A 55,919-nucleotide genomic window follows, 5' to 3' on the forward strand; every position below is an offset into this window, starting at 1 on the left:
CCACGGTGACAACCGTAGGCCGTATAACCCGGGACGCGTATCCGTGAATATGGACAGTGCCATCGACGATGACCTGTATCAGCGGACACTGAAACTGCTCGAACCCGGAGAGATACAACTCAACGGGGCTATCGTTCACACCGACCTCGGTAGCGACGAGGACATCGAGATGCACCAAGCGTCGGTGGATATCGGTGACGTCATCGCGGAACACGCGGGTCACGACCCGCGCGACACCTACGTCTACTCCGGGACCGACGACACGGACTTCGCGTCGAACCAGCACCAAGGGCTCACCCTCGACGGCGAGGAGTTCGTCTGGGAGTGCCAACAACTGCTTCGGAACGGCACGTTCGATATGGTGTTCTACTACGAGGCGAGCGCCGACCAGGAGGCGATCCTGGCGGGCATCCGCAACCTCGGTTTCGAAGTCACGGGCGTCGAAGGGTAGATATTCGTGCCGACTTAGAAGGCTTTACGTACGTTCCTTTCTAATCACGTGATAAGACCGTCGGAGTGTTTCGTATGAACTGTGTATCTTCTATTCACCGGGGGCAGAACCAGTGACACCGAGTACCGGCGTCATCTCTGGTATCCGCATCTCCCACGACCGGGCCAGCCTCGATGACGTGGCGGCTGCCTGCCACGACGACCAGCAGGACACCGTCGCTGCGCTCGCCGCGCAATCCGAGGTATCGGAGGCGTTCGTGTTGCAGACGTGCAACCGATTCGAGGCGTACGTCGTCACCGGCGCACCGGCGACGGGCCGAGCGGTGCTCGCCGATTTCGTTCCCGGGGTGAACGAGATGGCCGTCGAGATGAGCCACGAGGAGAGCCTTCGACACCTCCTCCGCGTCGCCGCGGGATTGGAATCGCTCGTCCTCGGCGAGGACCAGATCATCGGGCAGGTGCGCGACGCCTACACCTCGGCACAGACCATCGGTGCGGTCGGCCCGACGTTGGAGGAGGCGCTGACGAAGGCGCTTCACGTCGGCGAACGCGCCCGGACCGAGACGGCGATCAACGAAGGGGTCGTCTCGGTCGGCAGTGCCGCCGTGGCGCTCGCAACCGACCAGTCGGGATTGGACGACGCGACCGCTCTCGTCGTCGGCGCGGGCGAGATGGGGACCATTGCGGCCCACGCCTTCGCCGATTCGGACGTCGAGACGCTCATCGTCGCCAACCGCTCGATCGAACGCGCCGAAACCGTTGCCGAAGCCGTGAACCTGACAGATACCCGCGCCGTCGGATTGGACGCGCTCCCGGCCTGCCTGTCGCACGCGGACGTCGTCGTCACCGCGACCGGAAGCGACGGACACGTCCTCGACGCGACCCTGCTCGACGACTGTGGCGAGACCTTGGTCGTGGACATCGCCCAACCACGTGACGTGTCCCCGGCCGTCTCGGCACTCGACGGAATCACCGTCCACGATATGCAGGCGCTCGAATCCGTGACGGACGAGACCCGCGCGCGACGACGCGCCGCCGCCGAATCGGTCGAGGCGATGGTTGACCGTGAGTTCGAGAACCTGCTCGAACAGTACAAACGAAAGCGGGCCGACGAGGTCATCGCCGGGATGTACGAGGGTGCAGAACGGGTCAAGGAGCGCGAACTGCAGACCGCGCTCTCGCGCCTCGAAGCCAAAGGATTGGACGAGGAGCAACGGGCCATCGTGGAATCGATGGCCGACGCGCTGATCTCCCAGATGCTCGCACCCCCAACGAAAAGCCTCCGCGACGCCGCCGCGAACGACGACTGGACGACCATCAACACCGCGCTCCAACTGTTCGACCCCGAGTTCCGCGACGAAGCGCCCGCGTTCGTCACCGAACACCTCGAATCGACGGCCGACGACTGAAGTATCGCGGGTTTTCACAGCCGCCGGAAACGCACAGAGGATTTTTTCTCTCGAATCAGCAGGCGACACAACCGCCGGAAACGGCCGGTGACACAACCACTAGAATCGGCCGACTACACAACCGCTAATCACTAGCATCTCTCCGGAAAATCTCCGATTTTCCGGGCCGACGAACCCCCGAAGTGGGGTGAGGAAGGCTTTTGGTCCAGATTTTGCCAGGGAGCGCGGCGACGCCGCGCTCCCGCAGCAAAAGGTGGGCGAGTGGCTTTATTTACACCCCTGCCGTGAGGCGACGTATGGCAAGCTTGCTCTCGGATGACGAGGTGGAGAATCGAAAACCGAGCGACTGGGAGCGTGACGGTGACGAAATCGTTCGCACCTACGAGTTCGACGACTACTTGGACGGCGTCGCGTTCGCATCCGAAGTCGGGGAGGTCGCCGAGGAGGAGTTCCATCATCCCGAGATGATAATCGGCTACAAGGAAGTCGAGGTTCGGTTGACCAGCCACGAGGAGGGTGGAATTACGGATCAAGACGTCGAGATGGCCGAGCGCTTCGACGACCTGCGTTGATGGACGCGCGTTACGTGTTCGCGGTTCGGTTCCGCCTCGAACCGGACGTTTCTGGAGTCTCGCTCGAACCCCAAGAGTTCGAAACGCGGCTCTTTCGTCGTGCCGACCCGCCCGGTGAGGACGGGTGGCGGTTCTTCCGGGACAACCTCTGGCGGGGGGACGTCGGCGACGAACGCTACTTCAGGAAGTTGACGAGCGAGGCGCTCGGCGTCCCCGTGACGAGCGTCGAGTACCGCGCCTTCGAAACCGACGAGGAGTACTACGACGCGCTAAAGGCGGAAATCGCGGCGGATTTGGCGACGTTCAAGGCGGATTCGGTGTCGGAAGTGATATCGAAATACCTCGGGAGTTCGGTCGAAGTCGAACGCTAATCGACAGACCCTTTCCCGCGACGGACCGACCACCGACCATGAGCACGATTCGGGTCGTCTGGGGAACCGCGAGCGGACCGACGAAGATGTCGTCGTACGACGCCGCACTGGCCGAAGCCAACGTCCACAACTACAATCTCGTCTCGGTGTCGTCGGTCATCCCCGCCGACACGCCGGTCGAAGCGGTCGGAACCGCGCCCGACCTCGGCCCTGCCGGAAACCGTCTGACCGTCGTGGAAGCGCGGGCGACGCGCCCGGGTCCGGGTCACGTCTCCGCCGGACTCGGATGGAGCGAAAGCGACGGTGCAGGACTGTTCTACGAGGCGTCCGGCGACACCGACGCGACGGAAATCGAGGAACGGGTCCGCGCCGGATTGGAAGCGGGCCGTGCCCTGCGCGACTGGGAGTTCTCCAACGAGACGACGAAGGTCGTCACCGCGGACGCCGAATCGGGGACGTACGTCACCGCCGTCGTTCTCGCGGTGTACGGACGGAGCGAGCCGATTTGTTAGTTTCCGGGGGCGACGGGTTTATACCGTGCTCTAACTTATCAGAGGGTAGTTGACCGCATGAATGGAAATACTCCCTACGCTGGCATTCCCGACGTGACGCAGGCCGGACAGCGTGCGTCCGTGGATGTCGAAGAACTCACTCCAAAACAGCGCCGCCTTCTGCGGGACAGCGTCTCCGATATCGCCACTTTGACCCGTAAATATCTCCCCGAAGAGTACATCATCGGCTCGCAGGTGACGAACAGTATGACCGGGCCGCAGGCGTCGGTGTCGGTGCAACCGCCCGTCGGTCACATCGTCAGCGCCGGGTTCGAACCGGAACGAGACGAACTCGACGACGAAGAACTCATCGGCGAGGAAGAACGCGACGAAGTCGCTCGCGGCCTCGCGGCCAGTGCCGCGCTGCAAGTGAAACAGGCCATCGAGGACCAAGTCACACCGACCGCCCGCTAGGCGGCCGGTTGAACATCGCGTCGCCGAGCACGAGCGCCGACACGATTCCTGCAGCAGTTATTCCTGCGTGAGACGGAACCGGAAGGAGGACTTCAGCGACCGCTCCGACGAGCAACACGACCGGCAAGGCGAACAGAACGATGTCGTAGTACGAAATCGACCAGCGAGCGATACGACTCTGGAACTTTTCCTGTATACTCACTATGCATCCCTCCGGGAGAGTGTATTACTGCCGAAAACTAAAACGTAACTCTTTGGACGAAATCGGCCGTGTTGAACCCTTACTTGCCCCAGAACGGATCGCGCTTTCGCTGTTTGTCGAGGTACATCTGCAACGCTTCGAGTTCGTCGGCCGGGATGTCGTCCGAGAGTTCCTGTTCCAAAATCTTGGCGTGTTTCTCGGGAAGTTCGATCCACAACTCGTCGCCCTCGTCTATCTGCCTGCCGACGGTCGGCCCGTCGATGGCGACGCTGACTCGGCTTCCGGCGCGCGCTTCGTCCACGTCCTCGCCCTGTTCTTGGATGCCTTTGATGCTACCGACGCGTTTCGGCTCGTTGGCTTCGAACTTGGCGACGAAGGAGTTGTTCCGTACGGTCCCCGACATGACTTCCACGCCGACGACGGCGGGGTCGTTCTGTCGGAAGACGTGGTCTTCGAGGATGCGGAAGCGGGCCGGGCGGGTGATGTTGTCGAGGACGGTCTGTTGTTGGGCACGCTCCATCTCGTCCACGTACTCCTCGTACTCCTCGATGAGTTGGTAGATCACGTCGCTGTCGAACATCCGAACGTCCCGCTGGTCGGCTTCGTCCGCGGCCTCGGCGAGCGTGTCCACGTTGAACGCCAGAATCGTCCGGTGTTTCGGCTCGTCGGCGGTCGTCGCAAAGCGAATATCGCGCGGAGCGACGTCGCCGACTTCCGCACGCATGACGGGAATCTCTTGCTCTTCGAGCGTGCTCACGATGGCTTCGAGGCTTCCGAGGGTATCGGCTTTCACCGTGATTCCCTCCTCCTGCGTCCCGACTTCGACCTCCGCCAATTCGGCTTGTACCTCGGCGATGACGTCGTCGATTTCACGGTCACGGACGACCCTGACCGGTGCTCCGGCCATCGCGTCGTCGAGGTCGGGTGCGGCGATTTTCACACCCGATGCCGCCGCGATGGAATCGACCTTCTCGAATCTGTCCTCGGTTCGGATTTCGGCGAGCGGTCGCGGCTTCAACAAGGCACGAACGTCCGTCACGATGGGTTCGTTCTTCCCACCGACGACGATGGTTTCGTCGGCGTGGATAGTACCGTCGTACAAGACCACGTCGATGGTGGTCCCGAACCCTTTCTCTTCCTTGACTTCGAGGACGGTTCCGGCACCCGGTCCGCCCACGTCGATTTCCATGTCCTCGCGCATGTAGCGCTGGGCCAGCCCCATCAACACCGTGAGTACGTCCGGGACGCCTTCGCCCGTTTCCGCACTGACGGGGACGACGCCGATGTTGTTCTGGAAGTTCTGCACGCGCCAGTAGAGGTCGGCCGAAAAGCCCGCGTCGCTGAGTTCGCCGATCAGTTCGTAGAGGCTTCCGTCGAGGGTCGAGCGCGCACGGTCGCTTTGGGCCTCGTACGTCTGCTGCACCGGCGCATCGGTTTGGGGGTTCCACCCCGGCGTCGTGTCGATTTTGTTCGCCGCGACGACGAACGGCGTCTGTGACTGTTTGAGGATGTTGATGGCCTCCTCGGTCTGTGGCTGAAAGCCGTCGTTGACGTCCACGACGAGGATGGCGATGTCCGCGAGCGCGCCGCCACGTGACCGAAGGGTCGTGAACGAGTGGTGTCCCGGGGTGTCGATGAACAGTAGCCCCGGCAGGTCGAAGTCGTCCGGGTTGACCAGTTTCCCGGCGACTTTCGACACCACGTCGAGTGGCACGGCCGTCGCGCCGATGTGTTGTGTAATCGCTCCCGCCTCACCCTCGATGACCGTCGAGCCTCGAATCTTGTCGAGCAGGCTGGTCTTGCCGTGGTCGACGTGACCGAGGACTGCGACGATGGGAGTCCTGAGGGATTGAGTTTCCGTTTCGTGTGTATCTGTGTCCGACATACCTACCACCCGGGAGAAGTTCTTATCACAGAACAGCCCCGCACGGCATTTAACTCCATCGCCACGCCTGTGCGGCCTTCGAACTCCATTCATCGGAATTCGTCGGGAAGCAAGTCCTCCCCGTGGAGTTTATGTAGTAGCGCTCGGTAATCACCTCGTATGCCGAGCATACTCGCTGAAAACCTCTCGGGGAAGGCCGTCATGGGTTCTGACGGTACGGAACTGGGAATGCTCTACAACATCACCATGAACCTGAAGACGGGGGGGCTGTCGAGTCTCGTCGTCGAACCCGACGAACAGCTCGACACCGACACCGTGAACCTCGACATGAACGAGGACGGTCATTTCGAACTGCCCGTAAACCGAGTGCAGGCGGTCAAAGATTACATCGTCGTTCAGCGGTAAATGTACATCCTAGATTCCTCAGCGTTTATCAACGAGTACCACACCACCCAACAGACCGCGTCAATTCCGATGGTTCAGGAGGAACTGGAGGGCGAACACGCCTTCCGGTTCGACGCGATGGAGGGTTCGGGAATGCACATTCACATCCCGAGAGACGACGCCGTCGAGAAAGTCCGACGCGCGGCGGACCACACGGGCGATTTGGACGTGCTCTCGGACACGGACATCCGGCTCATCGCGTCCGCGTTCGAACTCGACGGAACGCTCGTCACCGACGACTACGCGATGCAGAACGTCTCCGACCGACTCGACGTTTCCGTCGAAGTCATCGCGCAGGACGGCATCGAGGAACAACGAAACTGGTCGTTCCAGTGTGCGGGTTGTGGTCGGGAGTTCGACGAGAAGAAAGAGCGCTGTCCGATCTGTGGCAGTCCCCTCACGCGGAAAAACCCGAACTGACTCGTTAGCTCGTGAACTGGAGGTATATCGTGGCGAAAGCGATGGCGTCGAACGTGCCGTGAACGAGCGCGGACGCGGTGAGGTTCTCCGTTTTGAGATACACCGTCCCGAGCACGAGCGAGAGGAGGAATATCGTGGCGAGTGTCCCTCCCAGTTGTGCAGGCGTCGAACCCGAACTGTACACGAAGACGTGTGCGAGCGCGAAGATCACGCTCGCGACGACGACGGCACCGTAGCCTGAAAACGTATCGTACAGCGATTTTTGAATGATGTTCCGGTACAACAGTTCCTCACACGGCCCGATGATGAGCCACGAGAGCGGGATGAAAAGGAGGAGTATCTCTGGATTCCCGCTTTTCGCCGTCTGCTCGACGCTGTGACTCGCCTCTTGGACCCCGAACAGCGACAGGAGCGCGGAACTGAGATACGTTAGTAGCAATATCGCCACGATCCCCGCGAGGGCGTAGCCGAGATCACGCCTACTCGGAACCTCGAAATCGACGTAATCGAGTCCACGCTTGGCGATGACGGCCAGCGCAATCGTCCCGGTTCCGAGTCCGAGCGAAACGATGCTCAGCGCGGACTGTACCATCACGCCGACGCCCGTTCCCCCCGCCAGAGCGACTAGCACGGTCGCCCAGAGGGAGATAGCGAAGAGACCAAGCGCCCCGAGGGCACCGCTTCGGAGCACTGCTTGTACCATCCGAGCGTGTGAAGGCTGGTTCGAGGACTCGCCCGAACTCGTCGCGGTACCGTCTTCCATGTGAAAAACTAGGAGTTGGGCAGTAAATGTGCTCCGACCGCTATGCGTTTCGACGGACGAGACCGATTCCGACGAGCGCGAACAGTGCGATCACGATTCCGAATCCCGGTTGACCGTCGCTCGCCGTCCGTTCGTTCGCCATCGTTTCGGTCACGGAATCCGTGTCGGTGGTGTCGTTTATCGCTCGGTTGGTCGGCGTGGTGCTCGACGTGGTCGATGCCATCGTCGCGTCCGTCCGTGTCGTCGCCGTCGTCGAAGTCATCGTGGCTGTCGTGTTCCTCGTAGTCGTCGAACCGGCGGCAGATTTCTCCGGTCGCTGGAGGACTCCGTCGGCAGTCGCCAGCACGTCGATTTCCGTCGAGTTGTTCCGTGGGTAACCGACGGCGACGCCGAACTCCGTGCCGGGTTCGTATTCGCTGAAGTTGAACGAGGCGTTGAAGCTGCGGTTCGGTTGCACGGTCACCGAATCGGACATGAAGAACTGCTTCGTGGCGTGGACTTGCACTTCGAGCTTCGTCCCGGGATCGAGCGTGGTGTTCCCGCGAATCGTCTGATTGGACGCAGCGTCGAGGGAGATCGAATCCCCTCCGTGCCGGATCGAAACGGCGCTGTTGTTTGCCGGTGTTTTGTCGTGGCTGAACGGCGTGCTCCCCACCGAATCGGGGGCGTACCGTCCGTGGGCCGTTGTCACACCCGTGACGAGCGAGAGAGTGAGAAATGCCACGAGTGCCATACAGAGTGATTTTCGTCTGTTCATGCTGGAAACGCGCCGTCCGGGAGACGACGCAGTTGATGTCGAATGAAAATTCGTGGTCCGGTATATGCTTTGTGAACGCGCGAGTTATTCGACAACCAGCTTTGATTTTTCGGCGACTGCTTCCGCCTCCTCGAACTCGCCGCCACCGAGAAGGCCGCGGGCGGCGCGCTTGCCCCATTCGACGGCGGGTTGGTTGAAGGTCTCGACGCTGTACAGTTCGCCCGCGAGGACACACGCCGCTTCCAAGCAGTAACAGAGTTCGCCGAGCCCGTACTCGTCGACGCGGTCGATTTCCAGACGGACGTTCGGTTGCCCGGACGCCGCGAGACTCGCCTCGGTCGCCTCGAACTCGGCCGACAGGAGCGTTCCGAGACTGCTCCCGCCCAGATATTCGAGACCGGGGAGGTCGGTCTCGGGAATCGAACGGTCCGCCCGTTCCGTCGGACGGACGAACGTCACCATCTTGTCCGACGGTCCGGCCCGGTACAGTTGGAGTTGTGAGTGCTGGTCGGTCGCACCGAGTGCACGTACCGGTGTCTGTCCCACGCCGTCTTTCCCCAGACTTTCGGCCCACAGTTGCGCGAACCATTCCGCGTACGTCTCCAGTGATTCGGCGTAGGGCATCATCGCGTTGATCCCCGCGCCGCGTTCGTCCAGCGCGTAGGTGATGGCCCCGTAGGCGTACGCTGGCGACTCGAACAGCGACCCCCCTAATCTATCGGCCTCGGCCTGCGCGCCGTCGAGGACCGCCTCGATGTCGTGGCCCTGGATCGCGGCACACGCCAGTCCGACCGTCGAGAGCATCGAAAATCGACCCGGGACGCCGTCGGGAACGTCGAGCGCGGGCAGGTCGTGACGGTCGGCGAGGTTGCGGAGGTTCCCCTCTTCGCCCGTCGTGACGAACGTCTGCTCGGTCCAATCCACGCCCGCCGACTCCATCGCGTCGCGGACGACGAGGAAGTTCGCCAGCGTCTCCGCCGTCGTTCCGGACCGTGAGACGACGTTGACCGCGGTGTCGGCGAGCGAAATCCCGTCGAGCAGGGACGCGACGTGTTCGGGGTCCACGTTGTCGAGGAAGTAGGCGTCCACGTCCGACTCCAGTCCGTGCGCGAGCGTCGCCGCGCCGAGCGCGCTGCCGCCGATGCCGACCGTTAGCACCGTCTCGACGTCGGCGAACGGTTCGACTGCGGTCCGGATCTCCGCCGGATTCGTCGTCTCCGGAAGGTTCAGGGCCGCGTAGCCGTGTTCGTCGTTCGCTCGTCCGGTTTCGATTCGCTCGTGGGCGTCCGCGACGCGGTCGTCCAATCGGGACAGTGTGTCGCGCGAGACGCCGGGCGAGGCGACGCTGTCGAGAGCGTTGCCGAGATCAACTCGCATACGAAATTCCCCACCGTCGGACGTAAAAAAGACACCCCCTTCGAGGCGAGAAAATAGTTCCCGAACGGTAGGTCGGCGTTCCGTCGGGACGGAAGTTCCGACAACCGTCGTCGTTTCTCGAACGGACACGACCGCCGGAATCAGCGATTGGCACAACTGCCGGAATCTCGCATTTTCACAACCACCAGAATCAGCAATTGAGACAACCACCGGAAACTCGAATGGACACAACCGCCAGAGAACAGCAATCGACGCAACCGCAGGTTCCTCGTTACTTCCCGTGAGCGAAGCGAACGGACTCGGCGCGGACCGGAGAGGCACGAAGTGCCTCGAAGGGAGCACCGAGGTTTTGGTCCAGATTTTGCCAGAGAGCCAGCCGAAACGACGACAGTGGTCGTCGTTTCGGTCTGCGACCGCAGCAAAAGGTGGCAGTTAAAAGGTGGGTTCTTAGTAGGCGTACCGCAGGTTCGGGACCGTCGTGTCGTCACCGGCTTCCATCTTTTCGAGCGCGTCTTCGAAGTCGGCCATGGTGACTTCGGTCCGCTCGTCGCGGATGGCGACCATGCCGGATTCGGTGGTCAGGCTCTCTATCTCCGCACCGCTGAAGCCGTCGGTTTCCTCGGACAGGCGGTCGAAGTCCACGCCGTCGGCGAGGTTCATGCGCTGGGTGTGGATTTCGAGGATACGGCGACGGCCCTCCGCGTCCGGGTTGGGCACTTCGATGAGGCGGTCGAAGCGACCGGGGCGGAGGATGGCGCTGTCGAGCATGTCGAAGCGGTTGGTCGCCGCGATGATGCGGATGTTGCCACGGTCCTCGAAGCCGTCCATCTCCGAGAGCAGTTGCATCATCGTCCGCTGGACTTCGGCGTCGCCCGATGTCTTCGAGTCGGTCCGCCGCGAGGCGACGGCGTCGATTTCGTCGATGAAGATGACGGCGGGTTCGCGTTCGGCCGCGAGCGAGAACAGGTCGCGGACGAGTTTCGCACCCTCGCCGATGAACTTCTGGACGAGTTCCGACCCGGCCATCTTGATGAACGTGGCGTCGGTTTCGTTGGCGACCGCTTTCGCCAGCATCGTCTTCCCGGTTCCCGGCGGTCCGTGGAGGAGGACGCCGCTCGGGGGTTCGATACCGGCCTCCTCGAACTGTTCCGGGTTGACGAGCGGTTCCTCGACCGCTTCCCGGACTTCCCGAATCTGGTCGCCGATGCCACCGATGTCCTCGTAGGTGACGCTCGGCGACGCGTCGACTTCCATCGCCTGCGCACGGGCATCCTTTTCGGTGTCCAACACCCGTTGGATGGTGAACGAATCGTTGACCGCGACGCGGTCCCCTGCCTCGATATCGGACCGCATCTGGACCGCCACGTCGGTCAGCACTTCCTGGTTGTTGCCGTGTTGTTTGATGATGATGCCGTCGTCGGTAACGTCCTCGACGGTCGCGACGTACAGCGAAGTCGTTTTCAGCATCTCGTTTTCGCGCTGTAGTTTGTCGACTTCCTCGGAGAGGTTGTCGTGTCGCTCCGCGGCCGCATCGACGCGCTCACGCAGTTTGTCGTTGACTTTGGTGATATCCGTAAAATGATCTTGAAGTGCCGACAGGCGCTCCTCGTCGGACATGTCCGGGTCCAGTTCAAGCGTTGGACGGTCGGGAACGGATGGACTACGTGACATTTGTTATTCGTTCGTAAGGCGCCACATTAAAAGTGCCTTTGGGTCGCGGGGTATCCACAAAGTTGGTATAGCTGCATCTATCGGCGCGGATTGCCGGGAAATTCAAAGCAAAAAAGGCGCTGACGAGTGGAAAAAACGACGCGCGTTAGAGCAGTTCTTCCATCTCGTCCAGTCGCTCGCCGTACACGTCCAGCGCGCGCTGAATGGGTTCGGGCGAACTCATATCCACGCCCGCACCTTGAAGCAGTTCGAGCGGGTACTCGCGCGACCCGTTACGCAGGAAGTCGAGATACCGTTCCGCGGCGGGTTCGCCTTCCTCCAAAATCTTGTCCGCCAGCGCGACGGCGGCGCTGATCCCCGTGCTGTACTGGTAGACGTAGTAGGCGCGATAGAAGTGCGGGATACGCATCCATTCGCGCTCGATTCGGTCGTCGACGACGGCGGGTTCGTAGAACTCGCGCTTCAGGTCGCCGTACACCCCGTCGATCCTGTCGGGCGTGAGCGCCTCGTCGTTTTCCGCGAGTTGGTGTACTTGGTGCTCGAAATCGGCGAACAGCGTCTGTCGGTAGAGCGTCGAACGGAACCGTTCCAGATACTCGTTCAGGATGTGTCGGCGGAGGTCGGGGTCCTCGACCGTTTCGAGGAGGTGGTGGGTCAACAGCGCTTCGTTGACCGTGCTGGCGACTTCGGCGACGAAGATTTCGTACCCGCTGTACGCGTAGGGTTGTTCCTCGCTCGTCAACTGCGAGTGAAGAGAGTGACCGAGTTCGTGTGCCAGCGTGTACATCGAGGAGATGTCGTCCTGATAGTTCATCAGGATGAACGGCTGGGTGTCGTAGGTTCCGCCGCTGTAGGCACCCGCTCGTTTGTCCTTCGTCTCGTACACGTCGATCCACTGCGACTCGATCCCCTCGGCGACACGCGACTGATAGTCGTCACCGAGCACTCCCACCGCGTCCACGACGTACTCGACCGCTTGGTCGTAATCGAGGTCCGGGCTTTCGGTGTCCGTCATCGGCATGTACACGTCCCACATCTGCAGTTCGTCCACGCCGAGACTCTCGCGTTTGAGTTCCACGTGCTTGTGGAGTTTGTCGAGGTTGTCACGGACGGTATCGAGGAGGTTGTCGTACACCTCGACGGGAACGTTCGGGCCGTCCAACGCGGCCTCGCGTGCGGTCTCGTAGTTCCGGGCGCGGGCGTACTTCACGTCGGATTTGACGCTGTTTTTGTACGCCGCACCGACCGAGTTTCGAACGTCGCTCCACTCGTCGAAATAGTTCTCGTAGACGGTCTGGCGGAACTCGCGGTCCTGATTTTTGAGGAGGTTGACGAAGTTGCTCTGGGTGATTTCGACCGACTCCCCGTCGGGGTTTTCGACCGTCGGGAACGTCATGTCGGCGTTCGAAAGCATGCTGTAAATCTCGTTCGGCGCGCCGGTGACTTCGCCGAACTCCGCGAGCAGGTTCTCGATCTCGGCCGAGCGGGTGTGCTCTTTCATCCGGATCGTGTCGTCCAACGCGTGTTCGTACTCCTCCAATCCGTCCGTTTCCGCGATCATCCGGTCGAGTTCCTCGCGGTCGAGCGACTGTATCTCCGGTTCGATGAAACTCGTCGCGCTTCCCGCACGGGACGCGAGCGACTGGGCACGCGAGGCGAGCGCTTGGTACTCCTGGTTGGACGTGTCCTCGTCGCTTCGCATTCGAGCGTAGGAGGCGACCATCGACACTTCGCGTCCGAGTTCGTCGGTGAGTCGAAGTATCGTGAGGAGCGTCTCGCCGTCCTCGGTGACCTGTCCCTCGTACTCTTCGAGTTCGCTCAACCGCTCCTCCACGTCCTCGTAGGCGTCCTCCCACTCGTCGTCTGTCGCGTAGATGCTCTCCAGATCCCACTTGTATTGGGCGTCGATATCGCTCCGTTCGGGAACAGAACTCATACCACGAACTACGACTAGCCCCGCCGTAAACGTTGATATTCCGGAATGAGGGGATTTCCGCTGAAACGAGGTTTTTAACCGATGACGACGCAGTGGCTGTATGACCGACGAGACGGCACGCGCACTCGGCGAAATGTGGCAGGACGACTACCCGTGGGCCTTCCTGACGAAACTGACCGAACTCGAAAACAGGATGGGCGGCCATCCCGGCGAGGAACGAGCGGCGGAACTGGTCGTGGAGGCGTTCGAACGTGCCGGGGCACGGAATGCACACACCGAGGCGTTCGACATGAACTGTTGGACCCGCGGGTCGGCCGAACTCGCCGTCACCGACCCGGTCGAACGGTCGTTCGAGACCATCGCGCTCCCGTACTCGCTGGCGGGTGACGTGCAGGGAGAACTGGTAGACGTCGGTCACGGTATGCCCGAGGAGATAGACGCGGTCGACGTGGCCGGAAAGATCGCCGTCGCCAGCACGACGACGCCCGACGGAAGCCGGTTCATCCACCGAATGGAGAAGTTCGGACACGCCGCCGCCGCGGGTGCGGAGGCGTTCATCTTTCACAACCACGTTCCAGGACAGCTTCCGCCGACCGGTTCGCTCACGTTCGGGGACGAAGCCGCACTTCCCGCCGTCGGCGTCAGCAAGGAGACCGGCGCGTGGTTGACCGAATACGCCGAGACGGGTGCGACCGCGAGGCTGGTCGTCGACGCGACGACCGAACCGGGAACCAGTCACAACGCCGTCGCGGAATTCGGTCCCGAGACCGACGAAGAGGTCGTCGTCGTCGCCCACTTGGACGGACACGACATCGCGGAGGGGGCACTCGACAACGGCTGTGGCATCACTACCGTCGTCGCGGCGGCCCACGTGCTCGCGAAGATGGACCTCGACACGCGCGTCCGGGTCGTGGGCGTCGGCTGTGAGGAGATCGGGTTACTGGGCGCACAAGCGTTGGTCGAGTCGCTCGATACGGAGCGGACGAAAGCCGTCGTGAACGTCGACGGTGCCGGGCGGTTCCGTGACATGCTGGCGTACATGCACGGCTCCGAGACGATGCGTTCGGTGATCGAAACCGTCTCGGATGAGGCGAACCAACCGATCTCGATTCAGGAGGGCGTGCATCCGTTCAGCGACCACTGGCCGTTCCTGAAGGCAGGTGTTCCGGCGCTCCAACTCCACAGTGAAGCCGACGTCAGCGCACCCGGTCTTCGGGGACGCGGGTGGGGTCACACGCACGCCGACACGCGGGACAAGGTGGACGACCGCAACCTCCGCGAACACGCCATGCTGGCGGCGTTGTTGATCCGGGAGGTCGCATCGCGCGGCGAGATTCCGCGTCCGGAACCGGACGGAATCGTGGAAAACCTCCGCGAACAGGAGTACGAGGAGGGAATGCGAGCGGCGGGTATCTGGCCCGACGGCTGGAACTAGGCTCGGTTCGTGATTTCCACCTGAACGATTTCTTCGACGAGTATCGCAAGTCCGCGAACGATGAGATACACGCCACCGACGAGCGATGCGAGCGCGAGGAGGGCGAAGACGACGGTTCCGAGGAACCCGAACGCTCCCATCACGAACACGCCGAGCGTTCGTCCCAAAAACATCGCCAGCAGCCCCAGCACGATATTTACCGTTACTTCCCACAGCAATCCATCATTGACCATACCGAAAAGAAAGGCGTGTTCGGTATATATCTACTCGATAGTTCGACAGATGTCCCGCGCCACGCGACTCCTCGTCCGCCGTTCCACTCGGAGGTCGCCGAACACGTCGTGGAGGCTTTTCGTCGCCGCGCCGTCCACCGCGAATTCGAAATCGTAGCCCACGTCCGCGAGGTAGAGCGGATGGGCGGGTGCGCACGGAACGCCTTCCTTCCCGTCGAGCGGTTCCGACGCGAGCACGCGGTCGATCTTCGCCATCTCCTCCTCGCCGGTCGCGACGGCGTGAATCAGCGAGACGACCCGCCGGACGAGGTTTCTGGCGAAGCCGCTGGAGCGAAGCGTGAAGACGAGGTAATCGTCGTCCTGGAGCACGTCGATATCGAGGTCGCGGACGGTTCCCTCGGTGTCCGGGGTCAGGTTGTGAAAGTCGTGTTCGCCCGAGAGCCGTCTCGATGCCTCCTTTGCCAGCCCGAGGTTGGCTCGTGGCGCATGAGAATGATAGACATACTCCCGGTAGTAGGCGTCGTGAGTCGCGTGAAACGCCGGATCGACGTCCGTGCTGGCCCAGACGCGAATCTCGCCCGGGAGTTCGCTGTTGAACGCCGACGGGGAGAGCCACTCTGGGCACTCGAAGGCGACCGTCTGTGCGAGGGCGGACACGCCCGCGTCGGTTCTTCCGGCGGCGGCGTACCCCTCCGGTACGTTGTCCGCGACGCCGAGGGCACACAGGGAATCGAACAGGGTATCCTCGACGGTCGGGACGTCCGGCTGTCGCTGGAATCCGTAAAACGGGCTACCGTCGTAGGCGACTCGAAAGGCGCGCATCGACAGTCGGTACACGAGCCGAGCCTTTAGTTCGTCGGTTGTTACCGCCTCTGCGGAGGTTCGCTGGGAAATCGTACCGGAAAACAGGGCCGTTGTTCGAATCGAGTATCCTCGGAGTATATTCGAAATCCGGGGTTAACGTTCCCCGGTGAATCCCGTAACGTAGGTCTGTTCGTGGGCGGGGAACACGTCGGCGATGGTCTCGTCCCCGTGTCCGTCGGCGAGGAGCGTTCGAAGCTCGGCCTCGTAGTCGGCCTTCCGAATCTCGTCGCTCGGCCCGGACTCCACGTCGAGCGTCGCCGCGACGAGACGGTCGACGGCACCCCGGCCGAATCCGGAGAGCGGAACGATGTAGTCGATACCGTGGCGGTCTTCGAGGCTTTGGGCTTGTGCACGCGAGACGGTCGGCACGCGGTCGTCACGGCGCGTGCGTCGGCAATCGCGTCGAACCCCATCGCCGCGACGGCTTCCAACGCGTGAAGGTGGACGTGTTGGATGCCGTTTCGCGGATAGCCGTCTTCGACCATCCGCTCGACGGCTTCGGCCGCGACCTCCCGGTCGAGTTCGACCGACTCGAAGTCGAAACCGGTCGCTTCGGCGGTGTCACGGGCGTGTTTCCAATCGTCCGTGACGCCGAAGTGAGCCGTTACGAGGGTGATGTCGTAGAAATCGTCCAGTATGAGTGCGGCAAGGGTCGAATCCTTGCCGCCGCTGTAGAGGAGTCCGAGCTCCATCTCAGCGGCGCTTGATGTTGAAGCTCGTCTTATCGGGCTTCAGTTCGCGTAGCAACTCCTTCATCTTCGCGTCGTCTATTTTTCCGTTGATACGGCCGCTCTGTGCGATCGCCAGTATCTGTTGTTCGACCTGTTCCGCGAACTGCGGTTTGCTCATGCGAACCGAGTTCAGCCGCTTTCGCGCGCCGTCGGTCAGGTACTGTCGAAGCAACGCCTGTTTCTGGGCGTTCGCCTGCTGCTGTGCTTGCTGTTGAGCTTCTTCTTGCTGTTGCTGATCCTGTAGCTCTTCCATTTTCTGCTTTCGAAGCTCTTCCAATCGTTCGTCGTCGGGATTTCCACTCATCTCTTATCGGTTGTTTACCCCGCACGACCAAAAACAATTACGGACGTTCTCTCTCGGACGCCGTGACGTGGAGTCGAATACCCACGACTGGTCGAAAGAAGGTGAAAAACGGAAAAACGGACGTATTCAGGCGTAGCGTTCGAGTTCCGGTCGGTCGAGGTCGGAGAGGACTTCACCGGCGGTGTCGTCGAGAAGGCTTCGACCGTCAGCCGTGATTTCGCGGCCGCGGTGTTCGTTGGACTGGATGAGGTCTTCCTCTTCGAGTTGCTGGAGGATGGTTCGGATGACCTTCTTGCTGCCGTCCGATCGGTGGCTCGGAGCGACGGCGTAGCGGTTCGAACCGCCCTTGCTGCCGCCGTATTCGGTCGAAAGTCGCTCGACACCGATGGGGCCGTTCATGGCGACCTTGCGAAGGAGGCTTCCGGCGCGGATGTGCCAGAAGTTCTCCTGTTCCGGAGGCAGTTCGCGCTGAGCACCCGTCTTCGTGAATTCTGCCCAGTCCGGTCGGTCGAATCGTTCTTCGAGGTCGTCGGCGAGCGCGTCGATAAGCGCATCCGCCGGAACGTCGTAGAGCGTCGTCATAGGACAGATTTCCTTGCGACGGCGTTTAAAGCCATCGTTACGGAGTAGGGACCCACCGTCAGTCGCTTCTGACGCTGCCGGTCTTCGCGTTGTCGGCTTCCAACATCGCCGTCGTGGAACCGCCGATGAGGACCGGAAGGAAGTACGTCGCGCCACGGTGAATCAGCGCTGCCGCGCTCGCCGTCGTCGCCGAGACCCCGGCGATGGGGACGAGCAGGATGACCAACACGGCGTCGACTCCGCCGAGACCACCGGGAAGTGGGGTGATACTGGCCATACTTCCGAGGGGGATTACGAACAGAACGGCCGCGAACGGGACGGTGTATCCGAGCGCGTAGAACGACAGCCAGAGTGACACCGCCGAGAGAAACCATCCGAACGCCGAGAAAAATATCGAAAGCGCGAGGCCACGACGGTTCCCCGCGACGCGTTCGATAGCGTCGAAAAACCCGCGGAGGCGGTGAACTACCGCCGCTTTGCTCGTCGGCGTGAGCCGCGGTACGAACCGGGCCAAGCCGCCGACGACCCTCACGACGATGTCGGCGATTTTCATCTCGACTTGGTCACGGTTCCTCCATCCGAGGATTGCGACGATGGGAACGGCGATGGCGACTGCGACGATAGTGAGTCCGACCATCACGAGGGCGTGCCCGAGCGTGAGCACTGTCGCGTAGTAGGCCACACCGACGAGCGCGAAAGAGATGGACGGGACGAAGTTGATGGAGTCCACGCTGGCGATAGCGCCGAGACTCGACTCGTAATCGGCGTTCGTCGTCCGCGAGATGAGCAGCGCGGCGAACGGTTCGCCGCCCGCTTGTCCGAACGGGGTGACGTTGTTGGCGAACGTCGCACCGGCGTAGAGCGAAAACGCGCGCAGCACGGAGATACGAATCCCGAGAACGCCGAGGACGGTACGGAGCGACATAGACCACGAGAAAAGCCACGCTAGGGCGACGACGGCGACGGCGATGACGATTCGTCCGTCGGCCATCGTGAGCGACGTCATAATTTCGTTGATACCAGCGAGTGAAAAGATGACGAGCAGAACGGCAATCGCGGCTACGAAGCCGACGATTATCGTTCGCATGTCACCCAAGTCGAGACGCATCACATTTCTAATAACGCGGGGGTGGCTTGAAGCCAACGAAGACCGTTCGGCTTTTTCCCTCACCGCGAGCAAACGACGTGTATGGACGAACGCGCCGCGCTCCGGTTACTTGCGGGCGAGCTCCCCGACGCGGGAGATGACGCCGCCGTCATCGACGGACACGTGCTGACTACGGACATGCTCCACGAGACCACGGACTTCCCGGGCGGAACGACCCGATACACCGCTGGCTGGCGAGCAGTCGGCGCGTCCCTCTCCGACGTCGCGGCGATGGGCGCGAGCGCAGTCGCTGGCGTCGCCGTCTACGCGGCACCCGAGTTCGAACCGACGGAACTGGAGTCGTTCGTCGAGGGCGCGAGCGACGTCTGTAAGTCCGTCGGTGCGCGGTACGTCGGCGGCGACTTGGACACGTTCGAGGAGTTCACCACGTCTACGACGGTGCTCGGTCGAACCGACGACCCCGTTTTGCGTTCGGGAGCGACCGTCGGCGACCTGCTCTGCGTCACCGGAACGCTCGGCCGAAGCGGCGCGGCCCTTCGACTGTTCGAAGCGGGTGACGTGGAGCGAGCGAACGATCTGTTCCGGTTCCAGCCACGGGTCGAGGACGGCCTCGCACTCGCCCCGTTTGCGACCGCGATGATGGATTCGAGCGACGGCCTCGCGCGGTCGGTCCATCAACTCGCCGAAGCCAGCGGCTGTGGTTTCGAACTCGACGGCGAATCGGTTCCCGTCGCCGAAAGCGTTCGGGAGGTCGCGGCGGATGAGGGGGACGAACGTGATTTGAGCTTCTACTTCGGCGAGGATTTCGAACTCGTGTTCACCGTTCCCGAATCGCGGTTGGCTGACGCACGGACGGCCGCGCCGACGCCGATTTCGGTCGTCGGCGAAGTCACTGACGGGGGGGACGATTCGGACTCGAAAATCACGATCGATGGCGAACCGTTACCCGACCGCGGCTACACGCACGGGCGGACGGACGGAGAGTAGAGCGTCCTCGACTCAGGAGATGATTCTGATGGGCGTCGGCGTGAAACAGAGGATGCCGAGCACGAACGTGAGCAACCCGAGTATCTTCCGGCGAGTGTCGAGGTCGCCGTCGTCGATGGGCGTCGCGGGGCCCACGTACGCGAAGAACATCGAGAGGAACCCCCAGATGACCCAGAGAACGGTGGCGTTGCTCACGTCGAGGACGTAGAAGACGTACGCGGCGAGACCGAACAGGACCGCCGGAACGAGCGCGGCGATGCTCTCCTGACGTTCGCCGATCATCGCGCGGACGATGTGCCCACCGTCGAGTTGCCCGACCGGAATGAGGTTGAGGAACGTGACGAACATGCCGACCCAGCCGCCGATGACGACGGGGTTGACGGATTTTGCGGGATCATCGAACGTGAGCGGTTGGCCCATCACCATGGCGATTCCCTTGAGGAGCGGCGGGTAGCCGAACTGAATCTCCACGAGGTTCGCGCTGTTCATCACCGACTGGGGAACTGTAACTGGATCGAGCGTCAGACCGACGGCGGTGACGATGACCGTCGCGACGAGTCCGGCGAGCGGCCCCGAGACACCGATGTCGAACAGCGCTTCCCGGTCCGGCATCTGCCCTTTCATCCGGATGACCGCGCCCATGGTCCCGATGAGGGTCGGCATCGGGATGAAGTACGGAAGCGTCGCGTCCACGCCGTGATAGCGGCTCATCACGTAGTGGCCGAGCTCGTGCGTTCCCAGTACGCCCATCACGGCGAACGCGAACGGCCACGCGGTCAGGACGGCCTTCACAGGATGAGTAAACGGATGGACGTGGTACCACGAGGCACCCGCTATCAGCGTCGAGAGGACGGTTGCGACGAAGAGAACGACGTTCTTCCACGGGATTCCGTCCGGACCGAGGTGAATCGGTTCGGCGACCAGCACGTACTCCCCCATTCGCGTCGAAAGCGAGACCTCGTACCCCTGCTCACGGAAAAGCGGCCATAACGTCTGCATCAGGTGCTCTTGAGTGACGAGTGGCTCTCCATAGTAAACTAACTGCTCGCCATCAGTTCGGACATCGTACACCCGAAATACCGAGTGCAACCGTTCCAGCGATGGTCCTGCGTTTGGCGGCTCCCTTGAAGCCATTCGTCCACACTACGGAACGAATAGGTATAAACCCCTAGACGACCGCACCCGACTGCAGGATAGCGATCAGAACGGTCAGAACGGGGACACTGAGTAACGTGCTGACAAAAATTGCGGTGCTCACGTACTCCGGCCCGGTGATTCCGCTCGCCCCTCGATTGTACTCGATAGTGAGGATGAGCGGCGTCACGGCGGCGGGCATCGCGCATTCGAGGACGAACACGCGTGCGACGGTGACATCCTGAAACCCGAGCAGGAAGACGATACCGACGGCCAGCGCCGGAGCGACGACCAGTTTCAGGGCGTTCGATACCCCGACACGCGCGATGGCCGCCCCCGAATCCGTGTTCGCCAACTGGATGCCGAGCATGAGCAGCATGACGGGAATCGCGGCGTTGCCGGTCAGGTTCAGCGTACTCATCACCGCGGAGTCGGTCGGCGGAACGAGACCCAGAAACCGAACCAACCCCGCCGCGAGCACGGCGTACACGAGCGGCAGTTTGAACACCTCGCGGAGCGCGGCGAGGCTCGACGTTTCGTCACCGCGCGAGGCGACGTAGACGCCGAGCGTGTAGGTGAGCACCGACTGCATCGCGATGTAGAGGATGGCGGTGCTCCGTCCGACATCGTGAAACGCGAACTGCGAGAGGGGGATTCCGTAGTTTCCCGCGTTGGGAAACGCGCTCGTCAGAACCAGTGCACCGAGGACGGGTTCGGTCTCGCCGAGTGCGCGGCCGACGAGTTCCGCCACGACGACCATTCCGACCGTGAAGACGAGGACGCCGGCGGCGAGCGTTGCGACCGTCCCCCCGTCGAGCGACGATGTCGTGAGACTGTAGAAGACCAACGCGGGGTTCAACACGTAAATCGTGACGGTACCCAAGGCGCTAACTTCGATATCGCGGACGGTTCCGAGGAGAAAGCCGACGGCCGCAACCGCGAGAACGGGAAGAATCGCATTCGTCAACGCTGAGAGGAGTGACACTGGTCGAACGGAAACAGTCCGGGACTACAAAAGCGTCGAAGGAGGAAAAGGGGGGAGGGGAAGCGTGTGGCAGATCCGCGGGACAGCTGCGGCATCCCAGGGGGACCGGGGGCTTCGGTGGCTGCTGGGGATCGAGTTTCGGTTCGGGGATTCAGGGATGGGGTGTGACAGTCGTGGTTTGGTGGGGGGAGGGTGGTGGTTCGAGTCGGGGTCGTCAGGGATTGCTTGGGTGTTGGGGGCGGGTGTTCGGGTTGTCAGGGGTCGCTTGGGGGTTCGGAGGTGGGTGACTCGGGCGCGGGGACTTCAGGAGCACACGGGGGACGTGAGCCGAAGTTACGCACGAGCGATACGCCACGTCGTCGCACTCGTGTACGACCACTTCTCGACTTCGAGTTCGGAGCAGTCGGTCAGTTTCACCATCAGCGCGCCTATCTCCTTCGCGGAGAGGCCGACTTCGTCGGCGATGAACTTGCTCTTGAAGTAGAGCTCTCCATCGCTCGCTTTCTCGCACAGGTACTGCTTGAGGCGGGCTTCTTTGGATTCCGGTTCAGGGCTTTCGGTGGCGGCTTGTGTAGCGCTCATGTGCTGACTCCAGTTTCTCCATAGACCGGGGATATGTTATAAAGGAAGGAAGCTTAGGGTAGTTTCGGGAATCTTCAGGTGAATTGAACACAAAGTGTCGTGAACACGGGTAAAAACGACATTTTATAACGACTCTAGAATCGGTTTAATAGTTTACAAACACCTCTCGTCTTTTATTCCGGTAGTAGTATGGAAACAACTCAACTCGCCCAAAATGGGCAGATTATCGACTAATCTCGTCCCGTTATCGGTCGTGAACCCAGAACTGCTCGTCGAGCGTCACCTCTTTTTTGAATATCGGGACCTCCGCTTTCAGACGGTCGATACCGTCTTCGACGGTTCGGAACGCCTCTCCGCGGTGGCCCGCCAGCACGACGACGAAGACGATGTCCTCGCCGTAGTCGATTCGGCCGGTTCGATGGTGCATGAGGACACTGAAAACTCCTTCACGCGCTTCGAGGTCGGAACGAATCGCGTCCAGTTTCTCCTGGGCGACACCGTCGTACATCTCGAAGTCGAGGAATTCGGTCGGCGAATCGTCGTCCGAGTCCTTCGCCCTGACACGGCCGGTAAACGTGGCAATCGCGCCCGACCGTTCGGCTTCGGGGTCACGTTTCACCCGCGCGACCAGCGATTCGAGCGTCTCGTGTGGTTCTGTCGCTTCGAGCGCAGTCACGACCGCCTCGATGTCGAGCGCATCGGGACTCGCCGCTCGCGTGAGGACCTCGCCGGAGCAGTCCGCGTCACCGAGAACGATCCGTGGGATGTCGGCATCCGGAAATCCGACCACGACGGCGTACTCGTGGGCCGGAGCGAGCAAGTCGAGAACGTCGGCCACCGATTTATTTTGTCCGCGTGCGCGCCAGCCGTCGCCGAGTTCGAACGCCGTTTCGGCGGCAGCATCGAACGAGGCCGCCGAACCGGACGGGGCGGGAGCGCCCGACGCGTCCGGCTCACGACGAACGGTTCCAACCGTGCCCGATTCCCCGAACCGATCGGTGAGTCGGTCGGCGACGGTCTCCGCACCCTCGCCGGTGACTCCCACTACGTACATGGACGTATTGCAGGGGGCGAGGCGCTTTTAGCCTTCGGTCGGAAGTTGAGAACGCTTAAGGCCGCGTCCGGGTAAGTCGGCTGTAGTATGAAGGTGGTCGTTTCTATCGGCGGTAGTGTGCTCGCTCCTGATCTGGAATCCCAGCGAGTGCGCGGACACGCCGAAGTCATCGAATCGCTCGCAACGGAGGGATGTGAAATCGGTGCGGTCGTCGGCGGCGGCGGTGTCGCCCGCGACTACATCGGTACCGCACGCAACCTCGGCGCGAACGAAATCGAATTGGACGATATCGGTATCGACGTGACGCGGTTGAACGCCCGACTGCTCATCGCGGCACTCGGCGAACGCGCCGCCCCGAGCCCGGCGGAAACGTACGAAGAAGCGGGAACCGCGATGCACCGCGGTGACATCGCCGTCATGGGTGGCGTGATGCCCGGCCAGACGACGGACGCCGTGAGCGCGGCACTGGCCGAGTACACCAACGCCGACCTGCTCGTTTATGCGACGAGCGTGAACGGTGTGTACAGCGATGATCCCAACGAAGTGGAAGACGCGACGAAGTACGACGAACTCTCGGCGAGCGAACTCGTGGACATCGTCACCGACCTCGAAATGACCGCGGGTAGCTCCGCACCAGTGGACTTCGTGGCCGCGAAACTCATCGGACGCTCGGGCGTCAGAACCATCGTCCTCGACGGAACGGAACCGCAACGCATCGCGGACGCCGTCCTCGACGGGAAGCACACTGGAACCGACATCATTCCCGAGGGCGCGGACGACGAGATGACCTACTGGGTACAAGAATGAGCGCGGGAACGGCACCGATGGATGAGCGGGACGAATCGGCGTCGGAAAACCACCACGCATTCTGGGCCGACGAAGTCGCCGACCGAATCGAGGCGCGGGACCCCGACGACCCCATCGTCATCAAGGGCGGAATATCGCCGTCCGGCGTTCCGCACCTCGGCAACGTCAACGAAATCATGCGCGGCTACTTCGTCGCCGAAGTCCTCCGCGACAGGGGACACGAGGTTCGACAGGTCTTCACCGCGGACGACCGCGACCCGCTTCGAAAGCTCCCCCGAAAACTGGCCGACTTGGACGGCAACATCGTGGAACTGGGCGATGTGAACGCGGGGGCGCTCGGACGGAACCTCGGCAAACCGTACACCGACATCCCGGACCCGTTCGACTGCTGTGACTCCTACGGGGAGCACTTCTCGAACCTCATCCAACAGAGCGCGGACCTGCTGGGCGTTCCCATCGACGTGGTGTCGAACACCGAGATGTACAAATCCGGCGAACTGGAGGACGTGACCCGCGAACTTCTCGAAAATTCGGAGAAAGCCCGCGAGGTGCTCGCGGAGTACCAGGACAAGGTGGACGGCGAATACATCCCGTTCAACCCCATCTGCGAGGAGTGCGGAAAGGTGACCGAGACGGTCACCGACTTCGACGTCGATGCGGGAACCGTCGAATACGTCTGCACGGACCTGAAGGCGGGCGACAACGTCATCGACGGCTGTGGTCACGAAGGGACGGCGACCCTCCGCGAGGGGAAACTCCCGTGGCGCTTCGAGTGGCCCGCCCAGTGGAAGACGCTCGGCGTGGACTTCGAACCGTTCGGCAAGGACCACGCGGAAGGGTCGTGGCCGAGCGGTGAGGACATCGCCCGGAACGTGATGGAGTTCGAACCGCCGGTGCCGATGACCTACGAGTGGTTCACGCTCAACGGCAAGCCGTTTTCCTCTTCCGAGGGGAACATCGTGCTCGTCGCGGAAGTGCTGGAACTGCTCGAACCGGAAGTGTTGCGCTACTTCTTCACCAAGGACCCGAGCAAGGCGCGGGACTTCGACATCGACCGTCTCGACCTGCTCGTGGACGAGTTCGACCGCTTCGAACGGATCTACTTCGGCGAGGAGGATGCCGACGAACGCGAGCGGACGCTCGCCGAACGGGTGTACCCGATGGTCGTCGACGAACCGCAGCAGGAACGGATTCGGATTCCGTACACCTTCGCCGCCATCCTGGGTATGACGGACGACCCCGAACTCCGCGAGGAAATCGCGCGGCGTGAAGGGCACATCTCCGACGACGCGCCGGACTGGGCGGTCGAAGATGCGCTCGGACGCGTCGAACGCGCACAGGCGTGGGCGCGACGCACGGGGAACGAGTACGATTACGACCTGAAGCGGACCGAGATGCCGGACGTGGATATCGACGCCGAGACGGACGCCGCGCTCGCTGAACTCGCCGACTTCATCGAGGAGGGCCACGACGGCGAGGAAGTGCAGGGCGAAATCTACGAAACGGCGAAACGCCACGATATCGACATCGGCGATTTCTTCAGCACCGGCTACGGGTTGTTCTTCGGCGAGGAGCAGGGACCGAAACTCGGCCCGTTCCTCTCGAACTTGGACGAGGAGTTCGTTCTCTGCCGTTTGCGGCGGGAAGGGTAAATGCCAACAGAGTTAAGTTGATTGGCAAGTAGTTCCCAACTGCGTCCTTCTAGCAAGGACATAACAAAGTACTTCCCAGTAGTACGGAAGGATGTACAGTCGGAATGGCGATTAATCACGTCAACGACTAAACCGATATATTACCATGGCCCTGATAGAACTAAATCTAGAGAAGCCAGCGTTGAAGCGAACCGAACTCGTCAAAGAATCCGAAGTCGAGACGACCGAGGAACCGGAGACGGAAACGGAAACGGAAGCGTCCGAAGCGGAAATCGAGGAAACGGAAGTCGAGGAGACGAAGGGACGCGGAAAAGCGCGAACCTTCGTCCGTCGTGCGGCAGTCCTCGGCGGTACCGCCGCCGGACTCGCCGCCGCCCGTAAACTCCAGCAGAAGCGGGCTGGCAAGGGAGACGACGTCGAGGACTTCGAGGAAGACTGGCAGACTGCGGAATAAGTTCCGTAGTTACCGACTTCGCCCGACGTTTCGCACTTTTTTCACGTCCGTTCCCAAACGCCTTTGAGCGCCGCGGTCCTTCGTTCCGTCAATGAATACGTTCGTCTGGGTCCTCGTCGGCCTGTTCATCTATTGGGTGGCCCTCATCGGACTACGGGACAGGGGTCTACTCCCCTCCTATATTGGCACTCAGGGACCGGTTTTAACCCTCCACACGCAGAAAGGAAAGGAACTCATCGAACGACTCGCGCGACCGAAACGGTTCTGGCGGGCGTGGGGGAACTTCGGCTTGGGAATCGCACTCGTCGTGATGGTCGGGACGTTCCTCCTGCTCGTCGTTCAAGCGATCATCGTCGTTCAGAACCCGCCCGAACCGACGGCAGTGACGCAACCCCGGAACGTGCTCGTCATTCCGGGGGTCAACCAGTTCCTGCCGCTGTCGGTCGCTCCCGAGATACTGCTCGGTCTGCTCATCGGGTTGGTCGTCCACGAGGGCGGCCACGGCATCTTCTGCCGCGTCGAGGACATCGAAATCCGGTCGATGGGATTGGCGCTCCTCGCGTTCCTCCCGGTCGGGGCGTTCGTCGAACCCGACGAGGAAAGCAGGAGAGACGCCGACAGGGGGAGCCAAAGCCGGATGTTCGCCGCCGGTGTGACGAACAATTTCGCCATCACAGTCATCGCATTCTTGCTGCTGTTCGGTCCGGTGATGGGGGCGATTTCGGTCGCGTCGGGCGCGGCGGTCGGCGGGGTGTTCCCCGGGTCCGCGGCGGACAACGCGAACCTCCAGCGCGGTGATCGAATCGTCGCCGTCGAGGGTGCAAACGTGACGAGCAACGGCGACCTGCACGACAAACTCGCGAGCATCCAAGGTCGGTCGGTGGACGTGACGGTGAACCGGGACGGAAAGGAGCACCAGACGACCATTCAACGCTCCCTACTCATCACGGGAGTTGCACAGGACTCCCCGTTCGCATCGGGGGTCGAGAAAGGTGAGAGCATCTCCAAAGCCAACGGCACGTCCGTCTACACCGAGAAAGCGTTGGACCGGGAACTCGGCGGGAAGAAGGTCACCACGATGACCGTGAACGGGTCGAAAGTGAGCGGTCCCATCGGCGGTCTTTCGACCCTCCAAGACGGTCCCCTCAGCAGTCAGACGAACCTGAACGTCGGCGATTCCGTCGTCATCACGGCTATCGACGGGGAGCGTATCACCAACAGTACCGACTTGAGTTCGACGCTCGACGGGTACGACGTCGGGCAGACGGCGACCGTCGAAGCCTACGTGAACGACAGTGGCAGGTACACTCAGCACACCTACGACGTGACGCTCAAGGACAACGGCGACGGGAAGGCCATCGTCGGCATCCTCGTCTCGCCGGGCGTGTCCGGTATTTCGACGAGTAGCTTCGGAACACAACTCTACCCGGCAGGGGTCTTCCACGACCTCATGGGTGGACAGTTCATCTCGATGTTCGGCGGCGGTTCGGGTGGCCCGGTGACGACGTTCCTGTTCGGCATCGTCGGAACGCTGTTGCTCCCGTTCGCCAGCCTTTCGATGCCGGTCGGTTACAACTTCGCAGGCTTCGTCGGATGGAACAGCAACTTCTACGCCGTGCAGGGTCCGCTATCGTCCTTCGGCGGCGGTGTCTTCCTGCTGGCTAACGTGTTGTTCTGGACTGGATGGATAAACCTCAATCTCGGGTTCTTCAACTGCATTCCGGCGTTCCCGCTCGACGGCGGGCACATCCTCCGCATGGGTGCCGAGGCCATCGTTTCCAGGCTCCCGACCGATCAGGGGCGGCAGGTCACCACGATGATAACGACAACCGTCGGGCTGGTCATGCTGGTGAGCCTCGTGCTCATGGTGTTCGGACCGCGTCTGCTGTCCTGAAGCGCGAAAATAAATTTTCGACCGTTAACCGATCGTCACTCGTCGAGTCCCATCCGTTCTTTGAACTCCTCGGGCGTGTCGGGAATGCGTTCGAAGTCGCCGAAGTCACGTTCGTGGTGGCGAATTATCTGCTCGACGATCCACGCGCTGAAGGTCTCGTCGAACCGCCACTCCCCGTCCGGGCTCTCGACTTCGAAGCGCTCGTCGGTGGCGAAGGAGACGTAGACGTGGTAGAAGCCGAGGATCACGTCCGCAAACTCGTGGGCTTTCGTGCCGCTTTCCACGCGTTTCTCTCCGAGTTCCTCGCGTCCCGCGTCGGTCAGCTTGAAATATTTCCGGTCCGGTTCGTCCTCACGCTCGATTCGTTCGGTCCATCCCTTGTCCTCGAATTTATAAAGGATGGGGTACACCGACCCGTAGGACGGTTCCCAGTGGCCGCCACTTATCTCGCGTATCTCTTTCAGTATCTCGTACCCGTACCGTGGTTTTTCGTCCAGAAGTTCGAGCACGAGGTACGATATCAGGCCTTTCGGCGGGCCACTTTTCCGCATCGGATGGGGATTTAAGTCCAGATTTTGAAAGGCTTTCGGTCGGGGCGACACCGGCCGGCGTAACCTAAACCGCTGGATGGACTGAACACAGGTGAAACTCAAAAGTTCCTTGTCCGGTCGTTCCCAACTTCCACGTATGCCGAGAAAAGTACCGCCGACCCGCGAGGGGTGGTATGCGCTTCACGACTTCCGAACCATCGACTGGGATGCGTGGCGAGACGCGCCGGAGCGGACCCGCGACGCTGCGCTGGCCGACGGTGTCGAATTTCTGAGCGCACACGAGGACGTGACCGACGCCGAGGACGGTTCCTCGGCCGTCTTCAGCGTCATGGGTCACGAAGCCGACCTGCTGATACTCCACTTCCGTCCGACGGTGAACGCGCTCGATACGGCCGAGCGCGCCTTCGAACGGACCGAGTTCGCGGACTTCACCGAGCGGACCGACTCCTACATGTCCGTCACCGAAGTCGGCAGTTACACCTCCGACGAGATGGTGAAAGACCCGGAGGACATCGAGGACACCGGGATGGCCCGCTACGTGGCGAGCAAACTCTATCCCGACGTTCCGGACGCCGAGTTCGTGTGTTTCTACCCGATGAGCAAACTCCGCCTGCCCGAGGCCAACTGGTACGACACACCGCACGTCGAGCGCGCCGAGATGATGGCGAGCCACGGCGAAATCGGGAAGACCTACGCCGGAAAGGTCACCCAAATCATCACCGGTAGCATCGGAATGGAGGAGTACGAGTGGGGCGTGGACCTGTTCAGCAACGATCCGACCCACATCAAGGACATCCTCTACGAGATGCGCTTCGACGAGGCGAGTTCCCGCTTCGCGGAGTTCGGCGAGTTCTCCTTCGGGCGGCGCTTCCCGCCGGAGGACCTCCCCGCATTCATGGCGGGCGAGGAAATCCCAGTGCCGGAGGATGCTCACCCGCACGGGGAAAGCCACCACGGAAGCGGCCACGCACACGGCGAGAGCGACCACGGGGAAACCAGCGAGGCCGATAGCCCACACGGAACCGGCGAAGAAGAAGCCGAGGGCATCCGCGGAGAACTCGAAGACCTCGACATCTACGCCGGACAGCCACACGGCGAGGACGTGTACTCCATCGTCCTGTACTCCGAGGCCGACGTGGACGAACTGTTCGAGGAGGTCACCGGACTCCGAGAGAGCTTCGACCACTACGACACGCACGTCAAGACGGCGGTGTACGAGGGCAACGAGCGGGCGGCCGTCGTGAGTATCTGGGACACCCAGAGCGCGGCCGAGACGGCGGGCGGCTTCCTCTCGGATCTGCCCGGAATCGTCGCACGTGCAGGTGAACGTGGCAGTGGCCACGCAGGTGAGGAGAGCGGCTTCGGTACGATGGGGATGTTCTACACCGTCAAGCCCGAACACCGCGAGGACTTCGTGGAGAAGTTCGGAGCGGTCGGCGACGCGCTCGCCGACATGGAGGGCCACTTCGACTCCGAACTGCTGGCCAACCACGAGGACGAGAACGATATGTTCATCTCCAGCCAGTGGCGCTCGAAGGACGACGCCATGGACTTCTTCCGTAGCGACGCCTTCCGCGACACGGTGAGTTGGGGCCGGGACATCCTGGCTGACCGACCGCGACACGTCTTCCTGGCGTAACACGGCGGCTAAGCACGATGGAATCGACTTTTCTCTAATTACGACGACGGGAGACATCGTCCACGAACATTCCGAACAGAAGTGTTTGGTCGAGATGAAAGAGCAGCGACTGCAAGGAAAACTCCGAGGCCCACGCTGCTAGTTGAATAATTGAACAACTATTCAACTATTTGTCTGCCGCAAATTGGCAGGGACGTCCGGAGCCTATTCCGGTTGCCAAAGTTACTAGAAAACCAACCCCCCAAAAGCGACTCGCCGTAACTCGATTGTTGGCCACAAAGAATGTGGCGTCGTCATCTAAACCCAAGCCAAGAACTGGCGAGACAAGAGCGGGCACTCGCCGCCGCAACCAAAACCCCCTTGCCTACGGAAGAGTTACTAACCTATAAGAAAATCGAGAGTGAAATAAGCTATGACAAAGCGACACGTTACCCTCCCCGAGTCCGCGGAAGCGGGCGTACGCGGGTTTATCGATGAAGTAGACGAGCGACTCGCAAGCGACGAGGATACGTGCCAGGTCGTAAAGGAGGTGCTCATCGACCTGCACGGTGACCGCGACGCCTACGAGGCGTGGCAGAGCGGCGAGCCGGTGTCGAACGCCGAGCGCGTCCGACTCCAGAGCTACGATCCGTGTAACTCCACGCTGGAGAGCGAATACTACGCCGAGAAGGACGAGGAGAAGTTCCGCCGGTCGAAACACCTCCAATGGCTCTGGCGGCAGTTCGACGCGACGCCGATGGCGGACAACGTCGAGTTCGCCCTGCGATTCCGCCAGATGATGGCGAACCACCTCTTCGAGGATGCGGGCGACGACCTCCGTATCTTCAAGGGCGTCACGATGACGTACGGCCACAACATCACGGTCGGCGACAACACGGTCATTCACGACGACGTTCACCTCGACGACCGCGGCAAGTTGACGATCGGGAACCGTTGTTCGATCAGCGACGGCGTGCACATCTACAGTCACGATCACGACATCATCGACCAGACGGACGTGACGAACTTCCACACCGTCATCGGGGACGACGCGCGCGTGACCTACGACGCGATGGTGCGCGCGGGCGTGAAAATCGGCGAGGACTCCGTGGTCGGTGCGCGGGCGGTCGTCCAGAGCGACGTGCCTGCCCATCATATCGCCGTCGGCATGCCAGCCAAAAGCATCAAGATCAAGCCCGGCTACGAGGACGAGGCCGCTCCGTTGGACGACGTTCCACCGACGGAGAAGGAATCACGCCGTATCGACGACGAACTACCCGACAACCTCGAACAGTTCGACGAGTTCCGGCGTACCCCCTCTTCGTCGGAGTAACCCGGACCGTTTTTCTCCTGTCAATCCGTGGTGGAGAGCATGCGACGTCGTACGTACCTTCGATCGATCGCGCTCGGCATTACTGGATTTGCCGGGTGTACGGACTCCCCTGGAAGTTCCCATCGGACGACGGCCAAGGGGGAACCCGGCGTGCGCGTCGAGACGGTTGCGATGAACCTCGAAGTTCCGTGGGGTGCCGATTTCGCCCCCAACGGCGATCTCTATTTCACCGAGCGACCGGGACGAATTCGCCGGATTCGAAAGAACAAAAACGAGATCATCGCCGACGTGACCGACCGCATCGCGAACGTCGGCGAGGGTGGATTGCTCGGATTGACCTTCCATCCGAAAAACGAGAATTTGGCCTACACCTATCAAACATACGAGAAGGGTGGTGACCTGCAAAACCGCGTCGTCCGGCATCGCGTCAGCGACGGATTCGAACGGGAGTCGGTCATCCTGGACGGGATTCCGGCGGCGTCCAACCACGACGGCGGGCGACTGCTGATTCACGACGGCGCGCTGTTCGTAACTACCGGCGATGCTGGGGTCGGGAAACGGGCACAGGACACGGATTCGTTGGCCGGGAAAGTCCTCAGGTTGACGCTGGACGGAAAGCCGCATCCCGACAACCCGTTCGACAACGAAGTGTTCACGTACGGGCACCGAAACCCGGAAGGATTGGCGTTCGACGGCGGAACCCTGTTCAGTACGGAACACGGACCGGACGAAAACGACGAGATCAACGTCCTCGAAGCGGGGAAGAACTACGGATGGCCCGACGTCACCGGGAAGAGCGAGAACGAGGGGTATACCGATCCGATCGCGACGTACACGCCCACGATTGCGCCCGGCGGAGCGGCCTTTTACGACGGACCGATTTCGCAGTGGAGCGGCGACTTCTTCTTCGGCGCGCTCGTCGGAACGCATCTCCACCGGGTGCGACTCGACGGTGAAAACGTCGTCGAGCAGGAACGCCTGCTCGTCAACGAGTACGGCCGCCTTCGGACGACGTTCACCGGCCCGGACGGGCATCTCTACGCGACGACGAGCAATCGGGACGGACGTGCGGAAGGCCCCGCACCGCAGGACGACCGGATACTCAAATTCAAGCCCGCGTAGTCCCTTCGCCTTCGTCCGTTTTGGGGGGTGTCGCTCCCATCGTCTTCGCATCCCGTCAGTCAGTGCCGTTCACATGTCCATCTGCCCCGCTGACAGTTATGAATCCTGTCGTACGAAGCTACCAAGTATCATGGGAGCGTATGTCATGGTGTTCCATGAACGTCTGGGGGTGGATAGTCCTGTATGTCGTCCTGTTCGTCGGGCTACAGCTGCTCATCTACCGATATCTTCGGAGCGACGACGATGCGGCGCTGCTCGCATCGACGCCGTCCGGGTCGGATGGGCACGTGCCCGACGACATCCGACGGGAACGTATCCTCGAAGAGTTTAGCGAGGCGGAGACGAACTCCGACATGCGCGTGTGCCCGCACTGTGGGACCGAAAACGGCGTCGGATACACGTTCTGCCGCGAGTGCGTCGGCCCACTCGGCGTGTGGTAGCTGTCGAAGGGGGTAGCTACCAAAGGGGGTAGCCACGCTTTTCTCGTTCCCGTCCCCAGCGTGAGCTATGCCCCGTGCCGTCGCCATCAACGTCGCCGCCAACACCAACCAGCCCGGCGTTCGCGGCCCGATCTTTCCGGACGGGCGGTTCGAATACCTCCCGATTCCCGAATCCGAACCGACGAACCGGTCGGTACCGACCTACGCGGACCTCGACCCGTCGGTCGAACTGCCGGACGGAGCCGAAACCCTTCCCGTCCACCTCGACCCTGAATTCGCGGAGTACCCGTGCTGTGAGCGCTACACCTACGGCGACCCGTTCGGCGTGAAAGCCCGGCCGCTGTTGGAACTGGATCGCGGCGATTACGTCTTCTTCTACGCCACGCTCTCGACCGTCGGAGAACCGGCCCGCGACTGGATTTCACCGCGATGGGGTGCGTACATCATCGGCCAGTTTCGATTGGCGCGGGACCCTATTGCGGGGTCGGAGTTCGCGGGATTGGATTCGGAAGAACAGCGAGCTTTCGAGAACAACGCCCACCTCAAACGGGAGGAGTTCGACGCGGAAGTGCTGGTGGAAGGTGCTCCGGACGAATCGGGACTGTACGAAACGGCGGTTCCGTTGAGTAGTCCCGAGAAAGGGTCGAAAGCGAACAGGCTGGTCACGGAGTTATCGAGTGACTCGGGGAAGGGACCGTGGTGGCGGCGGCCGATGAAGTTCGACGGTGACGGGATTCGGGAAATTTCGGAATTTGGAGAGTGACTCCGCTCGTCACCTTCGTTCCTCGCAGAATGCACCGACCGGGAGGAACTGGACGAGACGACCTCGCTGCGCTCGGCTGCGACTCGCGTGCTCAACACCCGCCGGGTACATCGCTCGTCACGTTCGTTCCTCGCAGAATGCACCGACCGGGAGTTGAACCCGGGCTATAAGCTTGGGAAGCTTATGTCCTGCCACTAGACCACCGGTGCATGGCGCTCACTTCGTTCCCACCATGCACGTGATTTGCAAATCCTTCGGATTTGCTCACTACCGTTGGATGAAATCCAACGGCGTGCGCGATCCGTTGGATCGCGCACCACCGGTGCACTCAACCCGAATAAGCTCAGGCGAACGAGAGCGAGCAGTCGTGTGCTTTCCACTTCATTCCGATTCCACTTCAACGTAGCGTTTCGGACGTTCGTCCAGAAATACGACGAAGAGGGGAGGTTTTAGTCATCAGCGTTCCTACAGGCGTACATGATAGATCTCGAACTCTCGACGGAAGAACTCGACGCACACCGTGATCACATCGTGTCGTTCATTCGTGAGACGGTGGCCGACGCGGGGACGGATTCGGCGGTTCTCGGCCTCTCCGGCGGTATCGACAGCACGCTGACGGCGTACCTCGCCGTGGAGGCACTGGGCACCGAGAACGTCCACGGTCTCGTCATGCCCGGCGCTGTGAGTCGGGAGGACAACATGAGCGACGCGGAGTGGGTGGCGTCGGACCTCGAAATCACCTACGACGTGTTCGAAATCAACCCAATCGTGGACACGTTCTTGGACGCCTACTCGGAAGCGGAGGGTGACCACATGGCGGTGGGCAACGCCCGCGCCCGAACCCGCGCGGTGATGAACTACCTCGTCGCCAATCACGAGGGATCGGTCGTCCTCGGCACCGGCAACCGCACCGAGGCGCTCGTCGGCTACTTCACGAAGTACGGCGACGGCGCGGTGGACTGTCACCCCATCGGCAACCTCTACAAACAACAGGTTCGACAGCTCGCCGTCCACGTCGGCGTTCCGGACAGACTCGCCGAAAAGGAAGCGACGGCGGGACTGTGGGCGGGCCAGACCGACGAGGAAGAGTTGGGTATCGATTACGACACGCTGGACGCGATTCTGGCGCTCCACGTCGATGGACCCCTGTCCGCGTCGGCGACGGCGCGGCAGGTCGACGGCGCGTCGGCCGAAGACGTCCGACGGATCGACGAGATGTACCGGCTGAGCGAGCACAAACGCGCCGTGCCGCAATCTCCCGAATCGTTGTAAGTTCCGATTGACTCTCGGTCGATTCTCAAAAGTACGAGAGAGAAAGAAGTGGTGCCGAATATCCCCGTAGAAGTACAGCGGCGAGAATTCGAGTGTTATCGTTGGTAGTAGATTTCAACGAGCTTGAAAACTGCCCAGATAGTAATGAAAATGAAGCTGATGAAAACCACACTCATCTAAAGGAGTGGCAGCGGCCGGGCGACCCCAAAGAGGTCCAGCCCAAAGCTGATGAGCTTTCCAAGGGCTGCATAGATGAGTGGACCAATCACGATTAGCGCGAGGAGTGACGCACCAATGACTTCGAGAACGTTCCGAGCGTAGGGCTTTTTGAGTGACTGAACAACTGAATTCATAGTTACTACTACAACAGCAACGAGAATATAGATTTCTAAGATTTCTCCTCTGTATCTTAGTACGCCGGTGCGGCGATACCTCCCACTTGTTACTCACTCTGCGCCGACGATGGGCCACTGTTTTGGAGTTCACTCCCGAGGATGTCCACTTCAGCGACTACGAGGCTAAATCGACCGATTTCCGTTATGTTCTCGCTCCTACTTCCGCTCTTCCGCGATGCTATCGGCGTTCGCGGCGACGAGTTCGCCGAAGGCTTCCGCCTCGCACGCCAGTTGGACGTCGGTCGATGACCCATCGCGGACTCGTTCCTTGACGACCGAAAGCGCCGCCGGGACGTTCTCCGCGAGTTCGTCGGCGACGGCGCGCGGCGTTTCCGTGAGGCGTGAAACGAGCCCCATCCGATGGGCCGTTTCGGCCGAGAGGACGCGGCCCGAGAGCGCGATGTCGAGCGCGTCACCCATGCCGACGATTTCGGGGAGTCGGGTCGTCCCGCCCCATGCGCCGAAGATTCCGAGGCGGACGCCGGGTTCGGCGAACGTCGCGTCGAACGTCGCCACCCGAAGATCACACGCCAGCGCGAGTTCGACGCCCCCGCCGCGCGCCGGACCGTCGATTCCGGCGACGACGACGCTATCGCTCCCTTCGATGTCGTTTGCGACTCGCTGACCGTGGCTCGCGAACTCCTCCGCCGACTCCCCATCCAACGACGCGACGACGTCGAGGTCGGCCCCGGCACAGAACGCCCCACCAGCGCCGCGGAGATAGACGACCGGTTGTGTCGCTTCTCGGACCGCCGAGGAGAGCGCGTCGAGTCCGTCCGGTGTGAGCGCGTTTCGACGCTTCGGGCGGTCGATGGTCACGATTCTAATTTTCGGCTCGTCGGTGATGCGAATCATGCTGTCCAGTTGGAGACGCTTTCCAAAGGTCTTTGGCTGTCCCGTCGTAAGTTCCGACAATGGAAGAGGCCGTCCGGGCGCGCGGGGCTGCGCGCGAGGCTATCGAAGACATTACGCCAGCGCACCTCCGCGACCACATCGATGGGCTACTGCAGTCCTCGACGGTCGTTCCGGGGGTGGTGACGTTGTTAAGCGCGCGAGCCGTCGAGAGCGGTGCCAAGACGGGCGACGTCGAAGCCCGTGCCGCGGGCGTGCAACTGATCTACGAGGGATTGGGCCTCACACGCACGCTGGCACGCGACGAACCGTGGAACGGGGAGCAACCGTACATCGAGAGCAACATCGCCGTTCTGGCGGCGGACGTGATGGTCTCCCGCGGATTCTCCCTGTTGGCACGGACGGAAGCGGCCGATACGGCCGTTCGAACCGTCAAGTCGTTCGGTCGGGACCAGACCGAACGGCGGACCGAGCACGCGCTCGAAACGGACGTGTTCGAACTCGCCATGGTCGCCGGAACGACAGCGGCAGGTCACGAGGTTCCGACCGGAATCCGGCGATACGCCGAGCAACTGGCGACGTCGGTCGCCAACCGCGACTCGACCGAACTTCTGTTCGACGAGGCGGTGGATACGCTGACGAAGCTGTCAGGAAGACATCCAAACTGGTTCGATGAGACCACCTCGTCGGCCACCGATCCCTGACGCGAATCGAAACGCCTAAACCCAGTTCGGCGTGTAGAAATGAATGCCTGCGCCTGGGTAGCTTAGCGGTAAAGCGCGTCCTTGGTAAGGACGAGAGCCCGGGTTCAAATCCCGGCCTAGGCTTCTCCGATTTTTGAACCACAAGTTATGTCTTTCGTGTTATGTTTCCTCTGACTTCGTGGTTGACTACGGAACGATGCTCGGGGACGTACGTGATAACAACACGTGTTTTTAGAAACTCACGTGTCTCTCCGAAAATATAGAATACATTTCCAATTATTGGATACATAAATATATTCTTGTGGTTGTTATATGAATTATAGGAAAGGTCGTGTGACCGAGAATGATAGACGAACATGCCCAAAGACAGCAGGCGAACGTTCCTGAAGACTGTCGGACTCGCCACCGGGGCCGCGACGGTCTCCGGAACGGGAATGGTCCTCGCACAGCAGAACGACGATAGCAGCGAAAGCAGCGACGAGAGCGGAGGCGACGACACCACAGGACGCGGTGGCGGTTGGACGACCTTCCGCGGCGACTCGGCTCGCACGGGAGCGACGGACGAGAGCGGTCCGGCCCCGTACGCGACGACCGATTGGTCGATGGACATCGATGGCACGACGCGGCTGGGTAGTCGATCGACAAACGGCGTGGATCGGAGCCAGATAGAACCGGTGTTCGCCGACGGGACGATGTACCTCGGCGTGAAGACCGATACCGGAACCTACGACAGCGATGGATACGTCGTCGCGTACGATCCCGACACCGGCGGCGAACTGTGGAAGCGGACCGATATCGGCGCACCCGATACGCCGACGGTGAGCGACGGAACGCTCTACGTCACCACGGATATCGCCGGTACCGAACTCGAAAAAGAAGGTGCCCTCTACGCGCTCGATGCGAGCGACGGTTCGATACTGTGGAAACGGGACGACAAACGTCAATGGGCGAACCCAGTCGTCGCGAACGGCCACGTCTACACCGCATACGGCCGTTTCTCGAACGATTCCGGCGCGGTCGCCATCAACCCCGAGAACGGAAACACCGTCTGGGAGAACTCCGACGTCTCCACCGATGAAGTAGCCTACGCCGACGGAACGGTGTTCGCGCGGACTGGAACGGCCTTGGACGCGGACAACGGGAAGAAATTGTGGCAGCAGGAACTCTCCTCGCTGGAGGCTGTTCACGACGGAATCGTGTACGGCAGTCGTGAGCGTGACGGGGAGCCAGGCTACGACGTCCTCGCGTATTCGGCGTCCGACGGGACGAAAGAGTGGATATCGTCGTTCGATATCGAAACTAACGAGAAGTACCTCGGCAACGTCGTCGTCGGAGAGGGGATGGTGTTCGTTCTCAGCTACGATGGCGCACCGGATAACCGGAGCGACGACCATCAAAAGGTTCACGTCTTCGACGCGAAGACCGGTGAGAAAGCGTGGACGTACCGAACGCTCGCGTCCACGTACGGCGACCCCACGCTCGCCGACGGTACGCTCTATCTCGGTGGAAAATTCACTCCCGCTTCCGAACCCGACCCCGGCCCACCGGCCCACTACAAGTCGGTCGTGTACGCGTTCGACGCGGCGTCTGGCGACCGGAAGTGGACGTACGTGATGGACGACAGGAGGACTGCAAGCACGCCAGTTGCGAGGAACGGCAAACTGTACGTCACGACCTACGAACTCGACGGCATCTACGCCGACTACAACGATTCGGAACTGTTCGTTCTCGAATCCACCGACGAAGCACCGGACGCCGACCATCGCATCGCGAACGACGAGGCCGTCGATCCGAACGAACAACCGACGGCGCACATCGAGGCTTCGCCCGATTTGGATTCGTGTACGCTCGAAGCGGGTGACGAAGTCACGCTCGACGGTTCCGACTCCACCGACGATGACGGTGTCGTCAGCTACAAGTGGGACACGGACGGCGACGGGACGTTCGATGCGACCGGAGAAACCGTGACGGTGACCGTGCCGCGCTGTGGTTCGGTGGACGTCACGCTCGAAGTGAGCGATGGATACAACGCCGACAAAGCGAGCGTCACCATCTCGGCGAACTAGCACCACGCGAATTGCCGTTTTTCAGATCGTGAGTCCGAGATTTGTGGGGTAGTCACTCGGTTCCCTCCGGAATGTACCCGTGCAGGAACGACATCTTCGTGTTCGTTATCCCCTCGATAAAGTCGACTATGACGCCATCCTCCGGTTGTACGCAGTTCGTCGACGAGAACACGACGAGGGTTCCGACGGCCGTCAGTACGAGCGCGACCGGTAGCGATACTATCGAGAGGGAGATGAATCGAGACGCTATCACGGTGACCGGGATGAGGGCGAGTGGCACACGAGTCATCGTTCTGACGGTCCATCGGGAAAACGGTGTTATCCCGAATTTCCACCAGAGCACCGAGAACATGAAGAGATTGAGGATGATGTTCGAAGTCGAGGATGCGACCGCGGCCCCGACGAACCCGTAGATGGGGATCAGGAACAGGTTCATAACGAAGTTGAGGGCGAACGCGATGGCGTTGCCCGCGAGTATCAACCGTGTGTGCCCGAGCGCGGAGAGTGTCTCACGGTTTCGGCCGCCCGCCGCGTTGGTGAAGAACCCGACGGACAGAATCGCGAGGGCGAGTCCACCGCTCGCGTAGTCGGTACCGAAAAAGATCGAGATGACGTCGCTGGGAAACGTAACGAAGAGGAGAAACGCGGGAAACGTGACGAGAAACACCCATTTCGTGGTGAGCTGATATATCTTCGTTATCTCGTCCCGCTCCCCGTCCGCATCGAGCTTCGATGCGAGGGGCAGATAGAGAAACCCGAACGACGAGAGCGCGATCAGTAGGCTGTTGGCGAGCGGATAGGCCGCCGAATAGAGCCCCACTTGATGAGAGGTGGAAAAGTAGCCGAGCATGACGGTATCAGTTCGGGTGAGGAGGTCACCGAGGACCGACGAAACGACGAGCGGTGCGGAAAACGTCGTAATCTCCCTCACGTGCAGGGTGAATTCACCGAAGAGCGGGATGAGTTTATTGAGGAGGTAGTGAGCGACGAGAAAGGCGACGATGGCGCTAACCAGATACGCGTAGCCCGCCGCTTTCGCTCCGAACCCCAACGCCAACAGCGCGCCCAGCAGTAGTACTCTCCCGAACGGATAGAGGAGGTCACCGACGTACGTTTTGTAGATGGTGTTCTGGAAGCCGCGAATTCCCCCGATTCCGACGAGATAGCCGACGACGGGGGGGATGGCGAACGCGAACACCGGTATCAGGTCGCTCGCCCCTCCGTGATCGAACAGTTGTGACGCCACGAAATCCGCGTTGAAATAGAGGATTCCGGCGAACAGTACACTGACGATACCGGCGAGGAGAAATCCCGTCAACCACGCGCCCCTCATGTCGCGTTCCGTCTCGAACCGTGAGACGTAGCGCGGGATGCCCTGTCCGAGGCCGATGAGCGCGAACGTCGTTCCCAGCGCCATCGTCGTGATCGCGATGTTGATCTCGCCGTAGATATCCGGTGAGAAACTCCGCCCCAAAACGATTCGCTCGACCAGTTTCGCTATCGCCGCCACACCGGCGCCAACGAAGACGAGGCTCGCACTCGAAAGGAGCTTTTTGAGTTCACGTTCCGATCCCATGGATTACAGGTAGCCGAGGTCCTCCAATCGCGAGGTCACGTCTCCTTCCGTCTCGACCGTTTCCGTCGATCCGTACTCGATATCGCGGTACGAAGACCTCCCCACTGGCAACGTTACCATCCCCTGTGGAACGTGTCCGGTCATCCGGTCGGGAACGTCCAACCCGGCGGAAGCCATGACGATCGGCGCGACGTCCGTCAGCGAGAGTCGTTCTGGATCGACGGAGGGGTCGAACGCCGGTCCGGTGCCGATGAAGACGCCGTCGGGTTTGTGGTTGTATTCGTCTACGGGGAGGAACCGCTCGCCGACGAGTCCCGGAAGGACGAGGTGGTTCATGTCCTTCGGCATGAAGACGACGTCCGGCCCGCTTCCCGGGTCCGGGTCGTGGTTCACGTTTTCCGCCCGGTCGACGAAGTCGAACGCCAACCGTCCGTCCGGCGTTTTGACCGACGAGAGGAGTTCGATCAACTCCGACCGAATAGATTCGTACTCGGATTGCGGAACGACACCGCTGGGGTCTCTCCCTTCGAGGTTGATACGGATACCGAGTTCACCGAGCGCCCGACAGTACGCCTTCGACCGACGCCAATCGACGGTTCGTTCGGCCGCCGAGCGAACGTTGCTCGGGACGAGACGTTTCAATTCTTCACCCAATCCAACACTTTGGGCCACGGTGAGCACCTTCGCCGGGGTTAAGCCGACCTTACCGAGCCCGGTAATCCCCATTGACACTGCGCGTTCTATCGGACTGGTTTCAGTATCGTCGCGTACTTCCTCGTCCGGGTTAACGATCGATTGTTTAACCGAACTGAGACTGGTTCCGTAGTTGTTCCCGTTCGAGTCCTCCCGGACGAAGCCGTGCTCTCGGAGAATCTCGTTCACGAACAGTTTGTACCCGTTCGTGACACCCATCCCGTGGTCCGAGCAGACGACGATGTTGGCATCGGAGGCACACTGCTGAACGGTGCCGACGAGTTCATCCGCTGCCCGGTAAACCCGCCGAAACGCGCTTCGTTCGTCGAAATTGTGAAAAACTGCATCCGTCTTTTGGACTTGGATAATCGCCACGCGCCACTCGTAGTTCGTCAGTAAATATTCTGCCGCGCGCGCACGCATGCCAACGAGGTCAGCGTACCCATCGAGTTTGCGTTCCTTGTCGCTCACCATCTCCGCTTGTGAGTAGATGGTGTACTCCTCGCCGAGCGCATCGGACAGTTCGCCTCTGATGTCCTTCGGATAGCCATCGGCGTCCTCCGATGCGAGGTATCCCGGAACGAGGACTCCGTTCAGCGGCTCCGCAGGATGCGTGACCGGGACGTTGAGCACGATGGACGGCTCGTCGATGGAGGTGAGGTAGTTCCAAATCGCCGGTTGCTGTACGTCGTTGCGGGTGATGATGTTCGCCTCGTCCGGATACGTGTCCTCGTAGTCGAAGAACCCGTACGCGTCGTGCCGACTCGGGTCGGTCCCCGTGTACATCGACGGCCACGCGCTTCCGGTCCACGGTGGATGTGTCGAACGAAGTGGTGCGTCGATACCCGTGGAACGGAGACGGCCGAAATTCGGCAGCTCGTCCGCAAATTCGTCTAGATACTCGAAAGAAAGCGCATCGAATCCGAGCACGACGGTACGTGATCCGTCGGAAGTCACCGCCCCCACCTCACGACGGAACGCGTATCGATGGTTCGATGCGTCGAGGATGTCGTTCTGACCCCGATCCGCCCAACGACTCGCCGACGTATACTGTCGAGAGGATGGAGGTGCCGATGTACAGATGCTCCGCTCATTCACATCGTACACCCCCTTCGTGGTACTTTGTTATACTCTACAGCCCCGCTCGTAAGCGAAGCCTATGCGTATCACCGCACCCGACTGAATAAATCATCGAAAAAACAATCTGGAATTTTCCCTCGACCGGTGACGCTGGCCACGAGTAAGCTGTAGATACTCATTTCGCTCCGGGTTTACCTCGGTAACGAGTGGTATCTTCGCTCACGTATCCCAAGAGAACCGCTCTCGTGTACGATTTCGTCTATCTCGGTATTCCAGCGTCGGTCCCGTGGTAATCGGTCACAACGTCGTATCATGGGTCTACTTATAAATTGTTAGTACTACATTGAAAGAGAATCGCTACACTTTTACCATACCAACCTCACGTTGAACCTGCATGGCACGCGAATTCGAAAACGACACAACCGACAATGGATCGTTTCTGAAACGACGTTCGTTCCTGAAGGCGGCCGGTACCGCAGTGGCCGCGACAGGGGCAGTAGGCGTCAGTTCAGTGGCGAGTGCGAAAGGGTATGATACGATTACCGTCCCCGCTGGCCAGCAAAAGGCGATCGAAGTCGGCGACGGAGAAACGTTCGAAAACACGCTTATCGATCTCACCGCCGAAGGTGCCGGAGTCGCGTTCACGACGAGCGGAAGCGGATGGACGATTCGCAACGTCGGTATCAAGGGACAGGACAGCGGCCAGTCCTACATCATGATGCCCGGCGTCGAATCGCCGGACGGTCACGGTCTCATCGAAAACGTCTACATGGGCGACGGTACGAAGCCCGGAAAAAGCGGAGGCGGCATGTGGGTCAACGCCAACCTCCCGCACCAGGGCGTCATCACCGTTCGACGCACGCACGTAGCAAAGACGGTCAACAACGGTCTGTACGCGTCGGGTCCGGGGAAACAGGGAGCGAAAGGGATTACGAACGTCGAGGACTCGTACTTCCACTCGAACAACATCTCCAACATCCGCCTGAACGCGAAGGGTGACCGAACACCGTACGTCAAGAATACAGTCGTAAAAGTCGACGATAAGACGCCCGTCTGTGGCGAGAACTGCTCGGCACCCGGTACGGTCAACAACCGCGGCGTCTGGTCCTGGTACGGTACGACGAAGGTCATCGACTCCGACATCCAGGGTGGCTTCGCCACCACGGACGGCGGAGACTTCAAAACGAAGAACACCAAGACCGGTAAACAGGCGGACACGACGCCTCCGAAGGGCGTCCCGATGTCGGCCGAAGAGGCTGTAAAAGGCCACAAGTAACGAGAATTTGAGTTCGCCAGTCTCTTTCCTTTTCTATCTGTTCTCTTTTTATCGCGGATCGAAGACGGTCAACGGTCGCTGATGCTCCCCGTACGAACTTCGTGAAGCGTAAGCTTCGACTTTTTTGTCAACCCACCTTCACCGACCGTGACGTTTTTGTCGTCGGTCGCGTTCTGAAACAGTATGCGATTTGTTATCGTTGGGTATGGCCGTGTCGGGATCCGGACCGCACAGATACTCTCGGAGGAGGGTCACGAGGTCGTCGTCGTCGATGACGACCCCGACAAAGTTGATCGTGCGCGAGAGGACGGCTTCGATGTCGTCGAAGGGGACGGGTCGGACGAGGACGTACTGACCGAGGCGGGCATCGAGTCGGCGGACGCTATCGGCGGGTTGACGGGGGACTTGAACGTCAACTTCGCGGCGTGCATGGTCGGCAAGCATCACGGTTGTCGAACCGTCATGCGCATCGACGAGGACTACCGGGAGGAGATCTACCAGAAGTTCGCGGACGACGTGGACGACGTGATCTACCCCGAGCGCCTCGGTGCGGCAGGGGCGAAAACCGCGCTTCTCGGCGGCGACTTCGACGTCATCGCCGACCTGACCGAAAACCTCCAGTTGACGACGATGACGATTCCGGACGACTCGCCGCTGGTCGGAACGCGCGTTCAGGCGGTCGAACTCCCCACGAACGCACGGATCTACGCACACGGTCGAAACCGCGAGCGGATGACAATTCCGCTGCCGGGGACGAAGCTCGAAGCGGGAGACCGTGTCGCGCTCATCGCTTCACGCGAGGCGCTCCCGGCGGTACGCGACCGGCTCCAAGCGACTGCTTGAGAACGGGTTCGAGTATCGAAATCGGAGAAATCGCTCGTCGGTCGTATCGAAGCGAAAAACGATTGGGCAGCGCGGGGTTCTAGGGCCGTCCGGGACGAGAACTTTCGTGGGGGGGTTGGTGACACTGTAACGGGAAGCCAACCCGTCGCCAGAGCCCCCGGCCCCGCCGGAGACCCACCGCGAGACTGCGACACGCTTCGCGCCCGAGCCGTCGGGCGCAACTGTACGAATGAGCGGACACCACTTTGTTATGAACCGTTTGCGCCCGGTACAGGCACTCTTTGTCACGATCAGGATGTGTCTACGGACGAGTGGACGTATCCTAAAACGGAAGAGGGGGAGTGTCGAACGGGATTGGAGAGCGGAACGGGATGGGAGAGCGGAACGGGATGGGAGAGCGGTACAGGGGCGATGTGGGTGGTGTGTGCCGGGCGCGCAGAGTGGGAGGATGGGAGAGAGGGTGTTGTGCGCGCCCATTTTCGGATGGGAAACGCGAGAACTTAAAACCGCGTCAGACACCCGTGAGACACTACCGCTACCCCCGATTTCATACGCTCTCCGGGAGAGATGACTGCCATGCACGGAACTGGAGTACCGCTGTTGACGCCGTTCGACCGGGAAGGAACCCTCCGAGAAGACAACCTTCGGGAACTCGTCGCGTGGGTCCAAGAGCGTGGCGTGGACTTCATCGTCCCCTGTGGGTCGAACAGCGAAGCGGAACTGATGAGCGTCGAGGAGCGTGCCCGCGTGGTCGAAATCGTGGTCGAGGAGGCGGAGGTTCCAGTGCTGGCCGGAACGGGCCATCCAGGCTTTCACGAGACGCTCCGTCAAACGTCCCTCGCGGCGGAGGCGGGAGCAGACGCGGCGCTCGTGGTGACACCGTTTTACTACGGCCACGACGACGAGTCGATGGCCGACTACTATCGTTCGGTTGCTGACGAGAGCCCCCTGCCGGTGTACCTCTACAGCGTCCCGGCCTACACGAACGTCGTCCTGTCGCCCGAAGTGGTCGGTGAACTCGCCGACCACGAGAACATCGCCGGAATGAAGGATTCGAGTGGAAACCTCACGCGCCTCCAACGCGAGCGTGCCCGCACCGAGCACGCCGATTTCGATCTGTTCGTCGGAAGCGGAGGGGTCTACGCCTCCGCACTCGACGCCGGGGCCGACGGCGGTATCCTCGGTTTGGCGAACGTCGCACCCGAGCGCGCCAGCGAAATCTATCGTCTTCACCGGAGCGGGCACGGCGAACAGGCCCGACAGTTGAACGCCAGCATCGTGGAGTTAAACCACGCGGTCACGAGCGAACACGGCGTCCCCGGGGCCAAAGCGGCCATGGCGGAACGCGGCGCACCTGCCGGGGAACCCCGCAGCCCTCACCGACCGGCGTCCGAGGAGGTTCGAGCCGAAATCGTCGCCCTCGTCGATGCCGCCGAACACTGATCTGTCCTCTTTCCCAATTTGATACGTTCCGTTGATCTGTTGTTCGTTATTATCACGTTCCGTTGTCGTGATAACGGATGATGCCCGCTCTCGTACTGGGTAATTACAGGTAAAGTTACTTGGTGGTGGGTGCGAATTGACCGGACAATGAACTGTGGGACAAAAGACATATATGTTAGGAGAGTAGAAAATGGCGATTCGTAGCCTCCTCGGAAAACTGCTCGTGGGAGTGATGACGGTCCTCCTCGTGAGTGCTGGCGGACTGGGCGTGGCGCTCTCCTCCGGCATCGTGACGGTCGGGCAACCGAGCGTCGACAACGTCGACGCCGCGTGGGGCGGCGTCAGCGCGAAGACGACCGAAATTCGGACGAATATCGACGTGAACAATCCCAGCTCGGTCGGGATGCCGGGCGTCGCGGACCTCGACTATCGGGTGGATATGAACGACGTGACCGTGGCGAACGGGAAAAAGGAGAACATCGAATTACCGTCCGGACGGTCCACGATTTCGATGACGACGCGCATGGACAACCGAAAGATTCCGGCGTGGTGGGCGAGCCACATCAACAACGGCGAGAAGACGACGGTCAGTATCTCGCCGACGGTCAGCGTTCCGCTGTATTCGAAGCGACTTCCCGCACAGAAACGGACGTTCCGGACGGACCTGCTCAGCGCGTTCGACAGCAACGAGACGCGGACAATGACCGCTGGAAACCGGGAAATCCTGCGGGTGACGAAAACGAACGCATCGTGGGGACACGCCACGACGGAGCGGACGCCGCTGTCCGTCAACGCGACCGTCGAGAACCCGACCAGCGGCGAGGTGGTCTTCTCTCAGTTGGGATACACGATCACGATGAACAACGTGACCGTCGCCAACGGAACGACCGACGGCGAGGTACACATGAAACCGGGGAAGACGACCACGTTCGGTATCGACTCCACGTTCGACAACGGCAAACTGCCGGAGTGGTGGGAAAGCCACGTGGAGAACGGCGAGAAGACGACGATGGACGTGCAGTTTTACGCGGTCATGCACGACAACGGAACCACGCAAAACGTCGACCTCCCGTTCCTGAGCAAGCGCATCGTCTTTACGACCGACGTGCTCGGTGGCGGGAAGACGACGACGAAGGTCGTTCCGCGCGACGGAAACTCGTCGTTCGCGCCGCCCGAACTCGAATCCGTCGAGAGTCACTGGATCGTTCCCGAGACGGGTGACACCGGCGTTCGAACCCGAGCGACCGTCGTAAACCCGAACGAACCGGGTTCGGTGTTCGCAAAGCACCTCTCGGTTGATGCGCGGTATCGAGTGTCGATGAACGACGTCCCGCTGGTCGAGGGGGAGACGACCCGCCAAATCGAGTCAGGAAAGACCCGTCTCGACCTCACCGGGAGGATCACTGACGAGACGATACAACGCTGGTGGGTCAGTCACGTCAACAACGGAGAGAGGACCGACCGCGTTATCGAGCGTAACGTGACCGTGGATTCCGGGTTCGCCCGACTGCCCGTCGGTGGCAAAGCCGACCGGGGAACGATAACGACCGATATGCTCGGCCCCGTCGATTCGGCGTCGAGCCAGTCGTTCTCGATAGCGGGACGGGAAATCGGACGCATCTCCGACGTGCAGGCGAACTGGGGCAACGCGACGATGGACAAGACACCCATCGACGCATCCGCGACCGTCGAAAACGATAGGAGTCAGTCGATTCGTATCGTCGAAGTCGGATCACGCGTGACGATGAACGGCATCGTCCTCTCGGACGGATCGAGGCAGAAATCCGTCGAGGTAGGCCCGCACAGCGAGGCGACGATTCGGGATACGATGAACCTCGACAACTCGAAACTCGGCCCGTGGTGGAAGACGCACCTTCGGAACGGTGAGAAGAGCACGCTCGAAGTCAGCTACTACGTCGTCGTCGAATACCACGGCTACACCGAACGGATCGATCTCGATTCGCTGAACTACCGGAAGACGGTGACCACGAACATCCTCGGAAACTCGACGGCCTGAGACACGTTCGTCCCATTCCCGTGTTGATTTCCACCCACGCGTTCGTAATTCTCGACGCAATTTATTTGTGTGTGAAGGTAAATACTCGCGTATGCCTTCGAGACGTGCCGTGCTAGCATCCCTGTCGGCGGCCGTGGTGGGCGGGGGTCTCGCTGGCTGTTCCGCGTTTGCATCCGTCGGGGGAGTCGTCCGGAACAAGGAGATAACTGGCAAACGCCGGACCAGCGGCGGTCTTCGTGACGAAACCATCGTCAGCGTCGGGCTAACGAAATCGAGCGACGAACCGATAATGGACGTCGCGAAGGAGTGGGCTGACCGTTTTTCCAACCCGGGGGAGTTACACGTCTCGACTACGCTCAACGACCTCCTACGGGACGAATACGAGGAGTTCGGCTACGTCATCGGCGTCTGTAGCAAGGATTGGTCGGGTGGTGGTGACCGGATCGGGTGTTACACCGCCTCCACGAGACGCGAGGACTTCAACCGGGCACAGGTCGGGGACCACGTGAAAGCCAGTTACTCCGACTCGTCCATCGAGATTCACGGCGTCGAAGGGACGTAACGTCCGAGCGAGCGAAAAATAAGTGCGTGTTTTTGGACTTCAGTCGCGCCGGGAGAGCAGTGCCACTGCGGCGAGTGCGACGACCGCAACACCGATGCCGAAGCCGGGTTGGCCGGATTCGTTTTTCGATTCCTTCGCATCCTGCTGGAGGCCGAGATACGTCGCGGCGTCTTTCGTATCCATCGAGGGGAACGACCGGTTCCACTCGCCGGGCATGTAGATTTCCGTGTCGTCGTTCGCGATGGCGAGTGCACGAACGTCCGCCTTCGTCGCGTTCTCCCCGACGAGACCCTTCACACGGACGTACGTCGTCGTCGTGTTGCCGTTCGTTCGGCCGACGACGTCGGCGACGTTCGCGCCACCGTACGAATCACCGAGGACGTTCGCGAACGCGCTCATGTTGTCGAACTGCGCGCCACCTTCGACGGTGACGGTTCCCGACTCGACGTTCATATCGACGCGAGCGGTCCGAAACTCGCTCCGCTTGAACGCACGAACCAGTTCCATCCCGTTCGAACTCCCGGCCGAACTTCCGGCCGTCGAATCCAACGAGGAGAGCATCGAATCGGTGATCTTCGAGAGCATCGCCTTCCGTTCCAGTTCCACCGAACCGTGTGCCGTCACTTCGTCACCGTCGGATTCGGCGTGGAATTCCACCGAGGACGTTCCGAGTTCGACGCCGCGGTCGTTCATCTCCCGTGTGTATGCACCCCAGTGCTTCGTCCGGTAGTGAACTTCGGCGCTCACCGAGGTCGTTTCACCCGACGGATGCGTGACGTCGGCGGTCCACGTGACCGTCTGTTCGAGGTCTGCGGCGTTCTGGGCCGCGAACTGGGTCTTCATCCGGTCGATACTGTCCTGGCTGATCGACGAACTGTCGGTGTTCTCCATCACTTCGAGCGCGTCGACCATTGCGGCATCGTAGTCGTCGATTTCGACGTTCCAATCGACGGTCGTTTTGCCACCCTGTCGGTCCATCGCGAGCGTGATGTGGTCGATTCGCATCTTCTCGATGTCCGCCGTGAGGGAATCGGCCTGCTCGTCGGTGATCGAGACGCTCGACGAGGATTCGAGGCTGCTCACGATCGATTGCGAGAGTGCGTCCTTGACACCGACGAACGTGACGTGGTACTGGATGTCGAGTTTCGGTTCGTCACCCGAGGTATCGAACTGGTACTCGTCGATGGTCACTTCCGCGGAGGTTTGCTGGGAAACGAGGGCGTACTGGGCTTCCAAGCGTTCTTTCGCTTTCTCCTCGGAGTTCCAGTTGCTCGACGTGTACGACGAGAGTTCACCCTTCCGCGAGGCCTTCAACACGAACCCGTCGTTCGTCTCTCGAAGGTCGTATTTCAAGTGTTCGTCCAATGCCGAAGCCGTCGCCGTCATCGATCCCGTTCCGTTCGTCCGGAACGAGTCGCCGGTGACCGTCGCACTGCCGTCGGTGTGGACGGAACCGGCCGTGGACATCGAGGACCCGCTATCGAAGGCGGCGTCCAGCGCCACGTCGGCGTTCGCCTGCTGTTCGTTCTGGACGCTACTCACGTCGAGGTCGAGGTTCGAAAGCGAATCCGGACCGTCGGCGGTGAGCGACCCGTTTCCGGTGTACCCGTCGGGTGTCATCACGAGCGACATCGCCGCGTCCATGTCCGATTCGGTTTCGTCCGTGGCGAGGACGTGGACGAGACCCTTCGTCACGTTCGCCCCGAATTCGAGGCTGCTGTTGTCCGTGCTGTCCGTGTTCGTGTCGTTGTATGCGAGGACCGCATCGCCGTTGTCCATCACGTAGACGGAATCGGCGGGTTCGTCCGTCGTGAGCGTTTGCCGTTGGGCGGCTTGCGGTGCGGTCACCGGTGAAATCGCCGCAACGGGGGCGATTAGCACCATCAACACCAGTAACGGTGCGAGGAGGGTATGCGCTGATACGTTCCGTACCATAAAACTATCATTTGGTGGATGTGTTAAAACACTTCTGCTATTTGATATGGTTGCGGTACGGAAACACGGCTCTCGATGTCAGTAGTCCGTAATACGCTCGAAATCGGAATTCCACCATCCGTTCATCCATACCAGTTTTCCCGTTCGGCCGCACACGTCGAACCATGACGTGGCGCGACCTGTTCGACCGAGCGGCGCGATTCGAAACGGACATCGAGACGATTCGGAAGACGCTCGCGGAGCGACGCGATGAGTGACCCCAATCCCGCCCGCCTCGCCGTCGATGCCGACGTGTTGGTGGCGGACGTGCTCGTCGGCGGCGATGCCCGCGAGGCGATGGACATCGTCCGTGCACACTCGTGGGTCGAACTCGTCGCCAGCGACGAACTGCTCGACGATGCCGAGGAAGTCATCCGTGAACTGGCCGACGACGAGTTGGCGAACGGGTGGCGACAAAAGATGGAAGACCTGCGAATCGACGTCGAACAGACCCCCGGCGACCACCCTGCCCTCGCCAGTGCACACGCGGGCAACGCGGCCCACATCCTCTCCTACGACGAATACCCTGCGGAGCGCGAAAACGGCAAGTGCGCTTCAGGGTCGAATCCCGGTCAGCGTGAAGCGCCCCGACGGGTTCGTGACCCTGTTCGACCCCGAAAGCCTGTACGACGCGGTGGTCGGCGGGGAGTACCCGGGACCGGACCACGATTCGCGGAAATAGAAAACGTCGGAAACGACGCATCGTGATTTTCATAAATCGATGAACGCGTACGCAGATCCGCACGGGAGGAAGGTAGCTCTGCGACTGCACTACCGAGACGCAGACCCAGAAAGTCCCCGCCCGCTCGCTACGAACAGACGTATTTGGTTGGTGTGTGATTGCAGTTACTGAGAGGAAGTCCTCGAAAGTCCCCGGCCGTTCGCGGTCGCTGCACGGGATATCTGCGCTCTCCGCAACACTCGCGCAGATACTGGCCCGTGCAGGCGACTACAACAAGCGCGAACGCGGCCCCTTTCATCCACCCAGACCATACCGCCCCGCCTCCGCACCGCTTGCTCGCGGCGGTGCGGCTCGCTTGCGAGGTTCCTCCGGAACCTCGTCTGCCACACCCTCCCCAGCCGACTCCTTCGCTCCCGTTGGTCGCTCAGTCATCCCTCGCGCGTTCCTCGCGCGCCGTGCGGCTGGTCCATAGTACCCATCCCGTCCAACCGGGTGCGCGCGCGGCGACCACTCGGAGGCCAGCGAGGTTTCGAAGAAACCTCTGGTGAGCGTTGTAACCGCGAACTAGCGGTCGGCCGACGGGTGGTTGCCTATCGCGCGAGGGATGAGTGGAACGACTGGAATTCCCGTGAGCGAAGCGAACGGGAGCACGGAAGAGCGAAGCTCTTCCCGTACGAGTCAAGGAGAGATGTTGGCGAGCGTCACGTGAATGCAGTGAGGGTGACCACGGAAGTCGCAGCCCGCGAACGAATGTGAGCCGGAACGTCTTCCGGAGGACCGCGAGCGGGCGGGGGCTTTTGAAGTGGTCTGCGTCTCGGTTACTGCAATCGAAAAAGTGCAAACACGTTTCGTAACGAACCGATAAACACGAACGGGTCCGTATCACTCCCGCTCGATCAACCAGTCGGCGAACTTCGCCAGCGCGCGGCCGCGGTGTGAGATGGCGTTTTTCTCCTCGGTGCTCATCTCCGCGAGCGTCTTCCCTTCGTGTTCGAAGATGGGGTCGTAGCCGAATCCGCCGTCGCCGCGGGGCGCGACGAGCGTACCCGGAACCGCGCCGGAGAACGTCTCGGCGGTCTCGCCGTCGTAGTACGCGACGACGCAGCGGAAGTGCGCGCGGCGGTTCTCCTCCCTCTCCGCGAGTTGCCAGACGCGCTCGACGCCGAGGGTGTCCTCGACGTAGGCCGAGTATGGTCCCGGAAACCCGCCGACGGCGTCGATGAACAACCCTGCGTCGTCCACGATTATCGGGTCGTCGTCGCCCGTCTCCTCGAACGCCTCGCGCGCGCCGTGGAGCGCGATTTCGGCGAGGTCGTCGCTCTGGACTTCCGTGTAGTCGTAGTCTATCTGGCGAACCTCGTCGTTCAGATACTCGCGTGCCTCCCGCACCTTTCCCTCGTTGCCGGTGACGAATCGAATCATACGCGAGAGAGGGATGTGCGGGGAAAAAGAAGCGTCGAATCAGTCGTCGTCGACGATGACTTCGACGGGTTCGTTCTCGGCTTCTGACTCGCCACCCTTCTCGCTCTCCAGGTAGAACATCACGCCAGCGACGGCGAGGATGACCCACGAGCGCCAGTTGGCGAGGTTGAGCGTGTAGCCGACGCCGAACGGTTTCTCGACGAGCATCCCCTCGCCGGGCTTCCAGTACGCCGAGAGCATTCGCCCGACGCTGGGGCGTTCGAAGTTGTACGGGACACCGAAGAGCGTTCCTGACGTTTCTTTGTCGGACATGTGATAGACATTGTCCGCACCTATTATAGCGTTTGGGGCATCGGATTGCAAGGCGACGGCGGGTCCGTTTCGGATGTCGTTCGGGAGTCGTTTACGGGTCGGTACGGACGAAGAAGCGGATTCGAAAACGAGTTCGTTCTCACTGATACCGGCCGCGGCCTTCGATCTCACGGAGTTGGTCGAGAACGAGGTCGTCGCCGGTCTCCTCGTAGGCGGATTCGAACTCGCGCTGGAGGTCCCCCGCGTCGTCGGCGGTTCCGGCGAGGCTCTGGCTGAAGACGTGCAGGTCCATCGCGTAGTCCTCCACGTCGTCCGAGTAGTAGCCCAGTCCGAAGTCGATGGCGTAGGTTCGGTCGGGCGAACATCGGAAGTTCCGCGTCGTCGGGTCGCCGTGGACGATGCCCTCGTGGTGGAGCGTGCCGAGGTGACAGCCCACGTCGCGCACGCGGTCGGCGGTGAGTTCGTCGCGCAAATCCGCCTCGCCGACGCGTTCGAACTCGATGGCGAACTCGGCGAGGTCGATGTCGTAGACGACCGGCGTCGGGACGCCAGCGCGTCGGGCGTCGCTCGTCAGGCGCGCTTCGAGCGTCGTGCGCTCCTTTCGAAGCGTCGCGTCGAGTGCGGGATGACGATAGGATTTTGGCGTCCGGCGCTTTTCCACGCGCTCGGGACCGATGTCCACCGTCGCTTCCGCGCCGCGAACCTCGCGCTCGTCGGGGTGCCGAAGCACGTCGGGGGCTTCCGTCCCGCGCCACGACACGGCGACTTGGTCGGGGCGGAAATTCGAATTCACCGCGGATTCGGCCACCGGAATCGTGTCGCCCGCCGCGACCATCTCCGCGCCGAGCACCGCGATCATTCCGGCGTTGTCGCTCAAAAAGCGCGGTTCCGGCGCGTAGAACTTCGCCCCGCGCTGGTCGCACATCTCGGCGAGCATCTCGCGGAGGCGGGCGTTGTTTCCGACACCGCCGCCGAGGACGAGTTCGTCCCGGCCGGTCAGCGAGAGGGCGCGCTCGGCCACTTCGGTCAGCATGGCGAAGATGTTCTCCTGCATGGAAAAACAGACGTCCGGAATTTCGTGACCGTCGTCGACGGCTTGCTTCGCCGCGCTCATGATTCCCGAAAACGAGAAATCCATTCCCTTCACGACGTACGGCATGTCGATGTACTCGCCGTCCGTGGCGGCCTGCTCGACTTTCGGCCCACCGGGGTGTGACCACCCGACGTGGCGCGTGAACTTGTCGATGGCGTTGCCGACGCCCGTGTCCATCGTCTCCCCGAGGACGCGGTACCGGCCGTTTCGGTAGCCCAGCACGTGGGCGTTGGCACCGCTCGCGTTCAGACAGACGGGCGAGTCGAACCCGGATCGTTGTCTCCCGATTTCGAGGTGGGCGACCATGTGATTCACGCCGACCAGCGGCACGTCCAACGTCTGTGAGAGCGCGCGGGCCGCCGTCCCGACGATGCGCAGACACGGACCGAGGCCCGGGCCGCGCGAGAAGGCGACGGCATCAACGGGCGACGCCCGTTTGCTCGATGAGCTTCGCTCATCGGTGTCGATATCACCGTCGGCCTCGGAGAGTGCCGTTTCGACGACGCGCGGAATCGCCTCGCTCATGTGCTCGGCAGCTTCGCGCGGATGAATGCCGCCGCTCTCCGGTTGGTAGGCGTCGGTTTCGATAAAAACGGAATCGGTGTTCGAATCGTAGACGGACGCGCTGGCCGCCCACGCGGTACCCTCAACGCCGAGGATTCGCATTTACTTCCACTCGGTGTAGCTGCACTTGCCGCAGTGAAGCCGGTCGCCGTGGTCCGCGAGGAACGTGTCGCCACAGCGCGGGCACATCTCTCGCTCGCTCGTGCCGTCGTCGTTGTAGAGTTCGTTTCGCGCCATTATTCAGCCTCCTCGGCTTCCGGTTCCGCCTCGCCTTCGGAGTCGGCCGTGATCTTGTTTCGTTCGAGCATGTACTCCTGCTCGACGTCACGGGCGTGTTCGGAGCTGTCGTAGACCTTCGCGTAGCCGACGGTCTTTCGCATGCCGAACTTCGTGTTCATCTCGTGAACGACGACTTCGTCCGCGTTCTTGTCGAGTTTCGCCGCGAGGCTGTCGCGCACCGAGAGGCGCGAGGGCGTTGCCTCGTCGTGAACGATCTGGAACCGCACTTCAGTCCGGTGGAGCATTGGATTTTGCTCCTGTGAGAGGATTTCGACTTCCATGTGTAACACTCAGTTATAGTGTTCTTCTCCCCGAAGCGTGTAAAAGGATTTCGAAGTGGGCGATTCCACTGGAACGCGATTACAGCGGAAGCCACGGCGAACGGAGGTCGTGATGGGGAAAATGCCACCGCTCCTCCCGTCCTGCCTCGACGCGATATTCGATGACGCCGTCGAACAGCGGTTCGAGGGCCGTCACGAGTTCGTGGTCGTACGGTCGCGGCAGGACGTAGTGACCCATCCCGTTCGCACCACGGACTTGCCCACCGACGATGCCGAGAAACTGCCGAACGAGCGTCGGATCGTACCGGGTCAACATCGACCCAAGCGAGTCGAGGCCGAATCGGAGTTCGCCCGGCTGAAAGTTCCTCGAACCCTCGAACGAGGTTATCGTCTCCGAAATAGAACTCGTGAGTTCCCGAATACCAGAATCGACGTCGACGACCGGCGCGGAAATGTGGGGCGGTATCGACACACCGTCGTGTGAGATGACGGTGGCGGTCTCGTCCAACGCCGCCGTCGGCAATCGTTCGTATACCACTGTCCGTGGCGTCCCCGAGAGGACGGCGACGCGAAATCGGCGCTCTTCAGGGTCGCCGAACAGCTTCCGACTTGCCGCCGAGAGCACGGAATCCGGAACGGAACCGACGAGCAGGAGGTTACACCCCTCCCGTTTCAACC

56 protein-coding genes, 2 tRNA genes and 2 pseudogenes (1 of these 60 cut by a window edge) are annotated in these 55,919 nt (G+C 61.3%); 30 read left to right on the forward strand and 30 right to left on the reverse strand.

Translation table 11 applies throughout. The features are described from left to right. Positions 1-49 precede the first annotated feature (49 nt). The 6 genes from A4G99_RS06210 (at position 50) to A4G99_RS06235 (ending at position 3,767) form a co-directional block, all read left to right on the forward strand. A complete protein-coding gene (locus A4G99_RS06210) occupies positions 50-451 on the forward strand; it encodes a DUF5778 family protein (protein WP_066140797.1) in 402 nt (133 codons plus the stop codon). Positions 452-563: 112 nt separating this feature from the next. Then, positions 564-1,859 (forward strand): glutamyl-tRNA reductase, encoded by a 1,296-nt coding sequence (gene hemA, locus A4G99_RS06215; protein WP_190303703.1) that lies wholly within the window; start codon positions 564-566, stop codon positions 1,857-1,859. 296 nt (positions 1,860-2,155) lie between these two features. Beyond that, complete coding sequence (locus tag A4G99_RS06220; protein WP_066140800.1) at positions 2,156-2,431, forward strand: 4a-hydroxytetrahydrobiopterin dehydratase; 276 nt, start codon at positions 2,156-2,158, stop codon at positions 2,429-2,431. Continuing rightward, positions 2,431-2,802, forward strand: a complete 372-nt coding sequence (gene lwrS, locus A4G99_RS06225; RefSeq protein WP_066140803.1) for an LWR-salt protein — start codon at positions 2,431-2,433, stop codon at positions 2,800-2,802. Before A4G99_RS06220 ends, lwrS begins: the two co-directional genes overlap by 1 nt. Before the next feature lie 38 nt (positions 2,803-2,840). Further along, on the forward strand, positions 2,841-3,314 hold the full coding sequence (locus tag A4G99_RS06230; RefSeq protein WP_066140806.1) for a pyruvoyl-dependent arginine decarboxylase: 474 nt from the start codon (positions 2,841-2,843) through the stop codon (positions 3,312-3,314). 57 nt (positions 3,315-3,371) lie between these two features. Next, the gene (locus A4G99_RS06235; protein WP_066140809.1) at positions 3,372-3,767 is read left to right on the forward strand and encodes a DUF5811 family protein; all 396 of its coding nucleotides are present in this window, start codon (positions 3,372-3,374) and stop codon (positions 3,765-3,767) included. Here A4G99_RS06235 and A4G99_RS06240 read toward each other — a convergent pair. Next, entirely contained in the window at positions 3,748-3,969 is a 222-nt protein-coding gene (locus A4G99_RS06240; protein ID WP_223301741.1) for a hypothetical protein, read from the reverse strand. The two genes, A4G99_RS06235 and A4G99_RS06240, sit on opposite strands and share 20 nt — an antisense overlap. 79 nt (positions 3,970-4,048) lie before the next feature. Then, positions 4,049-5,854 carry a translation initiation factor IF-2 gene (infB, locus tag A4G99_RS06245; RefSeq protein ID WP_066140811.1) on the reverse strand — a complete coding sequence of 602 codons (1,806 nt, stop codon included), beginning with the start codon at positions 5,852-5,854 and terminating at the stop codon, positions 4,049-4,051. Between the two features lie 159 nt (positions 5,855-6,013). Between infB and A4G99_RS06250 the strand changes: the two genes are divergently transcribed. Together A4G99_RS06250 and A4G99_RS06255 are read left to right on the forward strand one after the other, a co-directional pair. Then, a complete protein-coding gene (locus tag A4G99_RS06250) occupies positions 6,014-6,259 on the forward strand; it encodes a PRC-barrel domain-containing protein (protein WP_066140814.1) in 246 nt (81 codons plus the stop codon). Continuing rightward, the gene (locus tag A4G99_RS06255) at positions 6,260-6,718 is read left to right on the forward strand and encodes an NOB1 family endonuclease (RefSeq protein WP_066140816.1); all 459 of its coding nucleotides are present in this window, start codon (positions 6,260-6,262) and stop codon (positions 6,716-6,718) included. It abuts the gene before it with no gap. A 4-nt stretch (positions 6,719-6,722) separates the two neighbouring features. On the opposite strand, the gene A4G99_RS06260 is transcribed toward A4G99_RS06255, so the two are convergent. The 5 genes from A4G99_RS06260 to pepF all read right to left on the reverse strand — a co-directional run bounded on the left by A4G99_RS06260 (position 6,723) and on the right by pepF (position 13,222). Further along, positions 6,723-7,481, reverse strand: a complete 759-nt coding sequence (locus tag A4G99_RS06260; protein ID WP_066140819.1) for a CPBP family intramembrane glutamic endopeptidase — start codon at positions 7,479-7,481, stop codon at positions 6,723-6,725. A gap of 40 nt (positions 7,482-7,521) precedes the next feature. Continuing rightward, entirely contained in the window at positions 7,522-8,214 is a 693-nt protein-coding gene (locus tag A4G99_RS06265; RefSeq protein WP_223301742.1) for a BGTF surface domain-containing protein, read from the reverse strand. Between the two features lie 108 nt (positions 8,215-8,322). Then, a complete protein-coding gene (locus tag A4G99_RS06270; RefSeq protein WP_066140826.1) occupies positions 8,323-9,615 on the reverse strand; it encodes a glucose-6-phosphate isomerase in 1,293 nt (430 codons plus the stop codon). 447 nt (positions 9,616-10,062) lie between these two features. Continuing rightward, a complete protein-coding gene (locus tag A4G99_RS06275) occupies positions 10,063-11,286 on the reverse strand; it encodes a proteasome-activating nucleotidase (RefSeq protein ID WP_066140829.1) in 1,224 nt (407 codons plus the stop codon). Between the two features lie 145 nt (positions 11,287-11,431). Next, entirely contained in the window at positions 11,432-13,222 is a 1,791-nt protein-coding gene (gene pepF / locus A4G99_RS06280) for an oligoendopeptidase F (protein WP_066140832.1), read from the reverse strand. 100 nt (positions 13,223-13,322) lie between these two features. Here pepF and A4G99_RS06285 point away from each other — a divergent pair, with 100 nt between their 5' ends. Then, a complete protein-coding gene (locus A4G99_RS06285) occupies positions 13,323-14,657 on the forward strand; it encodes a M28 family peptidase (protein WP_066140837.1) in 1,335 nt (444 codons plus the stop codon). On the opposite strand, the gene A4G99_RS06290 is transcribed toward A4G99_RS06285, so the two are convergent. The 6 genes and pseudogenes from A4G99_RS06290 to A4G99_RS06315 all read right to left on the reverse strand — a co-directional run bounded on the left by A4G99_RS06290 (position 14,654) and on the right by A4G99_RS06315 (position 18,458). Next, positions 14,654-14,890 (reverse strand): hypothetical protein, encoded by a 237-nt coding sequence (locus tag A4G99_RS06290; RefSeq protein ID WP_066140840.1) that lies wholly within the window; start codon positions 14,888-14,890, stop codon positions 14,654-14,656. The two genes, A4G99_RS06285 and A4G99_RS06290, sit on opposite strands and share 4 nt — an antisense overlap. Before the next feature lie 30 nt (positions 14,891-14,920). After that, positions 14,921-15,712 (reverse strand): tRNA pseudouridine(38-40) synthase TruA, encoded by a 792-nt coding sequence (truA, locus tag A4G99_RS06295; protein WP_066142394.1) that lies wholly within the window; start codon positions 15,710-15,712, stop codon positions 14,921-14,923. Positions 15,713-15,847: 135 nt separating this feature from the next. Continuing rightward, positions 15,848-16,446: pseudogene (locus tag A4G99_RS06300) on the reverse strand (asparagine synthase-related protein). A gap of 1 nt (position 16,447) precedes the next feature. Beyond that, positions 16,448-16,789 (reverse strand): DNA-binding protein, encoded by a 342-nt coding sequence (locus A4G99_RS06305; protein ID WP_066140843.1) that lies wholly within the window; start codon positions 16,787-16,789, stop codon positions 16,448-16,450. A 126-nt stretch (positions 16,790-16,915) separates the two neighbouring features. Beyond that, a complete protein-coding gene (locus A4G99_RS06310; RefSeq protein ID WP_066140846.1) occupies positions 16,916-17,371 on the reverse strand; it encodes a 30S ribosomal protein S19e in 456 nt (151 codons plus the stop codon). A gap of 58 nt (positions 17,372-17,429) precedes the next feature. Then, complete coding sequence (locus tag A4G99_RS06315; protein ID WP_223301743.1) at positions 17,430-18,458, reverse strand: lysylphosphatidylglycerol synthase transmembrane domain-containing protein; 1,029 nt, start codon at positions 18,456-18,458, stop codon at positions 17,430-17,432. 102 nt (positions 18,459-18,560) lie between these two features. On the opposite strand from A4G99_RS06315, the gene thiL reads away from it, so the two are divergent. After that, entirely contained in the window at positions 18,561-19,466 is a 906-nt protein-coding gene (gene thiL / locus A4G99_RS06320) for a thiamine-phosphate kinase (protein ID WP_066140852.1), read from the forward strand. A 12-nt stretch (positions 19,467-19,478) separates the two neighbouring features. Here thiL and A4G99_RS06325 read toward each other — a convergent pair whose 3' ends face one another. The 4 genes from A4G99_RS06325 to A4G99_RS06340 all read right to left on the reverse strand — a co-directional run bounded on the left by A4G99_RS06325 (position 19,479) and on the right by A4G99_RS06340 (position 23,221). After that, a complete protein-coding gene (locus A4G99_RS06325) occupies positions 19,479-20,465 on the reverse strand; it encodes a site-2 protease family protein (RefSeq protein ID WP_082837716.1) in 987 nt (328 codons plus the stop codon). 169 nt (positions 20,466-20,634) lie between these two features. Beyond that, entirely contained in the window at positions 20,635-21,585 is a 951-nt protein-coding gene (locus tag A4G99_RS06330) for an AEC family transporter (RefSeq protein ID WP_066140858.1), read from the reverse strand. A gap of 333 nt (positions 21,586-21,918) precedes the next feature. After that, positions 21,919-22,167 carry a hypothetical protein gene (locus A4G99_RS06335; RefSeq protein WP_066140859.1) on the reverse strand — a complete coding sequence of 83 codons (249 nt, stop codon included), beginning with the start codon at positions 22,165-22,167 and terminating at the stop codon, positions 21,919-21,921. A gap of 244 nt (positions 22,168-22,411) precedes the next feature. Then, positions 22,412-23,221, reverse strand: coding sequence for a molybdopterin synthase (locus A4G99_RS06340; RefSeq protein WP_066140862.1), 810 nt, complete (start codon positions 23,219-23,221; stop codon positions 22,412-22,414). Positions 23,222-23,308: 87 nt separating this feature from the next. On the opposite strand from A4G99_RS06340, the gene pyrH reads away from it, so the two are divergent. The 4 genes from pyrH to A4G99_RS06360 all read left to right on the forward strand — a co-directional run bounded on the left by pyrH (position 23,309) and on the right by A4G99_RS06360 (position 28,028). After that, on the forward strand, positions 23,309-24,028 hold the full coding sequence (pyrH, locus tag A4G99_RS06345; RefSeq protein ID WP_066140864.1) for a UMP kinase: 720 nt from the start codon (positions 23,309-23,311) through the stop codon (positions 24,026-24,028). Beyond that, entirely contained in the window at positions 24,025-25,680 is a 1,656-nt protein-coding gene (gene lysS, locus A4G99_RS06350; protein WP_066140868.1) for a lysine--tRNA ligase, read from the forward strand. Before pyrH ends, lysS begins: the two co-directional genes overlap by 4 nt. 145 nt (positions 25,681-25,825) lie before the next feature. Beyond that, the gene (locus A4G99_RS06355; protein WP_066140871.1) at positions 25,826-26,134 is read left to right on the forward strand and encodes a hypothetical protein; all 309 of its coding nucleotides are present in this window, start codon (positions 25,826-25,828) and stop codon (positions 26,132-26,134) included. Between the two features lie 91 nt (positions 26,135-26,225). Further along, positions 26,226-28,028: a site-2 protease family protein gene (locus A4G99_RS06360; protein WP_066140875.1), complete on the forward strand. Its 1,803-nt coding sequence runs from the start codon at positions 26,226-26,228 to the stop codon at positions 28,026-28,028. 35 nt (positions 28,029-28,063) lie between these two features. Here A4G99_RS06360 and A4G99_RS06365 read toward each other — a convergent pair whose 3' ends face one another. Beyond that, positions 28,064-28,579, reverse strand: coding sequence for a PadR family transcriptional regulator (locus tag A4G99_RS06365; RefSeq protein WP_066140878.1), 516 nt, complete (start codon positions 28,577-28,579; stop codon positions 28,064-28,066). Between the two features lie 136 nt (positions 28,580-28,715). Between A4G99_RS06365 and A4G99_RS06370 the strand changes: the two genes are divergently transcribed. The 5 genes from A4G99_RS06370 (at position 28,716) to A4G99_RS06390 (ending at position 33,855) form a co-directional block, all read left to right on the forward strand. Then, on the forward strand, positions 28,716-30,218 hold the full coding sequence (locus A4G99_RS06370) for a heme-binding protein (protein ID WP_066140881.1): 1,503 nt from the start codon (positions 28,716-28,718) through the stop codon (positions 30,216-30,218). A 412-nt stretch (positions 30,219-30,630) separates the two neighbouring features. After that, the gene (locus A4G99_RS06375; RefSeq protein ID WP_066140884.1) at positions 30,631-31,530 is read left to right on the forward strand and encodes an acyltransferase; all 900 of its coding nucleotides are present in this window, start codon (positions 30,631-30,633) and stop codon (positions 31,528-31,530) included. Between the two features lie 39 nt (positions 31,531-31,569). Then, complete coding sequence (locus A4G99_RS06380) at positions 31,570-32,652, forward strand: sorbosone dehydrogenase family protein (protein WP_066142395.1); 1,083 nt, start codon at positions 31,570-31,572, stop codon at positions 32,650-32,652. A gap of 155 nt (positions 32,653-32,807) precedes the next feature. Then, on the forward strand, positions 32,808-33,092 hold the full coding sequence (locus tag A4G99_RS06385; protein ID WP_066142397.1) for a permease: 285 nt from the start codon (positions 32,808-32,810) through the stop codon (positions 33,090-33,092). A gap of 67 nt (positions 33,093-33,159) precedes the next feature. After that, the gene (locus A4G99_RS06390) at positions 33,160-33,855 is read left to right on the forward strand and encodes a hypothetical protein (protein WP_066140887.1); all 696 of its coding nucleotides are present in this window, start codon (positions 33,160-33,162) and stop codon (positions 33,853-33,855) included. 138 nt (positions 33,856-33,993) lie between these two features. On the opposite strand, the gene A4G99_RS06395 is transcribed toward A4G99_RS06390, so the two are convergent. Next, positions 33,994-34,064, reverse strand: a tRNA-Gly gene (locus A4G99_RS06395). 268 nt (positions 34,065-34,332) lie between these two features. On the opposite strand from A4G99_RS06395, the gene A4G99_RS06400 reads away from it, so the two are divergent. Together A4G99_RS06400 and A4G99_RS25765 are read left to right on the forward strand one after the other, a co-directional pair. Next, the gene (locus A4G99_RS06400) at positions 34,333-35,127 is read left to right on the forward strand and encodes an NAD+ synthase (RefSeq protein WP_066140890.1); all 795 of its coding nucleotides are present in this window, start codon (positions 34,333-34,335) and stop codon (positions 35,125-35,127) included. A 101-nt stretch (positions 35,128-35,228) separates the two neighbouring features. Then, positions 35,229-35,402 (forward strand): hypothetical protein, encoded by a 174-nt coding sequence (locus A4G99_RS25765; protein WP_190303704.1) that lies wholly within the window; start codon positions 35,229-35,231, stop codon positions 35,400-35,402. Between the two features lie 276 nt (positions 35,403-35,678). On the opposite strand, the gene A4G99_RS06405 is transcribed toward A4G99_RS25765, so the two are convergent. Further along, a complete protein-coding gene (locus tag A4G99_RS06405) occupies positions 35,679-36,377 on the reverse strand; it encodes an enoyl-CoA hydratase/isomerase family protein (protein ID WP_066140893.1) in 699 nt (232 codons plus the stop codon). 59 nt (positions 36,378-36,436) lie between these two features. On the opposite strand from A4G99_RS06405, the gene A4G99_RS06410 reads away from it, so the two are divergent. The 3 genes from A4G99_RS06410 (at position 36,437) to A4G99_RS06420 (ending at position 39,144) form a co-directional block, all read left to right on the forward strand. Continuing rightward, positions 36,437-37,078 carry a hypothetical protein gene (locus A4G99_RS06410; RefSeq protein WP_066140896.1) on the forward strand — a complete coding sequence of 214 codons (642 nt, stop codon included), beginning with the start codon at positions 36,437-36,439 and terminating at the stop codon, positions 37,076-37,078. A 51-nt stretch (positions 37,079-37,129) separates the two neighbouring features. Then, positions 37,130-37,201: transfer RNA gene (locus tag A4G99_RS06415), tRNA-Thr, on the forward strand. 233 nt (positions 37,202-37,434) lie between these two features. Further along, positions 37,435-39,144 (forward strand): PQQ-binding-like beta-propeller repeat protein, encoded by a 1,710-nt coding sequence (locus tag A4G99_RS06420; RefSeq protein ID WP_066140899.1) that lies wholly within the window; start codon positions 37,435-37,437, stop codon positions 39,142-39,144. A 52-nt stretch (positions 39,145-39,196) separates the two neighbouring features. On the opposite strand, the gene A4G99_RS06425 is transcribed toward A4G99_RS06420, so the two are convergent. Together A4G99_RS06425 and A4G99_RS06430 are read right to left on the reverse strand one after the other, a co-directional pair. Further along, positions 39,197-40,720 carry a flippase gene (locus A4G99_RS06425; RefSeq protein WP_066140901.1) on the reverse strand — a complete coding sequence of 508 codons (1,524 nt, stop codon included), beginning with the start codon at positions 40,718-40,720 and terminating at the stop codon, positions 39,197-39,199. Between the two features lie 3 nt (positions 40,721-40,723). After that, positions 40,724-42,370, reverse strand: a complete 1,647-nt coding sequence (locus tag A4G99_RS06430; protein ID WP_066140905.1) for an alkaline phosphatase family protein — start codon at positions 42,368-42,370, stop codon at positions 40,724-40,726. A gap of 517 nt (positions 42,371-42,887) precedes the next feature. Here A4G99_RS06430 and A4G99_RS06435 point away from each other — a divergent pair. The 5 genes from A4G99_RS06435 (at position 42,888) to A4G99_RS06455 (ending at position 48,634) form a co-directional block, all read left to right on the forward strand. Further along, a complete protein-coding gene (locus tag A4G99_RS06435; RefSeq protein ID WP_066140908.1) occupies positions 42,888-43,769 on the forward strand; it encodes a twin-arginine translocation signal domain-containing protein in 882 nt (293 codons plus the stop codon). Positions 43,770-43,952: 183 nt separating this feature from the next. Then, complete coding sequence (locus A4G99_RS06440; protein WP_066140911.1) at positions 43,953-44,612, forward strand: TrkA family potassium uptake protein; 660 nt, start codon at positions 43,953-43,955, stop codon at positions 44,610-44,612. Positions 44,613-45,188: 576 nt separating this feature from the next. Further along, on the forward strand, positions 45,189-46,055 hold the full coding sequence (locus A4G99_RS06445; protein WP_066140914.1) for a dihydrodipicolinate synthase family protein: 867 nt from the start codon (positions 45,189-45,191) through the stop codon (positions 46,053-46,055). Positions 46,056-46,245: 190 nt separating this feature from the next. Beyond that, positions 46,246-48,072 carry an LEA type 2 family protein gene (locus A4G99_RS06450; RefSeq protein WP_066140916.1) on the forward strand — a complete coding sequence of 609 codons (1,827 nt, stop codon included), beginning with the start codon at positions 46,246-46,248 and terminating at the stop codon, positions 48,070-48,072. Between the two features lie 91 nt (positions 48,073-48,163). After that, complete coding sequence (locus A4G99_RS06455) at positions 48,164-48,634, forward strand: hypothetical protein (protein WP_066140919.1); 471 nt, start codon at positions 48,164-48,166, stop codon at positions 48,632-48,634. Between the two features lie 39 nt (positions 48,635-48,673). Here the strand turns inward: A4G99_RS06455 and A4G99_RS06460 are convergent, their stop codons facing one another. Continuing rightward, positions 48,674-50,569: a PGF-CTERM sorting domain-containing protein gene (locus tag A4G99_RS06460; RefSeq protein WP_066140922.1), complete on the reverse strand. Its 1,896-nt coding sequence runs from the start codon at positions 50,567-50,569 to the stop codon at positions 48,674-48,676. Positions 50,570-50,818: 249 nt separating this feature from the next. Between A4G99_RS06460 and A4G99_RS06465 the strand changes: the two are divergent. After that, positions 50,819-51,290: pseudogene (locus A4G99_RS06465) on the forward strand (hypothetical protein). A 294-nt stretch (positions 51,291-51,584) separates the two neighbouring features. Here A4G99_RS06465 and A4G99_RS25770 read toward each other — a convergent pair. The 7 genes from A4G99_RS25770 to A4G99_RS06495 all read right to left on the reverse strand — a co-directional run. Further along, on the reverse strand, positions 51,585-51,722 hold the full coding sequence (locus A4G99_RS25770; protein ID WP_190303705.1) for a hypothetical protein: 138 nt from the start codon (positions 51,720-51,722) through the stop codon (positions 51,585-51,587). 450 nt (positions 51,723-52,172) lie between these two features. Beyond that, positions 52,173-52,712, reverse strand: a complete 540-nt coding sequence (locus tag A4G99_RS06470; RefSeq protein ID WP_066140925.1) for an XTP/dITP diphosphatase — start codon at positions 52,710-52,712, stop codon at positions 52,173-52,175. Between the two features lie 39 nt (positions 52,713-52,751). Then, positions 52,752-53,024 (reverse strand): DUF5808 domain-containing protein, encoded by a 273-nt coding sequence (locus A4G99_RS06475; RefSeq protein ID WP_066142400.1) that lies wholly within the window; start codon positions 53,022-53,024, stop codon positions 52,752-52,754. Positions 53,025-53,163: 139 nt separating this feature from the next. Next, on the reverse strand, positions 53,164-54,783 hold the full coding sequence (locus A4G99_RS06480; RefSeq protein ID WP_066140927.1) for a bifunctional N(6)-L-threonylcarbamoyladenine synthase/serine/threonine protein kinase: 1,620 nt from the start codon (positions 54,781-54,783) through the stop codon (positions 53,164-53,166). Beyond that, positions 54,784-54,918 carry a 30S ribosomal protein S27ae gene (locus A4G99_RS06485; protein ID WP_066140928.1) on the reverse strand — a complete coding sequence of 45 codons (135 nt, stop codon included), beginning with the start codon at positions 54,916-54,918 and terminating at the stop codon, positions 54,784-54,786. After that, on the reverse strand, positions 54,918-55,241 hold the full coding sequence (locus A4G99_RS06490) for a 30S ribosomal protein S24e (RefSeq protein WP_066140930.1): 324 nt from the start codon (positions 55,239-55,241) through the stop codon (positions 54,918-54,920). The genes A4G99_RS06485 and A4G99_RS06490 overlap by 1 nt, the downstream gene beginning before the upstream one ends. A gap of 79 nt (positions 55,242-55,320) precedes the next feature. Next, positions 55,321-55,919: the 3' portion of a hypothetical protein gene (locus tag A4G99_RS06495; protein WP_066140933.1), read on the reverse strand. Its footprint extends 58 nt past the window's final position; 599 of the gene's 657 nt are visible here — the last part of the coding sequence; its start codon lies beyond the right edge, outside the window; it ends in the stop codon at positions 55,321-55,323.

Origin of the sequence: Haladaptatus sp. R4 (genome assembly GCF_001625445.1) — an archaeon.
Lineage (GTDB): Archaea > Halobacteriota > Halobacteria > Halobacteriales > Haladaptataceae > Haladaptatus.

Excerpts from the sequence above, each read along its gene's own strand:
- A4G99_RS06210 (WP_066140797.1), top strand. The coding sequence starts at position 50 with ATGGACAGTGCCATCGACGATGACCTGTATCAGCGGACACTGAAACTG.
- A4G99_RS06220 (WP_066140800.1), top strand. The coding sequence starts at position 2,156 with ATGGCAAGCTTGCTCTCGGATGACGAGGTGGAGAATCGAAAACCGAGC.
- lwrS (WP_066140803.1), top strand. The coding sequence starts at position 2,431 with ATGGACGCGCGTTACGTGTTCGCGGTTCGGTTCCGCCTCGAACCGGAC.
- A4G99_RS06230 (WP_066140806.1), top strand. The coding sequence starts at position 2,841 with ATGAGCACGATTCGGGTCGTCTGGGGAACCGCGAGCGGACCGACGAAG.
- A4G99_RS06235 (WP_066140809.1), top strand. The coding sequence starts at position 3,372 with ATGAATGGAAATACTCCCTACGCTGGCATTCCCGACGTGACGCAGGCC.
- infB (WP_066140811.1), bottom strand. The coding sequence starts at position 5,854 with ATGTCGGACACAGATACACACGAAACGGAAACTCAATCCCTCAGGACT.
- A4G99_RS06250 (WP_066140814.1), top strand. The coding sequence starts at position 6,014 with ATGCCGAGCATACTCGCTGAAAACCTCTCGGGGAAGGCCGTCATGGGT.
- A4G99_RS06255 (WP_066140816.1), top strand. The coding sequence starts at position 6,260 with ATGTACATCCTAGATTCCTCAGCGTTTATCAACGAGTACCACACCACC.
- A4G99_RS06260 (WP_066140819.1), bottom strand. The coding sequence starts at position 7,481 with ATGGAAGACGGTACCGCGACGAGTTCGGGCGAGTCCTCGAACCAGCCT.
- A4G99_RS06265 (WP_223301742.1), bottom strand. The coding sequence starts at position 8,214 with ATGGCACTCGTGGCATTTCTCACTCTCTCGCTCGTCACGGGTGTGACA.
- A4G99_RS06270 (WP_066140826.1), bottom strand. The coding sequence starts at position 9,615 with ATGCGAGTTGATCTCGGCAACGCTCTCGACAGCGTCGCCTCGCCCGGC.
- A4G99_RS06275 (WP_066140829.1), bottom strand. The coding sequence starts at position 11,286 with ATGTCACGTAGTCCATCCGTTCCCGACCGTCCAACGCTTGAACTGGAC.
- pepF (WP_066140832.1), bottom strand. The coding sequence starts at position 13,222 with ATGAGTTCTGTTCCCGAACGGAGCGATATCGACGCCCAATACAAGTGG.
- A4G99_RS06285 (WP_066140837.1), top strand. The coding sequence starts at position 13,323 with ATGACCGACGAGACGGCACGCGCACTCGGCGAAATGTGGCAGGACGAC.
- A4G99_RS06290 (WP_066140840.1), bottom strand. The coding sequence starts at position 14,890 with ATGGTCAATGATGGATTGCTGTGGGAAGTAACGGTAAATATCGTGCTG.
- truA (WP_066142394.1), bottom strand. The coding sequence starts at position 15,712 with ATGCGCGCCTTTCGAGTCGCCTACGACGGTAGCCCGTTTTACGGATTC.
- A4G99_RS06305 (WP_066140843.1), bottom strand. The coding sequence starts at position 16,789 with ATGAGTGGAAATCCCGACGACGAACGATTGGAAGAGCTTCGAAAGCAG.
- A4G99_RS06310 (WP_066140846.1), bottom strand. The coding sequence starts at position 17,371 with ATGACGACGCTCTACGACGTTCCGGCGGATGCGCTTATCGACGCGCTC.
- A4G99_RS06315 (WP_223301743.1), bottom strand. The coding sequence starts at position 18,458 with ATGCGAACGATAATCGTCGGCTTCGTAGCCGCGATTGCCGTTCTGCTC.
- thiL (WP_066140852.1), top strand. The coding sequence starts at position 18,561 with ATGGACGAACGCGCCGCGCTCCGGTTACTTGCGGGCGAGCTCCCCGAC.
- A4G99_RS06325 (WP_082837716.1), bottom strand. The coding sequence starts at position 20,465 with ATGCAGACGTTATGGCCGCTTTTCCGTGAGCAGGGGTACGAGGTCTCG.
- A4G99_RS06335 (WP_066140859.1), bottom strand. The coding sequence starts at position 22,167 with ATGAGCGCTACACAAGCCGCCACCGAAAGCCCTGAACCGGAATCCAAA.
- A4G99_RS06340 (WP_066140862.1), bottom strand. The coding sequence starts at position 23,221 with ATGTACGTAGTGGGAGTCACCGGCGAGGGTGCGGAGACCGTCGCCGAC.
- pyrH (WP_066140864.1), top strand. The coding sequence starts at position 23,309 with ATGAAGGTGGTCGTTTCTATCGGCGGTAGTGTGCTCGCTCCTGATCTG.
- lysS (WP_066140868.1), top strand. The coding sequence starts at position 24,025 with ATGAGCGCGGGAACGGCACCGATGGATGAGCGGGACGAATCGGCGTCG.
- A4G99_RS06355 (WP_066140871.1), top strand. The coding sequence starts at position 25,826 with ATGGCCCTGATAGAACTAAATCTAGAGAAGCCAGCGTTGAAGCGAACC.
- A4G99_RS06360 (WP_066140875.1), top strand. The coding sequence starts at position 26,226 with ATGAATACGTTCGTCTGGGTCCTCGTCGGCCTGTTCATCTATTGGGTG.
- A4G99_RS06365 (WP_066140878.1), bottom strand. The coding sequence starts at position 28,579 with ATGCGGAAAAGTGGCCCGCCGAAAGGCCTGATATCGTACCTCGTGCTC.
- A4G99_RS06370 (WP_066140881.1), top strand. The coding sequence starts at position 28,716 with ATGCCGAGAAAAGTACCGCCGACCCGCGAGGGGTGGTATGCGCTTCAC.
- A4G99_RS06375 (WP_066140884.1), top strand. The coding sequence starts at position 30,631 with ATGACAAAGCGACACGTTACCCTCCCCGAGTCCGCGGAAGCGGGCGTA.
- A4G99_RS06380 (WP_066142395.1), top strand. The coding sequence starts at position 31,570 with ATGCGACGTCGTACGTACCTTCGATCGATCGCGCTCGGCATTACTGGA.
- A4G99_RS06385 (WP_066142397.1), top strand. The coding sequence starts at position 32,808 with ATGAACGTCTGGGGGTGGATAGTCCTGTATGTCGTCCTGTTCGTCGGG.
- A4G99_RS06390 (WP_066140887.1), top strand. The coding sequence starts at position 33,160 with ATGCCCCGTGCCGTCGCCATCAACGTCGCCGCCAACACCAACCAGCCC.
- A4G99_RS06400 (WP_066140890.1), top strand. The coding sequence starts at position 34,333 with ATGATAGATCTCGAACTCTCGACGGAAGAACTCGACGCACACCGTGAT.
- A4G99_RS06405 (WP_066140893.1), bottom strand. The coding sequence starts at position 36,377 with ATGATTCGCATCACCGACGAGCCGAAAATTAGAATCGTGACCATCGAC.
- A4G99_RS06410 (WP_066140896.1), top strand. The coding sequence starts at position 36,437 with ATGGAAGAGGCCGTCCGGGCGCGCGGGGCTGCGCGCGAGGCTATCGAA.
- A4G99_RS06420 (WP_066140899.1), top strand. The coding sequence starts at position 37,435 with ATGCCCAAAGACAGCAGGCGAACGTTCCTGAAGACTGTCGGACTCGCC.
- A4G99_RS06425 (WP_066140901.1), bottom strand. The coding sequence starts at position 40,720 with ATGGGATCGGAACGTGAACTCAAAAAGCTCCTTTCGAGTGCGAGCCTC.
- A4G99_RS06435 (WP_066140908.1), top strand. The coding sequence starts at position 42,888 with ATGGCACGCGAATTCGAAAACGACACAACCGACAATGGATCGTTTCTG.
- A4G99_RS06440 (WP_066140911.1), top strand. The coding sequence starts at position 43,953 with ATGCGATTTGTTATCGTTGGGTATGGCCGTGTCGGGATCCGGACCGCA.
- A4G99_RS06445 (WP_066140914.1), top strand. The coding sequence starts at position 45,189 with ATGCACGGAACTGGAGTACCGCTGTTGACGCCGTTCGACCGGGAAGGA.
- A4G99_RS06450 (WP_066140916.1), top strand. The coding sequence starts at position 46,246 with ATGGCGATTCGTAGCCTCCTCGGAAAACTGCTCGTGGGAGTGATGACG.
- A4G99_RS06455 (WP_066140919.1), top strand. The coding sequence starts at position 48,164 with ATGCCTTCGAGACGTGCCGTGCTAGCATCCCTGTCGGCGGCCGTGGTG.
- A4G99_RS06460 (WP_066140922.1), bottom strand. The coding sequence starts at position 50,569 with ATGGTACGGAACGTATCAGCGCATACCCTCCTCGCACCGTTACTGGTG.
- A4G99_RS25770 (WP_190303705.1), bottom strand. The coding sequence starts at position 51,722 with ATGACTGAGCGACCAACGGGAGCGAAGGAGTCGGCTGGGGAGGGTGTG.
- A4G99_RS06470 (WP_066140925.1), bottom strand. The coding sequence starts at position 52,712 with ATGATTCGATTCGTCACCGGCAACGAGGGAAAGGTGCGGGAGGCACGC.
- A4G99_RS06475 (WP_066142400.1), bottom strand. The coding sequence starts at position 53,024 with ATGTCCGACAAAGAAACGTCAGGAACGCTCTTCGGTGTCCCGTACAAC.
- A4G99_RS06480 (WP_066140927.1), bottom strand. The coding sequence starts at position 54,783 with ATGCGAATCCTCGGCGTTGAGGGTACCGCGTGGGCGGCCAGCGCGTCC.
- A4G99_RS06485 (WP_066140928.1), bottom strand. The coding sequence starts at position 54,918 with ATGGCGCGAAACGAACTCTACAACGACGACGGCACGAGCGAGCGAGAG.
- A4G99_RS06490 (WP_066140930.1), bottom strand. The coding sequence starts at position 55,241 with ATGGAAGTCGAAATCCTCTCACAGGAGCAAAATCCAATGCTCCACCGG.